At 49.0% G+C, this 57,671-nt stretch carries 49 protein-coding genes, 1 tRNA gene, 1 rRNA gene, 3 pseudogenes and 1 riboswitch (1 of these 55 running past the window's edge); of the genes and pseudogenes, 15 read left to right on the top strand and 39 right to left on the bottom strand.

The annotated features are described in order from the left end of the window. Positions 1-66: the final stretch of a hypothetical protein gene (locus LQV63_RS23015; protein WP_019421195.1), read on the top strand. It extends 201 nt beyond the left edge of the window; only the last 66 of its 267 coding nucleotides appear in the window; its start codon lies beyond the left edge, outside the window; it ends in the stop codon at positions 64-66. Positions 67-238: 172 nt separating this feature from the next. Here LQV63_RS23015 and LQV63_RS23010 read toward each other — a convergent pair whose 3' ends face one another. The 5 genes from LQV63_RS23010 to speE all read right to left on the bottom strand — a co-directional run bounded on the left by LQV63_RS23010 (position 239) and on the right by speE (position 5,985). Further along, positions 239-1,336 (bottom strand): Gfo/Idh/MocA family protein, encoded by a 1,098-nt coding sequence (locus LQV63_RS23010; protein ID WP_233698450.1) that lies wholly within the window; start codon positions 1,334-1,336, stop codon positions 239-241. Between the two features lie 46 nt (positions 1,337-1,382). Beyond that, the gene (locus LQV63_RS23005) at positions 1,383-2,357 is read right to left on the bottom strand and encodes a Gfo/Idh/MocA family protein (protein ID WP_233698449.1); all 975 of its coding nucleotides are present in this window, start codon (positions 2,355-2,357) and stop codon (positions 1,383-1,385) included. A 90-nt stretch (positions 2,358-2,447) separates the two neighbouring features. Continuing rightward, entirely contained in the window at positions 2,448-3,287 is an 840-nt protein-coding gene (locus LQV63_RS23000) for a helix-turn-helix domain-containing protein (RefSeq protein ID WP_233698448.1), read from the bottom strand. 962 nt (positions 3,288-4,249) lie between these two features. Continuing rightward, positions 4,250-5,119 (bottom strand): agmatinase, encoded by an 870-nt coding sequence (gene speB / locus LQV63_RS22995; protein ID WP_233698447.1) that lies wholly within the window; start codon positions 5,117-5,119, stop codon positions 4,250-4,252. Between the two features lie 35 nt (positions 5,120-5,154). Continuing rightward, positions 5,155-5,985: a polyamine aminopropyltransferase gene (gene speE / locus LQV63_RS22990; protein WP_019421188.1), complete on the bottom strand. Its 831-nt coding sequence runs from the start codon at positions 5,983-5,985 to the stop codon at positions 5,155-5,157. A 323-nt stretch (positions 5,986-6,308) separates the two neighbouring features. On the opposite strand from speE, the gene LQV63_RS22985 reads away from it, so the two are divergent. Beyond that, a complete protein-coding gene (locus tag LQV63_RS22985; RefSeq protein ID WP_233698446.1) occupies positions 6,309-8,369 on the top strand; it encodes a transglycosylase domain-containing protein in 2,061 nt (686 codons plus the stop codon). A gap of 200 nt (positions 8,370-8,569) precedes the next feature. Here LQV63_RS22985 and LQV63_RS22980 read toward each other — a convergent pair whose 3' ends face one another. Beyond that, entirely contained in the window at positions 8,570-9,070 is a 501-nt protein-coding gene (locus LQV63_RS22980; protein WP_233698445.1) for a YwhD family protein, read from the bottom strand. A 144-nt stretch (positions 9,071-9,214) separates the two neighbouring features. Here LQV63_RS22980 and LQV63_RS22975 point away from each other — a divergent pair, with 144 nt between their 5' ends. The 3 genes from LQV63_RS22975 to LQV63_RS22965 all read left to right on the top strand — a co-directional run bounded on the left by LQV63_RS22975 (position 9,215) and on the right by LQV63_RS22965 (position 12,864). Continuing rightward, positions 9,215-11,191 (top strand): M1 family metallopeptidase, encoded by a 1,977-nt coding sequence (locus LQV63_RS22975; protein ID WP_233698444.1) that lies wholly within the window; start codon positions 9,215-9,217, stop codon positions 11,189-11,191. Between the two features lie 5 nt (positions 11,192-11,196). Continuing rightward, the gene (locus tag LQV63_RS22970; protein WP_233698443.1) at positions 11,197-12,018 is read left to right on the top strand and encodes a carbamoyl transferase; all 822 of its coding nucleotides are present in this window, start codon (positions 11,197-11,199) and stop codon (positions 12,016-12,018) included. A gap of 231 nt (positions 12,019-12,249) precedes the next feature. Further along, positions 12,250-12,390: riboswitch (cyclic di-AMP (ydaO/yuaA leader) on the top strand. A gap of 3 nt (positions 12,391-12,393) precedes the next feature. Continuing rightward, positions 12,394-12,864 (top strand): C40 family peptidase, encoded by a 471-nt coding sequence (locus LQV63_RS22965; protein WP_233698442.1) that lies wholly within the window; start codon positions 12,394-12,396, stop codon positions 12,862-12,864. 253 nt (positions 12,865-13,117) lie between these two features. Here LQV63_RS22965 and LQV63_RS22960 read toward each other — a convergent pair whose 3' ends face one another. Further along, positions 13,118-13,630 carry a serine protease gene (locus LQV63_RS22960; RefSeq protein WP_233698441.1) on the bottom strand — a complete coding sequence of 171 codons (513 nt, stop codon included), beginning with the start codon at positions 13,628-13,630 and terminating at the stop codon, positions 13,118-13,120. A gap of 91 nt (positions 13,631-13,721) precedes the next feature. Further along, positions 13,722-14,801, bottom strand: coding sequence for a DUF4097 family beta strand repeat-containing protein (locus LQV63_RS22955; RefSeq protein WP_233698440.1), 1,080 nt, complete (start codon positions 14,799-14,801; stop codon positions 13,722-13,724). Between the two features lie 327 nt (positions 14,802-15,128). Between LQV63_RS22955 and LQV63_RS22950 the strand changes: the two are divergent. From LQV63_RS22950 to LQV63_RS22940, 3 genes and pseudogenes are all read left to right on the top strand, one after another. Beyond that, positions 15,129-15,794: pseudogene (locus tag LQV63_RS22950) on the top strand (hypothetical protein). 535 nt (positions 15,795-16,329) lie between these two features. Continuing rightward, positions 16,330-17,620 (top strand): annotated as a pseudogene (locus LQV63_RS22945) (ABC transporter permease). 10 nt (positions 17,621-17,630) lie between these two features. Then, complete coding sequence (locus LQV63_RS22940; RefSeq protein WP_233698439.1) at positions 17,631-18,308, top strand: ABC transporter ATP-binding protein; 678 nt, start codon at positions 17,631-17,633, stop codon at positions 18,306-18,308. Between the two features lie 296 nt (positions 18,309-18,604). Here the strand turns inward: LQV63_RS22940 and LQV63_RS22935 are convergent, their stop codons facing one another. Both LQV63_RS22935 and LQV63_RS22930 read right to left on the bottom strand, forming a co-directional pair. Next, positions 18,605-20,053 carry a HAMP domain-containing sensor histidine kinase gene (locus tag LQV63_RS22935; protein ID WP_233698438.1) on the bottom strand — a complete coding sequence of 483 codons (1,449 nt, stop codon included), beginning with the start codon at positions 20,051-20,053 and terminating at the stop codon, positions 18,605-18,607. Beyond that, complete coding sequence (locus tag LQV63_RS22930) at positions 20,046-20,711, bottom strand: response regulator transcription factor (protein WP_233698437.1); 666 nt, start codon at positions 20,709-20,711, stop codon at positions 20,046-20,048. The genes LQV63_RS22935 and LQV63_RS22930 overlap by 8 nt, the downstream gene beginning before the upstream one ends. Before the next feature lie 160 nt (positions 20,712-20,871). Between LQV63_RS22930 and LQV63_RS22925 the strand changes: the two genes are divergently transcribed. Beyond that, a complete protein-coding gene (locus LQV63_RS22925; protein ID WP_233698436.1) occupies positions 20,872-21,309 on the top strand; it encodes a hypothetical protein in 438 nt (145 codons plus the stop codon). 449 nt (positions 21,310-21,758) lie between these two features. Here the strand turns inward: LQV63_RS22925 and LQV63_RS22920 are convergent, their stop codons facing one another. Continuing rightward, positions 21,759-22,856 (bottom strand): alpha/beta fold hydrolase, encoded by a 1,098-nt coding sequence (locus LQV63_RS22920; protein WP_233698435.1) that lies wholly within the window; start codon positions 22,854-22,856, stop codon positions 21,759-21,761. A gap of 94 nt (positions 22,857-22,950) precedes the next feature. Then, on the bottom strand, positions 22,951-23,544 hold the full coding sequence (locus tag LQV63_RS22915; protein WP_019421168.1) for a TetR/AcrR family transcriptional regulator: 594 nt from the start codon (positions 23,542-23,544) through the stop codon (positions 22,951-22,953). Between the two features lie 171 nt (positions 23,545-23,715). On the opposite strand from LQV63_RS22915, the pseudogene LQV63_RS22910 reads away from it, so the two are divergent. Then, positions 23,716-23,957 (top strand): annotated as a pseudogene (locus LQV63_RS22910) (IS5/IS1182 family transposase); the annotation flags it as partial. Positions 23,958-24,226: 269 nt separating this feature from the next. Beyond that, positions 24,227-25,306 (top strand): NAD(P)/FAD-dependent oxidoreductase, encoded by a 1,080-nt coding sequence (locus LQV63_RS22905; RefSeq protein ID WP_233698434.1) that lies wholly within the window; start codon positions 24,227-24,229, stop codon positions 25,304-25,306. 123 nt (positions 25,307-25,429) lie between these two features. On the opposite strand, the gene LQV63_RS22900 is transcribed toward LQV63_RS22905, so the two are convergent. Further along, complete coding sequence (locus tag LQV63_RS22900) at positions 25,430-26,293, bottom strand: sulfurtransferase (RefSeq protein WP_233698433.1); 864 nt, start codon at positions 26,291-26,293, stop codon at positions 25,430-25,432. 227 nt (positions 26,294-26,520) lie between these two features. On the opposite strand from LQV63_RS22900, the gene LQV63_RS22895 reads away from it, so the two are divergent. Beyond that, positions 26,521-26,991: a GNAT family N-acetyltransferase gene (locus LQV63_RS22895; protein ID WP_233698462.1), complete on the top strand. Its 471-nt coding sequence runs from the start codon at positions 26,521-26,523 to the stop codon at positions 26,989-26,991. A gap of 8 nt (positions 26,992-26,999) precedes the next feature. Here LQV63_RS22895 and LQV63_RS22890 read toward each other — a convergent pair whose 3' ends face one another. The 12 genes from LQV63_RS22890 to solA all read right to left on the bottom strand — a co-directional run bounded on the left by LQV63_RS22890 (position 27,000) and on the right by solA (position 37,991). Then, a complete protein-coding gene (locus LQV63_RS22890) occupies positions 27,000-27,293 on the bottom strand; it encodes a hypothetical protein (RefSeq protein WP_019421164.1) in 294 nt (97 codons plus the stop codon). 175 nt (positions 27,294-27,468) lie between these two features. After that, positions 27,469-27,741 carry a hypothetical protein gene (locus LQV63_RS22885; RefSeq protein WP_233698432.1) on the bottom strand — a complete coding sequence of 91 codons (273 nt, stop codon included), beginning with the start codon at positions 27,739-27,741 and terminating at the stop codon, positions 27,469-27,471. A gap of 190 nt (positions 27,742-27,931) precedes the next feature. Beyond that, entirely contained in the window at positions 27,932-28,729 is a 798-nt protein-coding gene (locus tag LQV63_RS22880) for an energy-coupling factor ABC transporter ATP-binding protein (RefSeq protein WP_233698431.1), read from the bottom strand. After that, positions 28,722-29,612, bottom strand: a complete 891-nt coding sequence (locus LQV63_RS22875; RefSeq protein ID WP_233698430.1) for an energy-coupling factor ABC transporter ATP-binding protein — start codon at positions 29,610-29,612, stop codon at positions 28,722-28,724. The genes LQV63_RS22880 and LQV63_RS22875 overlap by 8 nt, the downstream gene beginning before the upstream one ends. After that, complete coding sequence (locus LQV63_RS22870) at positions 29,609-30,376, bottom strand: energy-coupling factor transporter transmembrane component T family protein (RefSeq protein WP_019421160.1); 768 nt, start codon at positions 30,374-30,376, stop codon at positions 29,609-29,611. The genes LQV63_RS22875 and LQV63_RS22870 overlap by 4 nt, the downstream gene beginning before the upstream one ends. A gap of 27 nt (positions 30,377-30,403) precedes the next feature. Then, complete coding sequence (locus LQV63_RS22865; RefSeq protein ID WP_019421159.1) at positions 30,404-31,000, bottom strand: ECF transporter S component; 597 nt, start codon at positions 30,998-31,000, stop codon at positions 30,404-30,406. Positions 31,001-31,074: 74 nt separating this feature from the next. Further along, positions 31,075-31,827, bottom strand: a complete 753-nt coding sequence (locus tag LQV63_RS22860) for a nucleoside phosphorylase (RefSeq protein ID WP_233698429.1) — start codon at positions 31,825-31,827, stop codon at positions 31,075-31,077. Positions 31,828-32,478: 651 nt separating this feature from the next. Next, positions 32,479-33,732 (bottom strand): acyl-CoA dehydrogenase family protein, encoded by a 1,254-nt coding sequence (locus LQV63_RS22855; protein ID WP_233698428.1) that lies wholly within the window; start codon positions 33,730-33,732, stop codon positions 32,479-32,481. A gap of 53 nt (positions 33,733-33,785) precedes the next feature. Beyond that, complete coding sequence (locus LQV63_RS22850) at positions 33,786-34,589, bottom strand: ATP-binding cassette domain-containing protein (protein ID WP_233698427.1); 804 nt, start codon at positions 34,587-34,589, stop codon at positions 33,786-33,788. Positions 34,590-34,631: 42 nt separating this feature from the next. Further along, positions 34,632-35,543 (bottom strand): aliphatic sulfonate ABC transporter permease SsuC, encoded by a 912-nt coding sequence (ssuC, locus tag LQV63_RS22845; protein ID WP_019421154.1) that lies wholly within the window; start codon positions 35,541-35,543, stop codon positions 34,632-34,634. A 22-nt stretch (positions 35,544-35,565) separates the two neighbouring features. Continuing rightward, positions 35,566-36,687, bottom strand: a complete 1,122-nt coding sequence (locus LQV63_RS22840; protein ID WP_233698426.1) for a sulfonate ABC transporter substrate-binding protein — start codon at positions 36,685-36,687, stop codon at positions 35,566-35,568. A 107-nt stretch (positions 36,688-36,794) separates the two neighbouring features. Beyond that, entirely contained in the window at positions 36,795-37,991 is a 1,197-nt protein-coding gene (solA, locus tag LQV63_RS22835; RefSeq protein WP_233698425.1) for an N-methyl-L-tryptophan oxidase, read from the bottom strand. A gap of 348 nt (positions 37,992-38,339) precedes the next feature. On the opposite strand from solA, the gene motA reads away from it, so the two are divergent. Then, the gene (gene motA, locus LQV63_RS22830) at positions 38,340-39,131 is read left to right on the top strand and encodes a flagellar motor stator protein MotA (RefSeq protein WP_233698424.1); all 792 of its coding nucleotides are present in this window, start codon (positions 38,340-38,342) and stop codon (positions 39,129-39,131) included. Then, a complete protein-coding gene (locus LQV63_RS22825) occupies positions 39,124-39,960 on the top strand; it encodes a flagellar motor protein MotB (RefSeq protein WP_233698423.1) in 837 nt (278 codons plus the stop codon). The genes motA and LQV63_RS22825 overlap by 8 nt, the downstream gene beginning before the upstream one ends. Positions 39,961-40,049: 89 nt before the next feature. Here the strand turns inward: LQV63_RS22825 and LQV63_RS22820 are convergent, their stop codons facing one another. Then, positions 40,050-42,383: an ATP-binding protein gene (locus tag LQV63_RS22820; protein WP_233698422.1), complete on the bottom strand. Its 2,334-nt coding sequence runs from the start codon at positions 42,381-42,383 to the stop codon at positions 40,050-40,052. A 403-nt stretch (positions 42,384-42,786) separates the two neighbouring features. Here LQV63_RS22820 and tadA point away from each other — a divergent pair, with 403 nt between their 5' ends. Next, complete coding sequence (gene tadA, locus LQV63_RS22815; protein WP_036704050.1) at positions 42,787-43,269, top strand: tRNA adenosine(34) deaminase TadA; 483 nt, start codon at positions 42,787-42,789, stop codon at positions 43,267-43,269. Between the two features lie 170 nt (positions 43,270-43,439). Here tadA and LQV63_RS22810 read toward each other — a convergent pair whose 3' ends face one another. The 13 genes from LQV63_RS22810 to rrf form a co-directional block, all read right to left on the bottom strand. Continuing rightward, positions 43,440-47,042, bottom strand: a complete 3,603-nt coding sequence (locus LQV63_RS22810) for an endo-beta-N-acetylglucosaminidase (protein WP_233698421.1) — start codon at positions 47,040-47,042, stop codon at positions 43,440-43,442. 266 nt (positions 47,043-47,308) lie between these two features. Then, on the bottom strand, positions 47,309-48,364 hold the full coding sequence (locus LQV63_RS22805) for a DUF6612 family protein (RefSeq protein WP_233698420.1): 1,056 nt from the start codon (positions 48,362-48,364) through the stop codon (positions 47,309-47,311). Between the two features lie 148 nt (positions 48,365-48,512). Next, the gene (locus LQV63_RS22800; RefSeq protein WP_233698461.1) at positions 48,513-49,436 is read right to left on the bottom strand and encodes a YitT family protein; all 924 of its coding nucleotides are present in this window, start codon (positions 49,434-49,436) and stop codon (positions 48,513-48,515) included. 280 nt (positions 49,437-49,716) lie between these two features. Then, positions 49,717-49,875 carry a small acid-soluble spore protein P gene (locus LQV63_RS22795; protein ID WP_019421144.1) on the bottom strand — a complete coding sequence of 53 codons (159 nt, stop codon included), beginning with the start codon at positions 49,873-49,875 and terminating at the stop codon, positions 49,717-49,719. Positions 49,876-49,903: 28 nt separating this feature from the next. Continuing rightward, positions 49,904-50,074: a hypothetical protein gene (locus LQV63_RS22790; protein ID WP_019421143.1), complete on the bottom strand. Its 171-nt coding sequence runs from the start codon at positions 50,072-50,074 to the stop codon at positions 49,904-49,906. 16 nt (positions 50,075-50,090) lie between these two features. Next, positions 50,091-50,447 carry a hypothetical protein gene (locus LQV63_RS22785; RefSeq protein ID WP_233698419.1) on the bottom strand — a complete coding sequence of 119 codons (357 nt, stop codon included), beginning with the start codon at positions 50,445-50,447 and terminating at the stop codon, positions 50,091-50,093. Between the two features lie 108 nt (positions 50,448-50,555). Beyond that, positions 50,556-50,644 (bottom strand) — tRNA-Ser (locus LQV63_RS22780). 80 nt (positions 50,645-50,724) lie between these two features. Further along, complete coding sequence (gene serS / locus LQV63_RS22775) at positions 50,725-52,008, bottom strand: serine--tRNA ligase (protein ID WP_233698418.1); 1,284 nt, start codon at positions 52,006-52,008, stop codon at positions 50,725-50,727. A 157-nt stretch (positions 52,009-52,165) separates the two neighbouring features. After that, positions 52,166-52,759, bottom strand: coding sequence for a pyridoxal 5'-phosphate synthase glutaminase subunit PdxT (gene pdxT / locus LQV63_RS22770; protein ID WP_019421140.1), 594 nt, complete (start codon positions 52,757-52,759; stop codon positions 52,166-52,168). Between the two features lie 23 nt (positions 52,760-52,782). Next, a complete protein-coding gene (pdxS, locus tag LQV63_RS22765; protein WP_233698417.1) occupies positions 52,783-53,664 on the bottom strand; it encodes a pyridoxal 5'-phosphate synthase lyase subunit PdxS in 882 nt (293 codons plus the stop codon). A 182-nt stretch (positions 53,665-53,846) separates the two neighbouring features. Beyond that, positions 53,847-55,244 carry a D-alanyl-D-alanine carboxypeptidase family protein gene (locus LQV63_RS22760; RefSeq protein WP_233698416.1) on the bottom strand — a complete coding sequence of 466 codons (1,398 nt, stop codon included), beginning with the start codon at positions 55,242-55,244 and terminating at the stop codon, positions 53,847-53,849. A gap of 120 nt (positions 55,245-55,364) precedes the next feature. Continuing rightward, complete coding sequence (gene guaB / locus LQV63_RS22755; protein WP_019421137.1) at positions 55,365-56,828, bottom strand: IMP dehydrogenase; 1,464 nt, start codon at positions 56,826-56,828, stop codon at positions 55,365-55,367. Between the two features lie 656 nt (positions 56,829-57,484). After that, positions 57,485-57,601 (bottom strand): 5S ribosomal RNA (gene rrf / locus LQV63_RS22750). Positions 57,602-57,671 lie beyond the last annotated feature (70 nt).

Raw genomic sequence — 57,671 nt, 5'->3', positions numbered from 1 at the left:
CGGCATACGAAGCTGACTTCCCACGTTCCGAAATCGTCGCGAATGCGTTCCGCGATCCCGCGTTGATGTTCAAGCCGCATTCATTAGTGTAGCCACAATTAAAAGGAACGTACACAAAGGGGCAGCCCCTAAGCAGATATTTTGCTTATGGAACTGCCCCTATATTATTGGACCGTGCTAGCATGTCTGCTTTACGTGCCTTTGCCCATTCTCCCTTTGAATCAGAAACGAGTCGCCTCTATCTTCGAAGTATAGATGGCCACTCCACATCTACCTCACGCTTCTGTGCGGCCGAACGGAGAAGCGCGTCGATTATCGTCTGTTGGACGAGTATTTCGCTCGCTGGCACCGGCGCAGGGGCGTCATCTCGGATCGCACGGACGAAATCGGATATTTTCAAGAAGAACGGCTCGTCGAGTGGTTGTCCTGACAGCGGAATGGCCGTCTCGGTCTGCCGGCCCATCATATCCCGATACATGCGGATATCCCCTAAGCAATCGAATGAGCCTCCCCAAGCGCCCGTACGGCCAGAACCAAGCTTCAGTCCGCCTTCCGAGCCAAGGAAGAACGTCGAGCCCATAGAATCGAGATGCATCGCCCACGACGTCTTGAACGTCATGACCATGTCGTTCTCAAAACGAATGAAAGCCACCCCGAAATCCTCGACATCGAAGCGATCTGCCTCTGGACAGATGGCTGGGTTCGTACCGAGACGGTTGCCGGAAAAGGCGGATACGGTCAGCGGACGCGGATGATTAAGCGCATATAGCGCCATATCTAGCGAGTAGCACCCGATGTCCGCAATGGCACCAGAGCCTGCGATGTCGCGCCGAATGAACGTTCCACCCGGGATGCCGCGAGGTCTGCCTCCCCCGAGCTCGGCATAGTATACACCGCCGAGTTGCCCGGACTGCACAATTTCCCGCACCAGCTTAATATTGTCGTCGTAGCGCGGCTGGAAGCCGACACTCAGCATTTTACCCATACGTTCCGCAGTCTCCACCATTTCAATGCCCTCGTCCAATGTAACGGATAACGGCTTCTCCACCAGTACGTGCTTGCCTGCCTCCAGTGACAATAACGCCTGCTCATGGTGCGATACGTTCGGGGTGCAGATGCTCACGCCGTGCAGCTCTTGTTCCAGCAGCTTGCGTGTATTGTCAAATGCCGCTGCTTCCGCCAGCCCCTCCTCATCAATGAGTGCCTGCGCTCTGCCGGGCACGATATCCGCTACTGCCGCCACCACGACGCCAGGAATCCTTTTATACGCCCGCGCATGCATTCTTGCGATCCCGCCACTGCCGATAATGCCGATTCGAATCACTTGTTCTGTCATAATGCCGTTCCTCCATTCCTATTAACTGTATATGTTTCCTTTACCCTTAAATACGTACCGTGCCGCCTATACGCGCGGATTCATTAGTTGCTTCCATTATACGGCTCAGATCAATCGCCAGCGCTGTATTGTCGCCTTCCGGCTTCGTGCCAAGCATGCGGTTCACCCACTCGTCGAACATAGAACCTTCAGGCTTGTCGAGTGGAATGTGCTTCACTGTTCCGTCGGCGCCGCGCAGCGTGAGAAGGTCCTTGCCTTGTTCGGACGTAAATAACAGAGAACCTTCCGTTCCGTGAACTTCAATTGTATATGGCGATCCGCCCGTGACGAATCCGGTCTCCGCAATCCCGATGACGCCGCTGTCATAATGAAGGAGCGCCGCCGCATGATCCTCGACCTTCCGCTTCGTCATATATCCATAAGCCGCCGTCACCGCTTGCGGAATGCCAGCAAGCAGACGGATGAGATACATTGGGTGGCAGCCAAGGTCTATCATTGCTCCGCCGCCGCACTCCTCCAAGCTGTAGAAATGCTCTGGCAGCCACCCGGCAGTGGCTCCATTATGCGCCATGCGCACGCGAATCAAGGTCGGTTGTCCGACTGTGCCTTCCTTTACCAACCGCTCGATCGTTATGCCTTCACTCTCATAACGGCGGCGCAGCGCGACAGTCAGGATAACGTTATTCATGGTCGCTTCCGCCATCAGCGCTTCCGCACCCGCTCCGGTAACGGACAGCACCTTTTCCGTAAATACATGCTTCTTCGCCCGTAGGGCTCGCGCAATAACGTCTTCGTGCATCGTCGTCGGCGTCGTTACAACGACCGCATCGATATCCGTGCGGCTCAACAGCTCGTCAAGTGACGGAATACATTCCACCCCATACTTGTCCGCATAAGAGGCCCCGCGCTTTACGTTCTCATCCCACAGCGCCACTACCTCTGTCTCTGGATGGTTGCGGAACGCCTCCGTATACTCCTCTGCATGCACGTGCCAATAGCTCAAAATAGCTACTCGAATCATCACGATCTCTCCTTTTCCTTCCATATATAGTTACTCATGCCTATACATATCTCATCATCTTGCAGTCCGGCCATCACCCGTATCACGTGTTTACCCTTTAGCGCCCTTGCGGGAATCCCGCGGCGAGCAACCAAACCTCTTCTTGTATACCCTTTCAAAATGCGCCAAATTGTTAAATCCGGAAGCATAGCATATTTCGGTCACCCGCCAGTCGCTCTCTGCGAGCATCGTCCGCGCGCACTGCAAGCGCAGCTGCTGCACATAGATCTGAAACGTCATTCCTGTCGCCTTCTTGAACCTTTCACTGAAATATGGAGGCGACCAGCCTGCCTGCTTAGCTGCGGACTGCAGCGTAATCGATTCGCGGAAGCGATGGTGAATATACCGTTGCGCCGCTCGGATCGGCTCGTCCAGTTCCCCAGAGGATAATGGTAATCGTGCGGTATTTACCTTCTCGGCGTTATGGCGCACCTGCCGGAATATGCAGATTAACAGCTGTTCGAGCAACGCACGCATCATGCGTTCCGCCCCTGGCTCATTCGCTTCGTACTCACGGTATATCAACTGCGCATTTTCAATCGCCTCTATCCCTACTTGGCATTGGATAGCGTTCCAAGAGTCGGCAAACAGCCATTTCCACGTTTCCTTGGTAATGCAGCTTTCCTTGAAAATAATATTGACGACTACTAGCGCTTCTTCGTTATCCGGCGCAATCGCATGGAAATCTCCTGGGGTAAGGACGAACACATCCCCCCGCTGAAGAGTCAGCTCCTCGCTGTTCAACCGGTGTTTGCCCGTACCGCTCACAATCATCGTACATTCATAAAATTCGTGACCATGCCAAGGAACCTCGTCCGCCAAATACATCTCATATGCAGCCATACTGCGATCGGGCAGAAAGTCTGCAATTTGCAGCCGATTCAGTTCCACCGTGATAGCCTCCTTTGACACCTGCTCCCTTCGTGATTGAATTCGGCAAGTATGCGCTCATTCAGATGGGCATGCCCCGTGTTTCCCTACAGTATAGAAGAGTCGGTGCAGCAATGCCCTGCGTTATTTATGGAAAATACGACTTATTTTAAGATGGCGAACGTAAGGTATCCGACCATATTGCTCTTCCAAGCGAATGAAAACGGTGTTGCCGCTTATCGCATAGACGACCATGCATAATTAAAAAGTTATCAGAAATTGAGGCAAAATTGCCAAGTAGTCATGATCATCACATTGTGCCGCCGTGTTTTTATCGGATCCATAGATAAAACATATCCTAGTGGTTGGACAACGCAAGGCGGTTCGTTTGTCATTAGTGCTGAACTGATCGTTTTAGCAGGTATTGAGCCTGATTGTATGGACATTAACAATAGTTATTATCAGCAGTATTTGAAATGCTTGGTATGGGCGGGGTACCTTGAGGAGTAGCGTACGAGGTCCGTTATTTTTTGTCCCCCAAAAATATCCAGCTCCCCACTTCCTCGTACCATGTGGCTTACCAAACCTTTTGCCCACTATCCCATTGATTCAGAGTCCAATACTCGAGTGGCACAGTCCAAACGCTCTTAATCGTATGATTGGCGCACCCTAGTTCCCCCTCTCTATCTTGTCATGCTCCCTGCGTCTGTTGAATCCGGTCCTCCACCGTGCATTTGTTGATGTACACACACTTTTTCCAAAGCCTTCGAGTCGTTAATTATGCCATCTGTATTTCTAACTACTGCTCCTGAAGCATTAAAGGGGCAGTCTGAAGCATTGGGAGAGTGAACAAAAGAGAATCGAGAGAAGGGGGGCGAACACGTTAGAGGGAATTTTCAAGAAGGCTGAAGGCAAAAAAATCCCTCCTCCGTTTATCGCGTTGCAAACACCGCGATGCGGTAACGAAGAAGGGAATTTCACATTTATTTTACGAAACCAAGCAGCATTTCTCGGATAATCTTGCTTGCCGTAATTGGCGTCTGCTCCGTCGGGTCGTAAATCGGCGCCACTTCCACCAAGTCGCAGCCGACGACGTTCGCGTCCGAACGGGCGATAAGGTGCACCGCTTCCAGCAGCTCCTTCGACGTAATGCCACCCGCTTCCGCCGTACCCGTACCAGGCGCACAGCTTGGATCGAGCACGTCAATGTCGATCGTGACATATACCGGCCGGCCTGCCAACTCAGGCAGCGCCTTCTTCAGCGGCTCCGCCACGTCGAACGGATAGAAATTAATGTTTTCCCGCGCATACGTCCATTCTTCGCGGGAACCGGAACGAATCCCGAATTGATAAATATTTTTGCCGCCCATCAAGCCTGCCGCCTTGCGAATCGGCGTCGAGTGAGAGAGTGGCTCCCCTTCATAGTGCTCGCGCAAATCAGCATGAGCGTCAATATGGATAATCGCCAAGTCTGGATACTTCTTGTACACCTCTTGAATGACTGGCCAGGTGACAAGATGCTCCCCGCCCATACCGACCGGGAATTTGCCATCAGCTAGCAGCCCGCGAATGTAATCACCGATAATGTCCAAGCTCTTCGCCGCATTGCCGAATGGCAACAGCAAGTCGCCGGCATCGAAATAGTTCAGTTCTTCAATGCTCCGATCGAGATAAGGGCTGTACTCCTCCAAACCGACAGACGCCTCGCGGATACGGCCAGGGCCGAATCGCGAACCGGGACGGAATGAGACCGTATAGTCCATCGGCATGCCGTAAATGACCGCTGTTGCGGCTTCATAATCATCCGAGCTGCAGATGAACACATTGCCGGAATATTTTTGATCCAGTTTCATAGTTGATGGCCTCCTTCGTTCTTTCTTTTGCCCCGTTATGATTTGCAGAGATCTTCTACAAATTTAGGCAGGCAGAAGGCTGCGTTATGCAGACGTGGCGAGTAGTATTTCGTTTCCATTTCCGGAATGCTCGCTTCATCTATATTCATAGGATCGTATTGCTTGCTGCCTATGGTGAACGTCCACAACCCGCTTGGGTAAGTCGGAATGTTCGCACCGTACACGCGTACGATCGGGAAAATTTCCTTAACGTCACGGTTTACCTGCTGAATCAAATCTGCCTTGAACCAAGGGTTGTCCGTCTGCGCCACGAACAAGCCGTCTTCTTTTAACGCTTCGTAAATGCCTTGGTAGAAGCCACGCTCGAACAACGGCGCCGCAGGGCCGACAGGCTCCGTGGAATCGACCATGATGACATCGTACTCGTTCTTGCTGTTCAAAATATGCATGTAGCCATCGTTTACGATAACTTCGACACGTGGGTTGTCGAGTTCACCCGCAATTTCCGGCAAATATTTTTTCGAATACTCAATGACCTTCCCGTCGATTTCTACGAGGACCGCTTTCTCAACGGAAGGATGTTTCATAATTTCACGAATAACGCCACCATCTCCACCGCCGACTACGAGCACTTTCTTCGGATTCGGATGTGTAACGAGGGCCGGGTGCGCCACCATCTCATGGTAGACAAACTCGTCTTTAATCGTCGTCATAACCATGCCGTCCAATACGAGCATTCGTCCGAATTCCTCGGTATCCAACATCGTCAGATGCTGAAACGGCGTCTGTTCATTCACGAATGTCTCGCGAATTTTTGCCGTAATGCCGAAGGTCGGCGTCTGCTTCTCTGTAAACCACAATTCCATAAAATCAACCTTCTTTCTTCCGATATGGTATCGTTGGTCCAGTCGAAATGCTCGTAATGGTTCCCATGTATACATTCGTAACACTTCATCTCCATTTTGCACCAAACAAGAGTATTATAGCGTTTCCCCCCCAAAAAGCAACTATCTCCCAAGTAATTATTTTCAAACCATTTCGTCCGGTATAGAGCGAATGAAGCAGCTGCGTACGGAAAAATAACAATTGTGCAGATGAATATCCTTTTTTATCCTACTCCATACTGATAGCAAGGACCTTAAGCTGACTTGCCGACGGGAAAGCAGCGGATTATGAGGAGGAGCCCGACATGAATGCGAAAAAAAACTACACAAAGGCAAAACGCCGGCTCCGCCTGTTCCTATGGGGCATCATTGGCACGCTTGTGCTTAGCCTCGGCGCCTCGGCTTCCGTGCTCGGCTATTTATATATGACGGATCTGCCTGTATCCAGTATTCAGCAATCGTCTCAGCTGCTAGACTTCCATGGGAACGTGCTGACAGCACTGACGCCAGGGCAGACGCAGCAGTCAGCGGTGAAGCTAGCCGATGTCGCGTCTGAAGTCGTCCAAGCGACGATAGCAACTGAGGATCGCCAATTCTACCATCATATGGGCATCGATTTCAAAGGAGTGGCGCGGGCCTTTCTCGTCAATCTGGAGCATCTGTCGAAAAAGCAAGGAGCGAGCACTTTAACACAGCAGCTCGCCCGCAATCTGTATCTTAGCCACGAACGAACATGGACCCGTAAGGCGAAGGAGGCGCTCTACGCGCTGCAGCTTGAGATGAAGTATAGCAAAGACGAAATTCTCGAGATGTATCTAAATCAAGTATATTACGGTCACGGGGCCTACGGCATCGAAGCGGCAGCTCAGCTTTATTTCAACAAGCCTGCACGGAAATTGTCGCTGGCAGAGAGCGCATTGCTTGCCGGAATTCCGCGCGGACCCAGTTATTACTCGCCTTATTTAAATATGAAGAATGCAAAGGACCGCCAAAAAATCGTGCTGCAAAACATGGTCGATATGGGCGATATTACGCAGGATACAGCCAAACGTGCGTATAACGAAATGCTCGTCTTCCGCCCTCAGGAGGAGCGCGCTGAGACACTTGTAGCCCCCTATTTCCGCGATTATATCCGGCGGGAGCTGGCGGCGCTCGGCATCCCCGATGAAATCGTGGAGGCTGGGGGCCTGCACGTCTACACGACGCTTGATAAGCGGGCGCAGGAGGCGGCAGAGGAAGCCGTCGCGAAGCAAATCCCCGCCGCGGGTGATCTGCAGGCTGCTCTCGTATCGATTGATCCGCGCAACGGATATATTAAGGCGATGGTAGGCGGCAAAAATTACCGCGTCAATCAATATAACCGCGTGTTCGCGGATACGCGTCAGCCCGGATCTGCCTTCAAGCCGATCGTCTATCTGGCGGCGCTGGAGAAACGGGCTGTCACGGCGGCCACGCATTTCGTGAGCGCCCCGACTTCATTCAGCTATGACGAAGGGCGCCAAGTGTACAAGCCGCGCAATTACGGCGGGAAATATTATGGCGATATCGATCTTCGTCAAGCGATTGCGGCGTCCGACAATATCTATGCAGTCAGTACCATTATGCAAATAGGCCCGGAACAAGTGATTTCGCTGGCCAGGCGTCTCGGTATCGATAGCAGCATGAAGCCGCTGCCTTCCTTGGCGCTCGGAACGTTCCCCGTCAGCCCTTTCGAAATGGCGTCTGCTTACGCCGTGTTCAGCAACGAGGGCAAACGTGTTATTCCGCGCGCCATCTTGAAGGTGACGGCCCCGGATAGGCGGGTGCTGTATGAAGCGTCGCCGATGGAGTCAGAGCAGGTTATCGATCCATCCGACACTTACGTGTTGACGAGCTTAATGGAAAGCGTGTTCGAATCCGGTGGCACAGGCAATCGGGTCGCAGCCAGCATCAAACGTCCCGTCGCCGGTAAGACGGGAACGACGGACTCCGACGCGTGGATTGTCGGCTATACGCCGGAATTGTCGACCGCCGTATGGGTCGGCTATGATCGCGGCAAGATGATTTCGGTGTCGGAATCGCATAAAGCAGCGCCCATCTTCGCTGACTATACGGAGAAGGCGCTGACGAGCGTACCGCCTAAAATCTTCACCGTGCCGGATAACGTGGTTAGCATTTATATCGACCCGGATACAGGAAAGCTCGCCGGTGAGAATTGCCCCGTCAAGCGTCTGGAAACGTTCGTGAAGGGAACTGAACCGACGGAATGGTGTGACCAACACGGGGCCAAGCAACCTGACTCGCCGCAAGCGAAGCCGGTTCAGGAGACGCAAGAAGCCGGGAAACGGTCGTGGTGGCAGCACTTCAAACGGTGGTGGACCAACTGATCGTGACTTCGGCACGAGGATGTAAAGCATCGATGCTAGCAAAAAAGCTGCCGGAGATTCGGACTGCTCATACAGAGCTTTGTCCGGATTTCGGCAGCTTGGCTTTACTTACGCTGAAGATCAACGTCAAAAAGACCTGTTCCCTCTATGGGACACAGGTCTTCTTCCATTATAACACTGCCTCTAATGTTGGCGGACGATTATGCCAACTGCGCTTTCAAATCATCCGATGAACGTTCCCACCACTCGGCGTTGTGCGTCATAAGCAGCTCGCGCAGTGCCGCTTTCTCCTCCGCGTCGAGTCCATCCAATATAATGCGGCGCTTCATCGCATTATCCATCTTATTCACGTGATCGGCGAGAATTTTCCAACCTCGCTTCGCTTCTGTGTCGACTAGCATCTCGCACGCCGCTAGACCACCGTAGCATGCGCCTTCAGGAGTTCTGTCTACTGCCACCCATACAATCCAGCATTTGCGGCCGTTCGGCACGTCCTCCTTGTTAGGTATGAACTTGATGCCACGCTCCACCTTGCTTTTCGCATGCATAGCACCCAAGTCAATATAAGCTTTGCCCTCATCGATAATGACAGGCGATACGTTGTTCAAATCGATGCTGCCTGAACCGAATCCTTTATGCTTACTGCTGCTCATCACATTCAGCGCAAGCGGCTTCTTAACCTTCTTATCCGAAGCATCCATCGTTATGCGCTCCTTCCTTGCCCTAATACTCCAGTACACAAGAGCCCTGGGGGGCGATCAAAATCATTTTCATTTTAGCTAATATTCCGCAAAAAGCCAACATATACATGCTGTAGATGCTTGTCAACGGGAGGTTAGAAACGTATGACCCGACGCAATGTCTATCGCCCACTTCTATTTATTATCGCACTCTTGGCCGCCAGCTTCATCCTCCTCGTCTGGTTCCGGCCGTCCGGCACCGTACCTTCTCTCGGTCCGGAAGTGCAGAAAAAAGCCGCACAGGAGCCCTTTACGCCGCAAAGCGTAGAGAAGCCGAGCGCCGAGGTGCTTAGTGAGCGTATCGCCGAGTACCATATTGATGTCAAATTGGACGAGTCAATTCATACTCTGTTCGGTGATCAAACGGTCACTTGGACCAATCCGGGAATGAAGACGGTGAACGAGATCTATTTCAACCTGTATCCGAATGCGTTCCAATCCCCGGACTCGACCTTCATGAAAGAGTCGGGCGGCATATTGCGAGAGGACAAGATGCCGAAGGACGGTTATGGAGGCATGACCTTAACGGCGCTGACAACCGTAGACGGCCAGTCCCTAATGAACCGGATCGAATACGTTCAGCCGGATGACGGCAATGCCAAGGATCAGACTGTCATGAAGATTCGCCTGCCCCAGCCCGTCAAAGGCCAGGAAGACATCACCTTGAAGCTGAAGTTCAAAGTGAAGCTGCCGCGAATATTCGCCCGGATGGGGTATGCAGATGATTTCGTCATGGCCGGACAATGGTACCCGAAGATTGCCGCCTATGAGAAAGCTGGTGTGCGCGGCAGGGCGGCCGAAGGCTGGAACGTGCATCAATATCACGGCAGCTCCGAGTTTTACTCCAACTACGGCATCTTCAATGTGCGCATCCAAGTACCGGAGTCATATATCGTCGCTTCGACCGGATTTCCGACGAAAACACCTTACATCGCGGACGGTTACAAAAACTATCAATTCTATGCAGACGACGTTCATGACTTCGCTTGGTCAGCTTCACCGAACTTCATCTACTATGAAGAACCGTTCTCTGCCCCGAATGTGCCGGGCGTCCGGATTAAGCTATATCTGGATCCGAAGCACAAATTGCTGAAGGAACGCTACATGTACGCGGCGAAGACCGCACTCGCCAAATTCAGCGAGTGGTACGGAAAATACCCGTATTCCACACTCTCTATTGTCGTCCCGCCAAAATCGGGCAACGGCGCAGGCGGAATGGAATACCCTACGCTAGTTACTGCATTCGGCGCCGAGAATGACAGTCCAGGCTATGATTTGGAACGGACGGTCATCCATGAGATCGGCCATCAATATTTTTATGGTCTCATCGCCTCTAACGAGTTCGAAGAGGCGTGGCTTGATGAAGGGTTCACCTCCTATGCAGAGGACAAATTGATGGAGTCCGAATTCGGGGTCACGCCAAATCTAGCCATCACATCTAGCTACATTACCGATCCGGCTCCGCTCAAGCTCGCCGCTTGGCGGTATAAAAACCAAGATCATTATGCGGACAACGTATATTACCGCGCCAAGCTCGTGCTGCTCGCCATCGAGAAGCAGGTCGGGGAGAAGACAATGCAGCGCATAATGAAGACGTACACTCAGAAATACCGCTTCCGTCATCCAACGACCGCCGACTTCCAACGTATCGTCGAACAGGTCACCAATCGCAAATGGACCGATTTCTTCAATCAATATGTGTACGGCGGCCAAATGGCTGACTTTGCAGTGGAAAGCATTGATACTCGCACTACTGAAGTAGGCGGCGCGACAAGTTATGAAGCGATCGTCCACATTCGTAAACTGGGCGCTGACTACCCGAATATCCCAATTATATTCCGATTTGCGGACGGAAATACGACACGCAAAATGTGGGACGGGGATGGCGATCGGATGCAGTACCGGATCACCCATACAGCTCCATTGGATTGGGTCATGGTGGATCCGCTCTATACGATCGTAGTGGAGAATAAACATATTAACAACTATATGAAAGCACAGATCGAGGAGCCTGTTCGCACGCGAGTGAACTTGACCGTCATTAAATTCTTTGAAGCATTTACGAACATATTGGGGTGGTGAGATCGATGAAAGCTTACATACGAACCGGGTGGGATTGGTTGAAAGAGCACGTATACATATGGGTCATCCTCTTTTTATACCAACTGCTATGGGGCTTCTTCGTCTACCGCTTCATTGACGGGATCGTATTGCCCGTGCTGCGGCGGTATCCGAATCCGGCCCCGACCGAGATGAGCTCCCAGCTCTTTCTGATCGAAAGTCAGTTTCACCTGTCAAAGACGAACGACTATACGCCTTATTTGTGGATAGTAGTCGGTTGTATGGCCATTCGCATGCTGCTGACTCCCTTCATCGAAGCCGGCTTGTTTTATGCGATAGCACATCCGCGGCAGTCGGGATTGACCTTCTTCCAGGGCATAAAAGTAGTCTGGAAGCCGATGCTTCTGCTATATACCATAAAGACGGTTCTGCTCCTGGCGCCCGCTTATTGGTTTGTACCGTATGCAGCGCACGTATTGACGACCAAATCCACCGTTGCGTCATTACTTGCATCCGTCGCACCGTTTGTGCTCATATGGGCCATATGCGGTTGGATATTTCATCATTTGTTTTTATTTATGCAATTTGGCGCCGCTTCGGAATTGTCATTACTTCACTCCGTAACGGCGGGTGTGCGTCGAATGCTCCCTATACTCGGGCTTTCCCTTATATTCATGGGCCTTGTGCTAGTTATTAGCTTACTATTTACAACCGCAGCGATGTTCTGGACTGGCATGACCGCGCTGATTCTGCAGCAAGCATTTCCTGCTGTTCGGGCCGTGTGCAAGATGTGGGGGTTGTCCGCTCGGTACGCCATATGGCAGGAGGCTAATCAGCAATCAAAATGAGGAAAATGTAACAATTCAAAAACCCGTCACATTTCCATTTAAAAGCGTGATAAAAAAGCTTGTCTGTCGTCGGAAATGACGATCAGACAAGCTTTTTGTATTTATTGGACAAAAAGTGTTTGTCAAAAGAAAAAAGGTCTGTTACAATAAGTCGTAGATTTATTACAACTTTGTCATGAAAGCGACAATAACATTTGCAAATTTGTAACTAACGAATACAGCAACTAAATCCGAACAGTGATGCCGAATTTCCGGACAACCGGAAAGCGGGGGAACCAGTTATTTGGGTGAATTGATCTCGTATCATAGGGATCATAGGGGACCTTCAACCGAACCCTCCAGCTAACCTCGCAGGCAAGGAAGGGGCTTTCCAATTTGAAGAAGAAGCTAGTAACGGCGGTGCTCGGCCTTAGCGTTCTATTCACATTCAGTGCAGGCAGCGCTTTCGCGGCATCCAAGATGGACAACAAAATTGAAGATCTGTTAGGTATTACGTACAAGTATGGCGGAACTACAACGAATGGTTTCGATTGCTCCGGTTTCACCAAGTACGTGTTTGACAATTTCGAAATCGATTTGCCACGCTCCTCGTCGTCTCAATTCGACGTAGGTGAAAAAGTAAGCAAAGATGAGTTGCGTCCTGGCGATTTAGTCTTCTTCGACACTAGCGGTGGAAACGGTGTGTCACATGTTGGAATCTTTGTCGGTGACGGCAAATTTGCTCATGCATCGACAGACAAAGGCACCCGCATAGACAAGCTTAGCATGGACTATTACGAGAAGCGTTATGTAGGCGCGCGCCGTGTGATGAGCGAGAACCAATATTCTTCATACGCAACAGAATAGCAATTACGCAGTCATAATGGAATTATACTTATATAGGCGTACATAGCCCGATGGGAAGCGATAACCGCTGTCTGTCGGGTTTTTCATATGTTCTGGAAGGAATCTTACACAAGATTACCCCGTCTTGCAGAAACGGGACCCTTTTCCTGTGTATTTTATTTAAAGGAGGCATGCTTATCCGGCATGCCTCCTTGTGTTATCCCAAATACATCGACAGCCCGATATATTTATATGCCTTCACTGTAATCTTATGTTACTTCGATTCGCGCAGCTTCGCTTTCAGTTCATCAGGGCTTAACCCCTCTGTCGAAATACCCCGCTTCTCCGCTTCCTGCTTCAACCGTTCCATTCGTCTTTCGACGCGTTCTCCATCATCCCGATGTTTCTCGTGGAACATTTGTCCTTTTTCACCTAATTTCGCCTTCAGTTCCTGTCGAATTTGCTCACGGCTCTTCCCTTCAGTCTGAATGCCATGCTTCTTTGCCATGAGCTGAAGCTTTTTCTCTCGCAGCTCCTTCATTTCAGAACGAAGCTCTTTCATTTGTGTATGGATCTTCTCCAGCTCTTTATCTGTTTCCGACTCGGCCTGCTTAGTGCTCTCTGCCGGCTTTGTCGATTCGGCTTGCTTCACGGCGGTTAGGGACGTATCCCCGATAAGCTTCCAATCGGCTCCGTTCAGTCCTTTCTCCCCTTGCGCCGCCGCTGGCGATGCCAAGAGAAGCATCATTAGACTGGTCCAAGCAATTACAGTTGAGGTACGTTTCAAATATATCCTCCTCCTTTTTCAAGAGATGGTACTAGTATGTTCATCCAACCTGAAAGGAAACTGAAAATCAACTAAAACTTTTCTTAATTGCTCAATTGCTGCCAAGTGTAAAGTCACCCGAGCTGGTACGAACTTTCAGCTTCGCCTCGCCACTGCCGAACGCTCCTTTTAGGCTGCTTCCATTCTCGCTGTTCTCTTCATATGTCATGCCATTCCACTCAATGCGCCCGTTGCCGGACCTTCCACGAAAATCGACCGCCAGCGATTTCGGTTCATTGGCCAGATCGACCGTTACAGATCCGCTGTTTGCCTTTAAGTCAGCATCATGCAACAAATCGTCGAATTTTACCTCTATATTCCCTGAACTCGTGACGCCCTGCAATGCTGCTTCTCCATTCGCCAAATCCACATTGCCGCTGTCAGTATTGAATGTAAGCGCCTCAGCTTTGAATTCGTCCGCTGTAACATTGCCGGAGTTCGCCTGCAATGTGATCGTGTCTGCTTCAACAGCCTGCACCTGGATGTTGCCGCTGCTTGATTTCACGTTTACTGTCTTTCCCGTAATTTGCGCTGCATCGGTGTTGCCGCTGCCTGTGTCGAATGAGAGTGCATCGGCCTTGAAATGCTGCGCCTTGACATTGCCTGAGCTCGCCTGCAATGCTATCGTATCCGCCTCGATAACCGTTGCAAGAATGTCGCCGCTGCCCGTTTTCACGCGCACTTTGTTCCCGTACAGTTGGGACACATCCACATTGCCGCTGCCAACGTTGACATCTACGCCATCCCATTGCTTCTCAGGAAGCTCAACAATGAAATCGACATTTAAAATATTGATGCCGAGACTGATATCATTCGGTACTTCCACTCCCAACTCGAGTGTATCCCCTTGTGGAGCCACTTTTATATCTATTTTATCCGCATATTTAGGACTTACCTGTCCTTTTAGACGTACTTTGATTTGATCCGAATTGCCGCGCAAAATTTGTACATCCGGGCTTCCGCTCTCAATGAAAACGTTCCGGAAGTCGCCCGCATCAACCGTTTTTTCCTTGCTGATTTCCTTCGTGCCGAAGGATAGTAAATCACGCGGAAATAGATTTCCCGGATTCAGAGCGAACAGCACGCCCGCAATCCCGGCCATTATCAACAACACACCTATCACTTTTCTCATCTTTAATTTCCCCTATATTTATATATTTAACTGCACATCTGTTATAAGTCTACCTCAGTATAGCATGAGTGTTTCTGCTCACGCTCTGGTCTGACGGAGTATTTCACACCCGTCTTAAGTCTAGTCTACTGTATGCTTCTGCTATGTAGAACTGCCTCTGCAAGCTGAGGAACGATTATACTTCCTATTCTCACAACTTATGGACTTCAACGCATTCTACCGTAGTAATGAAGGGGAAAAATGATACAATAGGAGTAGACGAAGAACGTCCTTTACCTTTTATAAGGTGCGAGGGCGTTCTTTTTTTGTTAAGGAGGCGGATAGAGTATGGATTTTGAAACGGCACATGCACAATTTTTGGATTATCATCGTGCGCGTCGAAGCGGAGAAAGAAAGTGACGCTTACTCAGAGGACATCAATATGCCGAAAGGCTGCTGTTGAAAAATGTATGGTGGCCTCTATTCGGTAACCTTGACCATCTGCATCCAGAATATGAGGTGCTCGATTGGAATCGCAAATCGCAATTTCTAGATGTTGCTTTTCTCCCGCCATTCGGTAAATTCGGGTTGGAATGCGACGGTTTCCAAAGTCATGTAAAGGATATGGACCGGGAGAGATTCAGCTACGCCTTGAACCGGGATACCTTTCTAACTGGAATGGGGTGGAAAATGATCCATTTCTCCTTCGAAGATGTTCAGAATCGTCCTGAAATATGCCGCACCCTGCTGCAATTGGTCCTCAGTCCTTATCTCATCCGAAGTCTGCCTACCCGTCCGGCTGTCTTCATCGAGAAGGAGATTCTTCGGTACGCTTGGACGCTAGGAAGAAGGGTTCGGCCCAAGGATGTGGCTGACTACTTTGATGTCGATTTCCGTACTGCCCGCAAATGGCTTCGATCATTGGTGGAGAAGGGCTGGCTGCAGCCTATAGCAAGAGGCAGGGATATCCGTTACTACGAATTGAAGGAAGTCGCTATGGAACACTTATTGTAAGCCGACAAGTCGTTCGTGTGTTAACTCCGTTCATGTTGTGTGGAGGAGGGCTAAAGGGGCCTCGATAGTATCTGCAAAGATATGTTTTGGTTCATGCACTGTCTGTGCGCTATCTGTGCGTTGGTATGAGTTGGTCTTGTTCGCTGGAAGTTGGCTATGAGTCCGCTGTGGAGTTTCCTTTTGTGATTCCATTGGAAAACGTACAGTGTTTCCTCACCTTCTAGCTGGCAAGAGGGCATTCTACTGGAATTCATGCAGCAGAATGAGACCGCAAGGCCCTAGTAAGAGGAAATGAGGCCATTTGATTGGATGTTTTCCAGTAGAAGTCCAAGCAAGCCATGGAAATAAAGAAATCCATTGGACATAATCCAATGGATTGAACGGCGAACGGACTCCTTGGCCAATTTCCTCCTCGACACGTATTTTTTCCAGACAAACTCCTCGATATCTCCATACAGACTCCAGATTAGTCCTATACATTAGAGATACCAAGAAGGAGGTTAGAAATTATGAATTTTATCGTGCATTTTTAAGCATACAAGCAAGAAAGGGAAAATCTCTCATCTTATTTGCTGTTTTTTTAGTTCTTACTAATTTAGTATTAGCGGGATTCGCCATACAAAATGTCACAAAAACAGCGAATGATCTCGCCAGAAAAAAGTTAGGAGTTGACGTGACGCTAGGATTAGATGGGGAAAAATTTCAAAAGTACGTACAAAAACAGAGACTTGAAAATCCAAATGAAAGAATACACCGCCCGGAAATTTCTACAGAGGAAGCAGATAAGTTAGCTGAATCACCATATGTAAAAGATTTTAACTATCTAAAAGATAGTCAAGGTGTAGCGGATGGCTATACTCCCATTAATGGTGATAACGAGGGAGACGCGGTAGGGGGAGCCATAGGTGGAAACCAAGGGAATATGAAAATGCCAAATACATTCATTCACGGTGTGAGAAGTTCTGATTTATTGAAAGAATTTACAGAAGAAACGAATAAAATGATTGAGGGACGTCCAATAACATCAGAAGACAATAGAGATTATAGGAATTTACGAAACGTCCACGATAGGCAGCAACATAGAATCGGCACCGCCGTTGTTTCATCCATCGAACAAAGTATATGTCTCGTACGGATCGTTAAAAGAACTTTCGGAAAATAAGGAAACAGAGGGAACACCCATTGATCAAGCCATTTATTATTTAAATGATCCAGACCATATCGATGATTTTAAAGCAGAGGGAGAGAAAACAGGCATTGATTTTGACCTATTTAAACTAGATGCTCATGATGCATTATATAGAAAAATGGTCGGCCCTATTGAGAACGTAGCATCCACTTCAAAATGGATCATATACCTGGTCTCTGTTGCGGGATCCATTATTTTAGGTCTTATCATTATGTTGACCATAAAAGAACGACGGAAGGAATTGGGAATCCTACTGGCGATTGGCGAGAAAAAAGGAAAATTAATCGGACAACTCTTAGTAGAAGTATTGTGTATAGCTGCTTTGGCATTTAGCCTCTCTGTCTTTACGGGTGGGACCGTGTCTCAAGCAATGGGAGACAGTTTATTACAGAAAGAAGTTACTTCTTCTGAAGAGCAACAACAGCAGGGAGCAGATAATCAAGTGTTCATGTTTGGGATGAATGATGACCAAGGTCAAGATGTGGATCCTATTGATAATATTGATATAAGTGTAACCTCCCAAGATGTGCTGAAATTAGGTGGATTAGGTCTAGTAATCGCAATCCTATCAACCATTCTTCCCGCATTATCGATTCTTCGATTGAATCCAAAAGATATTTTATTAAAAGATGAATAGGGGGATCTACATGGAAACTATTTTACAGTTCAAAAATCTGAATTACCATTATAAAAGCAATAATAAAAAAATCACTATATTGGATAATGTAAACTTTTCGTTTCAAGCCGGACACTTTTATACCATTTTAGGACCATCGGGTTCAGGAAAAACAACTACCCTTAGTTTAGCAAGCGGATTAGATATCCCAAGAAGCGGGTCTGTATTATACAAAGGAACAGATATACGGAAGATAGGGCTGGATTCCTATCGAAACCAACATGTCTCGATTATCTTTCAATCCTATAATCTCATTACGTATATGACCGCGCTTCAAAATGTAGTTACGGCAATGGAGATTACAGGAGTCGATGTAAGAGACAAAAAAGGAAGAGCGCTTGAGTTGTTAGAAAAGATAGGGTTGACAGAAGTAGAAGCAAAAAGAAAGGTATTGCAGCTTAGCGGTGGTCAGCAACAGCGTGTGGCGATTGCTCGTGCATTATCTTGTAATGTGGATTTATTAATTGCCGATGAACCAACCGGGAGTCTAGATCAAGTAACGTCCTTGGATATTATCGAGTTATTTAAAGAACTTGCTCATAAAGAAAATAAATGTATCATTGTCGTCACTCATTCACAAGAGGTGGCTAGACAATCAGATACAGCGGTGTATCTCGAAAAAAGAAATTTAGTAATCAAAAAGTTATAAGGCAAGTAACTTTAAAAAACGCAAAGGAATGAGAAAGATGCGGAAAAGAATAGTGGCTTCCATTGGTTTCGTGACAATTGGTATTCTAATTGGCGTTTGTATATATATGTTGAATTTAGATTTAGGGGATAACACAGAACCGAATCAATCCCCTCCTTATCAAGAGCAAGATGGATCGACAAGCGGTGTGGCAAGGCCTAGTTTAGATTCAGAAGATATACAAAATCATTTCGACTAGTGAACGGTCTCAATCTCATTTCCTCCTAATTGAAATGAGATTGAGACTCTTTTGTTGTTTACTTTATGGATAATGGAATGGTAGCTATAAATTGTACTCCTTGTTCTGTATTCTTCATAGAATACGTAATAGAAAGGGCTTCAAAAATTTGCTTTACAATATATAATCCTAAGCCACTCCCCCCCGTATTTCGATTTCTTGATTTTTCAATTCGATAAAATGGTTTGAAAATATGTTGAATATCCTCTTCTTTAATTTTCACACCTGTGTTAATGACTTTCATTTGGAAGTGGTGTTGTTTTGAATCTTGAGTTAGCTCTATATATACTTTCTCGCCATGCGGTGAATACATAATCGCATTATGAATAATATTTTTACAGGCTTTTTCTAAAAGAACACGATCGGTATAAACGGAAAGGTGAGAATCAACCTGTGTTATGATTTGAATGTTTTTTTGAGAAGCAAAAAATCCGAGGTTTTTTGTGATTGTATCCATTAATTCCGAGAGATTTACTTCTTCCAATTGTAGTTTAAAGGTATGTTGTTCTAATTTTGACATGCTTAAAATCTCGCGAACCAGTTGTTCTATACTTTCAATAATTTGGTGATTTTTCTTCAAATATTGGTCACGATTTTGATACGGGCCAATATTATATATCATCCCTTCTAAGTGTCCTTTCATAACCGTAAGAGGCGTCTTTAATTCATGTGCGACAATCGCAAAAAATTCCCTGCGTTTTGTTTCTATTTCTCTTTCTTTTTCAATATCGCTTTTTAATTGCTGATTCGCTTTTTGTAAATCAAGCATCGTTTGTTGTAAATTAATTGACATCTCATTCAAACTATTGGATAACTCCCCCAATTCATCATTGGAACGAACCTCAATCTTTTCGGAAAAATCCAAGTTCGCCATCTTTTGTGCTCCTTGATTAATATAAAGGAGTGGTTTTGTAATGAACCTCGAATACAAATAAGCACTTCCTATTCCAATAGCAACGACAATGATACTGACATAAGGAAGAAAAAGCGCCAATACCTGTGAAGCTTCACTAATAGGTTGAAATGTTGCAGATACGACGAGCGTTAAGGTCACATCTTGGAATTGAATGGGCACGGCAACATCATAAGAATTTGAATTTCCTGGCGGCTTTGTTTTATCGATTTTCACATCTGGCGATAGTTGTGGACCTTTATGAATAAAAGAAAAAAAAGGAGAGTAAATAATAGCTCCTTCTTTATTTTGAAGGTAGATCATTGCGTTATTTTTTTGTGTGTATTCATCGAGAAGCGGAATTGCATGTTGAAAAGTGAGATCCCTGGACTTATCAATTATTTCTTCTATCCCTGTACGAAGCTGATTTGTTTTATACTGCTCATAAAAGGTAGGGAGAAAGAAGTATAACGTTACATAAATCAGGACTGCAAAGGCTAACAAAATAAGAGAGGTACTCAGAAAAAGCTTATAGGTAATTCGCTTCATCTTCATCATTTTTAATATTTTACTCATCAATTTTATAACCAATTCCCTTTACTGTTTTAATGTAGGGTATATCTAATTTTTTTCGTATGTTTTTAATATGTGTATCGATAACTCGTGTCTCTCCGTAATAATCAAATCCCCATACTTTTTCGACAATGCTTTCCCTTGTGAGTACTTTTTTCTCATTTTGAAGAAGTAGTTGCACAATTTCGAATTCCTTTGTCGTTAATGGGATTTCAACCTCATTTACATATACTTTATATGCATCACAATCGAGTTGTACTTCTTTAAACACTAAACAATTATCTGTACTTTGATCATTGCTTCTTCTCAGTACTGCTTCGACTCGTCTAATCAATACATGAAAAGAAAAAGGCTTCGTAATATAATCATCGATTCCAAGATCAAAGCCTTTCAATTGATCTTGTTCTTCTTCTAAAGCGGTTAGCAGAATGATTGGAACATTGGATTGATTCCTGATCATCTTGGCTATTTCAAAGCCGTTAAGATTGGGCAGCATTACATCCAATAGAATGAGATCAAAAGATTGCTTATTAAATTGTTTCATTCCCTCTATTCCATCTGATGCAACTTCAACGCTATATTGTTGTGTCATTAAAAACTGTTTAATCAATTCCTGGATCTCTTGATCATCTTCTATCACAAGAATCTGATAGCTCATCAATATATCACCTCTTGAATCAGTATAGCCGCGTTATCTGGAGTTTATGTGGAGACGCAAAAAATCCCCACCAAAACTCTACATGAGCTTCATTGTAACTCCAGATACAGGCCATACAATGAGGGTGTCAACAAAAATACATTTGCGAAGGAGATTGACAAGTATGAAAAAGACATTGGCTACAACTGCTTTAGGTGCTGTATTTGCCCTCACCTCTTTGGGGTCTGCATTCGCTGCCGAAGTACCGACACAATCTATTGGAAATGGACAACAGGTAACACATGGCCAAGTGACGAAACCAATTAACCTCGATGACGCTGCCAAAGAAAAGGTAAAAGCCATTCTTGACCAAGCTCAAGCGGGTACGCTCACTAAAGAGCAAGTGAAATCTCAGCTTCATGATCTCGGCATCGATTTGGATGTGGAATTCAGCGCGGCTCATGGCATCAAGGTAAAAGTAGACAAAGTGAATCCCGTTAACCTCGATGATGCTACCAAAGAAAAGGTAAAAGCCATTCTTGACCAAGCTCAAGCGGGTACGCTCACCAAAGAGCAAGTGAAATCTCAACTTCATGAAGTTCTTGGTACCCAAACTCCATAGAGACACCCTGGAGATAAGCAAAACCAAGCTAAGAAAGAAGAATAAGATTTAAGAAAGAATCTACTAAATAAAACCCGTGAGATTGCTATATTCAGCAACTTCACGGGTTTTGTATTTTAGTCGGATAACTTAGTTTATAGTGCGACAAAAAAGTCTCTTTCTTATAGGCGATCTCCACCCATTTGTTTACTCCACCTCAGCTTAATCTATTTGCCATCATCAAGAAACAATTAGCAATGCGATTACATTCGTTTCAAAACGGGGACCTTGTTCAGGGATACACCACCCAAGTGCCCAAAACGCCCGGCTCCGCGCAGAACCTATGGGCAGCCTTCAACATCTCGCCTGCAAGCACTTCAACGCACTTTCCGCTATTTCGTAAAATTGCATGGATATTGACCGCGACAATAAGCGCATCCGCCTGTATTAACGGAGCCCTGTGCAGAGACTCACTTGGCCGTCGCCATAACATTCGTTCGCTCCAAAATATCAAATAACGCCTCGTTGAATTTCTCCTTCCGGTCAAGCATGGCAATATGACCCGCATCCGGAATGGAGTAAAACAGCTTGAGCGGCGCTTTTATTGTTGAAAAGAATTCCTGTGCCAGCGGATAGGGTGTTTGCCAGTCCCGCTCGCCATGTATATAAAAGACAGGTATTTCAAATGTAGCGCCCATAGACGACAGATCGAACGATTCCATTAAATATTTCCAAATATGACGCTGTCCGACACTAAATGCCCCGGAGATAAAGAAATAACGCATATCCTTGAACGTATAAAATGGTGAACATAAAACATTGCCGATCAATTCCATTGTTGGACCGGCCGCTGACTTATATTTTCTTTGGAATTTTCGAACCTTCTTAAGTTTCCTGATCATGTCATCATCGAATGCGCGGGGAGGGTATGGTTCCAAACGAAGGAGAGCTTGATAATCGTTGTCGTTTCCCGCTTCTTTTGCTGATTCCAGTACTTTTTCGTACCCGACGCGTTCATTGTCAATCATATTGACAACCTGCCCAACGCCGATATAAGCCTGCACTAGCTCCGGATATTTTTTACTGAACAGGCTGCCTAGCACCGAGCCCCATGAATGTCCCAAAATGATAATCTTCTCTTTGTGATACTTTTTTTTCAAATATTTCACAATTTCATAAGTATCCTGAACGATACGGTCAACCGTGGTTGTTGGCGCAACTTGTTTCGGATCATTATTGAAATAGGTTTTGCCGCTGTTTCTTTGATCCCAATGTACGACCGTGACACGCTTCTCCCACGGGATCTGAAACTCTTGGGCAAACGGCAGTATAGGCTCTCCCGGGCCGCCGTGCAAAAACAGCATCACAGGATTGTCAATGTCCTCGCCCCGATGATGCAAATATTGCGAAATGCCGCCGATGGTTACGAATTCTCTGCAATCAATGCCATTACTCATGGGAGTAATCCGAATTTGATTTGCCTTCTTCTTTTTCTTGTACTGGACAAACAGAACCAAGCAAACCATTAATATAAGCAATCCGCTTAAAACTATCAATAAAACGCTCATAGGTACCTCCGATAACCGATATGACCGCGGTTCTGCTCAACGGAACAATTGTGGTCAATCCCATACGACAGTTTGTATTTCTTTAAGAATTCTCTCATTGCTTGGCTCCCCCCGCCATGTAGTCGGCAATGGAATGGACGAGTATATCCAAGGCCTTCTCTCTTCCCCGCTCACCAAAAGGCATATCTGTCGAACCAATAAAATGGAGCGCATTCATTAAATATGCAAGCACATCAATCTCGCATCCCGATTCGTCAATGCCGCAAAGCGACAGGGTCCTGCTAAAATAGTCGTTTGATTTTAATGCTTCCCAGTCTGCCGCCTCATCTGGAAGCTTACGAAGCAGATACTCTATATCCGATGGAGAAACGTAGAGAACAATACTGTCCGCTGCCAGATAGATTTCCTTCAATGCCTTTATAAGCTTTTCTTTCAATTTTATTTTTTTGGACAAAACGGACTCCACTCTCTCAAACATTCTATTCTCGTTCTTTTTGATAATCGTATAGAGGAGTTCTTCTTTGGAATTGTAGTACGAGTAAAAGGAACCTTTACCGATATTTGTCGCAATGGTGATATCCTCCACAGTAACCCGCTTTACGCCTTTTTTGCGAATCAGTTCAATCCCTTTTGTATACATCGCTTCTCTCACCATTTCTTTTTCATGTTCGGTGACAATCTTAGGCATAATACCCCTCCTTTTAATGACTATAAATTAACTATACAGTCAATAAAAATATATTAACCTCTTTTTCTGCTTCTTACAAGATGTTTTTTCAACTTATTTCAAGGTTCTTTTAAAGTTGATTTAAGTTAGCTAATATAGAGTTAAGCTATTGCGGAAGCCCTGAGACCAGATCAAGTAGACACGTATTACTTTGATATCGAAAAGTGTAAGCAATCTCCTTGTAAAGAGGGTTGTTATAAAGAAGGGGCGAAATCAAAAACCTATTCGGTAAGCATCAAATCAGCAAAACATAGTTGAAACATAGACACAGGTATGATGTAGCATCTTCCTCGGGTCTGGTTGGCATGCACATGCAAGGAGCAATGGCCATATTCGCTGTCAATCTCAAAAGAATATTGACAATTATGAAGTAAAAGAGATAGAGAAGAACATAAATAAAGGCGACTTTCCATTCAGGATTGAATGAAAAGTCGCCTTTATCAAGTTAATTTCATTTTACAAAATTAATAGTATAAGTTTTTCAGTGGCCTCGTCAGACGCGGGCTCTTCAGCTTTACTCTTTCCCAGTGGCTACCGGATTGTCCGGATAGCTAATCCAATCGCTCCAGCTGTCCTCATATGTTATGACGTCGGATTATTATGACGCCTATGCTACAATAAGGTGACAAAGGGGGAGTCATTATTGAGTAAACAAAAAATCGTGATTATTGGCGCAGGAATTGTCGGGGCGTCCGTGGCCTATCATCTGGCCAAACGAAATCAAGATGTAACCGTTATTGAACGATACCCCGCCGCGGCGCGTGAAGTCACGGAAAAATCGTTTGCCTGGATACATACGACGCATAGGGTGGCTCCCGAATACTGGCATTTGTACGATGCAGCTTGTGAAGAATATCATGCGCTTCAGCAAGATTTGTCCGAACTGCAAATTCATTGGCACGGGGCGCTGACTTGGGACAATCCGCCCCTAAGGGAGCAACTCCGTTTTCAAAAATTAAACCGGGAGCAGCTTGAGGCATTGGAACCGAATCTGAAGGAATATCCGGATGAAGCGATGTTTGTCAGCGAAGAAGGTGCGGTGGACCCGATAGGGTTAACGGATCTGTTGTTGAGCAAAGCGCGGGAGTACGGAGCAAAGGTTCAGTTCGGTACCAACGTTACACAGCTGCAGCAAGAAGATTCCTGCCTGGTCGGCGTCCACACGTCCAAGGGTTTTCTGGAGTCGGATGTCGTGGTATTGGCCGCAGGTACAGGCATACCCGAACTTTGCAACCCGTTAGGTTGTCCCGTGCCGGTAACGCCGTCGCCTTCCATTCTGATTCGGATGAAAACTGCGAATAAGCTGATACGCACATTAATCTCAAATGCGCAATTTGAAGCGCGTCAACTGACGGATCAAACGCTGCTGGCTGCGGAAGATTATATCGACGAGTCGGAAGAAAACGGGCCAGAGGCGGTCGGCAAGCGAGCGTTCGAGACGTTGCGTCGCAGTCTGAAGGGCGGGAATCAATTGGAACTGGAAAGCATCCAGGTCGGGATGAGACCAATGCCTGAAGACGGCTATCCGATCGTGGGCTTCCATGATCACATAAAGGGACTTTATCTGACAGTGATGCATTCTGCAATTACGCTGGCGCCGCTGATTGCGCGTCTGGCTGCAAGTGAAATAATCAATCGGGAATCAAGAAGCGAATTAGTCCCTTGTCGACTCTCCCGTTTTAAGGACCACACGAGGGATGACCCCGCTGTTTCTCGCGCGTGAGGTTGTGAATCAAGTGGAATCGCATGCACGTGCAAATTGACCTCGATACTCCTGGACACAAAGCAAAGGAGTACATCGTCACATGAGCGACGACGTACTCCGTGTTACAACCTGTATAACTGCTTACGCCTTCTCCTCTTCCCCCACCGCAATTGGATTCTCCTCATAGCTAATCCAATCGCTCCAGCTTCCCGCATACAGCTTGACGCGCGGATAACCCGATTGCCACAAGGACAGCACATTCGGGCAAGCGGTAACTCCTGAACCGCAGTACACGATAATCTCGTTCGCCTCTTTTACGAGCCGATCCCACGCTTCACGCTGCGATCCGACGGCTTTCCATCGTCCCGACGTCTCGTCTACACCATAGCGCCAGAAATGATTCACCGCGCCGGGAATATGGCCTGCCTTCGGATCGATCGACTCCGATTCTCCTGCATATCGCGCAGGCTCGCGTGAATCGATCAGCACGACACCCGGACGGCCCAGCCGTTCTCTTACGTCTTTCATATGCATGACCAGATCTGGGCGGACATGCGGCTCATATATGCGGGCAGCCGGGGATGGCTGTTCCGTGCTTATCGGGTAGCCGAGCTTCGCCCAATCGCTGTATCCGCCGTCCATCACTTTAACGATGCCTTGATGTCCCACATATTGCAGCAGCCACCATAACCTGCTCGCCATCGCCCCGCCCTGGTCATCATAGACAATGACAGTCGTATCACGGTCAATCCCACGTTCCCCCAGCCTCTTGGAGAGCATCTCTGGCGAAGGCAGCGGATGCCGTCCGCCATGAGCGCCTACAGGCGATGACAAATCATGGTCCAAGTTAAAGTAGATCGCGCCAGGAAGATGTCCTTCCTCATAGGCGGCATGCCCGCGTTCCGGCTCTGCCAGCCAGAAGCGGCAGTCTGCAATGATAACTCTGGCTTGTCCCAACAAAGCCTGCACTTCCTCGAATGAGATCATCCATGTCTGCTGCTTCATTTCGATTCCCCCTCTTAACGGGCGCCGCAGCACCCTATTCTTCCATTTGAACCGCCCGCATGTATATTGTCAATTGAATCCAAACCTGTCACAATATTATCATATACCTGAAGGGGGTCTAATCCATGTCATCATCCCATAGTCCAGACCAATATTCTGACAGCCCAACTCCTCAGCCAGATGCGGCTGCACCCAATTCCTTATCCTCCCCATTCGGCGTACGCCCGATGACAGAGGAAGATGCGGAACAGATCTGCGCGTGGACATATGAGCCGCCCTATCACCTGTACGGCTTCCTGCCGTGGAATCAGACGAAAGCGCTCGGCATAGAAATGGGCGACCCTGACATCCGACGCGACCAATACGTCTCCGTTACCAATACGGCAGGCGAACTTGCAGGGTTCGCGCAGCTGTTCCCGCTCGTCGGCGTCACTCGCTTAGGCTTGGGCATGCGCCCCGATATGCTCGGTCAAGGTCAAGGCGCATCGTTCGTCCAAGTCATTGCAGATGAAGCCCTCCGCCGTCATCCAGAGGATGAGATTGATCTGGAAGTGCTGACTTGGAACGAACGCGCCATTCGCGCATATAAGAAAGCCGGATTTCGGATTACCGATACGTATGAACGGCCAACTCCGACCGGACATGGACAATTCTACTGCATGGTGTTCGATCCGCTAGCTGAAGAGGCTGAGCGGTAACACCCTATTTAAGTCAGCTGTATCGTAGCCACCGTTTCACTGTCCACCACGACTTCTATAATGTGGAACTTCGGATCATGCTGGACACTGCCGCTGCCGATAAAGAGCAGCTTCTCCTGTCCCAATCCGTAAAACACATCATCTGCGAGCGCTTCCAACACTTCCTGTCGTTCTGTGTCACCAAGTGCGGTCCACTCTTCTTCCGTCATGTCAAAGAAGGTGTATCCGTCAGGGATAAGCCCGACCGCCACCGTCAATTCTTCCAAGATGTCTTTGTATAGTCTTCCGAATGCAACGCCCATTTGCTTGCTAACTCCCCTCAAATCAACTCAAATTAACTTAACCGTATTGTAGCACATGTCCCCCGTCTCGCTCGAATGTTGGACAAAAAAAGGGCGCTCCGGAGCCTTTTTTTGTTACTTCAACGTCAACTCGTTATTCACGCTAAGCGCTTCGCCCGCTTCATTCTTCACGGGACTATAAACGTCCTTGGCCCACCTGTGTCGAAGAGTCGTCTTGATTCGATGACTGGTTTGGTGTGGATGAATCGTCTACATTGTCCGAATTAGGCGAGCCCGTTGACGGTTGTTCTGCACCCGCCGTCCCTGAATCGGCTTGCTTCGCTTTATCCTGCGTCTCCCCCTGCGTGGGTGATGTTTCGTTCGGCGATGGTGTGGTGGCAGAACTGCACGCGGCCATGCTTACGGACGCAATAAGCAACAGTGCGATCAGTCCCCTTTTTATATTCATTTCTCCCTGCCTCCTATATCTATGGAAATGTCCCTTTCTACTCCTGACGCAGCCGCCTTGGAAGAAGTTGTTCCTTACGATGAAAACAATGATGTTCCATATTTGACCGAAAAAAGAAGCACCCCTGTCTTGCAATCAGACAAAGTGCTTCCTTATCGTTGGTTCGGTGACACAGAATATAATGTCTGCGCTATCGCGGCCTCTTCATGGCGGAAATCAGCTCTTCAGTAGTTAAGACCGTCTCTGGCAAGCCCCACTGCTTGCCCAGCTGTGTGACGTAAGGGGTATCCAAGCAAGCCTCTCTCAGTAAATCCTGATGAGAGAACACCTCTCTCGTCTTGTCATCCAGCACTACTTTTCCTCTGTTCATGACGATCGTCCGTTCAAAGTGCGCGGCAACAAAGTCCATATCGTGCAATATGGTCATGACCAGCTTGCCCTCTTGGCTCAGCTGCTCAATGATTTGTGCGATGCGGCGTTTCCCCGCAGCGTCCTGCGCAATCGTCGGCTCGTCCAAAATGATAATGTCGGTATTCATGGCAACGATCGAAGCGATGCTAATCAGCTTCTTCTCCGATAGCCCCAGATCGTGCGGATTGACATCAGTCTGATCGGCCAGTCCGACCATTTCGAGCGCTTGCAAAGCTTGCTGCTTCGCAGCGGCGGTCTCCACCTTCATATTCAAGGGCCCGAACATGACTTCTTCCAACACCGTGCGCTTGAAAATTTGATCATTCGGGTTTTGGAAAACCAATCCGATCTTGCCTGCCAATTGAGCCACGGTGACATCCTTCGAATTGACTCCAGCAACCCAAATATCCCCGCCAGTCGGCTTGAGCAGCCCCTTCAGCAGCTTGACCAACGTCGTCTTGCCAGCGCCATTCTGACCGATGATGGCTGTCGTACGCTGATCGAACTCAAGCGTCAAGCCTTGCAATACGTCCTGTCCCTCGTTATATCCAAAGCATACATCCTGTATTTTAATCATAACGCCCACCCTGCTCTTCTTGTGATGAAGCCGAGATTGCGCTGTGCTGCGCTTCATATGCCGCCTGCGCTTCTTCCAGCGTTACGGGATACGTATCCATATCCAGCATACGGAAGCCAATCGCTTGACACACTCGTGTGTATATCGGCGCCTCTACACCGTACTCAGCCAAATCGCTGCGCGAAAATACACGGGAGGGCGTATCATAATCGATCAGCATCCCTTCATGAAGCAGCGCGATCCGATCGGCATAAGCAGCAAGCTTCTCCATCTTATGCTCAGCCAAAATGACCGTTATGCCCTCGCGGCTCAAGCTTTGAATGGCACGGAACACCTCCTCTGACCCTTGCGGGTCAAGCTGAGACGTCGGTTCATCGAGCACGATGACCTGCGGCCGCATCGCGATGACGCTTGCAATGGCCATGCGCTGCATCTGACCGCCCGACAAATCGAAGGGAGCGCGGTCTTTGTACGCTTCAATATCGAGCAAATGCAGCGCATGATCAATACGCTCCATCATGTCTTGTCTCGCGATGCCTAAATGTTCAAGACCGAAGGCAATCTCTTCGTACACGGTAAGCTTCGATCCGGTCACTTGGGTGAACGGATTTTGAAAGACGATGCCAACTTTGCGAATCGTCTCGTCCACGCCGCTCTCCTTGACATCCATGCCGCCGATGCGGACGCTGCCTCCGTATGCGCCTTTGTAGAAGTGCGGCACCAGACCGACCAACGCTTGGCAGAAGGTGGTCTTTCCAGCCGTATTTTTCCCGACAATACCGATCAATTCACCCGCTTCCGCCGTCAGTGAAATATCATTCAGCGCCAACTTCTCTGTCGCGGGGTAGCGGTATTTGAGATGTTCCACTTCAATGAGGCTCATGCGATCACCCTCCAAATCACGGCACCGATCACAATCGCCAGCATACTCCAACGCATGGCAGAACCGTACCGGTACATCTTCTCTTCGTTCAGGAACGTCTTGCTTCCCTTCACGTTGAAGCCGCGCACTTGCAGCGCCAGCGTCCGTTCTTTCGTATCTATGAGCGAGCTGAGCACGACAGGACCGATAAGCGGGAGAAACGCCTTAATGCGCGTCATCAGCTTCCCTTCCGTCTCCATCCCTCTAGAACGCTGCGCATCCGTAATCGTATCCACGGTGGCCATCATTTGCGGAATAATCTGGAACACCGAACTCAACACATACCCAATTCGGGGAGACAAGCCTTTGCGCACTAAGGATTCCACCAGGTCAGAAGGCTTAGTCGTTAATACGAGAATAAGGAAGGCCCCTACAATATTCAATGCGCGGAACGTAATGCCCATGGCAAATAGGAGCCCTTCCTCATAGAAGGGCCAGGAGCCTAATCGGAATAGCACCGTCTCGTTGCCAACATGAAAGAAGCCTTGAATGATGACGACCGTCAGCAAAATGAAGCCGACGAAGCCGATAATGGGGAGCGATCGTGTCAGCACCCTCCCCATACCAAGGATGACGAAACTAATGAGCATGCAAATCCAGGCCGTATGTAAGGATGGCAAGATAATGGGCAGCGCGATGGCAGCAGCAATATAGACAAGCTTCGTAATGGGATCGATGTGATGCACCGTAGACTCCCGCTCAACATACAGGCTCATTGATTTCATGCTTTTCCCACCTTTTTGAATAAGCCCTTATAGAGATTCAATGTTGTCATTATTTTTGTACATGTGAATCAGACTCTTCGGCAGCATGCGGTATATGCCATAAGCGGCCAGCACCGTTAGCAATTTGTCTGGCAGGTCGACGACTAGCTCATCAACGAAAGAAGCCAGCCATACCGACTTCGTCGCATTAAGCACATAGCCGAATACGATGTCGCCCCATAAGTTCCCCGTCTGTCCGCCCCAGAACCAAATGTTGAGCGGCGTGGAGATGACGACCGCCGTCAAGCCGACCACCAAACCGACGACAGCGGCTTTACCCCAGCTTGATATCCACCCTTTATGCGCCATAATCCCAGCTGCCAATCCAATGAACACGCTCGTAAGCGCATAGACGAATGAAATGGGATCCATAGTTAAGCCGTAAATGATGTTGTTGATTAGCCCTGACAACCCGCCGATAACTGGCCCCGCCAGCATACTGGACAGTACCGTCCCGATGGCGTCCAGCCATAGCGGCAGCTTCAGCACGCCTGCAAATAATTTCCCTATGTAATTAATGCCGACAGCTACGGGAATCAACACTAGCGCTGCCGTGGAGATCGACCACATACTTCGTTTGGACATAATCATACCTCCTAGAACATTTAGTTAGATACTAATTATATAGGTTGCTTCCGTAATGCCGTATCCTGATCTGATTAGCGCGCCAAGCGCTGTGCATCCGCTCGAATCGCCTCTAAGGCAAGCCGGATTTCACGCTCTTCGCCAAGTGCGCATGCGTCTTCCTGAGCCACCAAATTGTTAATGCCCTGCTCCAGGTCGCCTTCGTGCTCGACCACAACATTAAGTATGGATGCCGTACGCATTCCCCGCAAGCCTCCAATTACAAATAATGCGGATGTTTCCATATCGGCGGCTAAAATGCCCTTCCCTGACCAGTAGCGGTCGATTTCTTCCTCTCGGTCCGTATAGAAGCTGTCGTGACTGCGAATGCGGCCGCAATGCCATGGCAGCTTCAGCTCGTCAGCAGTATGCATCAGCGCGCACAGCAGCTCCGGATCCGGAATGGCCGGATACCCTTTATCAATGTAAGCCGCAGACGCCCCGTCGTCGCGCACCGCGCCGGCTGCGATGACGATATCGCCAAGCTGTATGCCAGACTGCAGCGCGCCACAGCTTCCAATGCGAATAAGCGTCGTTATCCCTAGGCGATTCAGCTCTTCGACGGCGATGCCAGTAGATGCTCCCCCCATTCCCGTGGACATGACGATCACCTCCACATCATCAATCCATCCCCGAATGGAGCGATATTCCCGGTTGAACGTCAGCTCTTCGACGCGATCCAGCCAATGGGCTACCGCACCGACACGCTTCGGGTCACCCGGAAGAACGGCATAGCGTGCTTGGGTCATATGAGTTCCGATACGAATGTGAGGTTGTACCGATTGCATATTATCGTTCCTCCAATTGTTATAATTATTTCCATTTTCTTTCTTCCACTTCCTCCTTCTAGCTTACCCATGTCAGGGGCGCCCTCGAAGCATTCAACTTACTTCGGTCCAATCGGAAGGCTTCATGGTCCCACCTCAAATATATCGTTTTCCCTTACCAAATGACAGAACAAGTATCCCCGTCCGCGTATTTTTTGATAGCGCTTTCTTTGGTTTCTGTATCATAACGAACTGCTCCGTTCATGCAACAGCAGCACCTTCAGACTGACGGTGTTTCACTTCATCCATCTCTTTGCTTCATTCTCCCCTTCCATCAGTAGGCCGCACACCTAATGACGGCTCTGTGAACTGCCGTCATGATTGGCCGTTTCATGGCATGATACCCTCGTACGACACGGCATGTACCTGTTCCCCTTCGTTATCCCTCCTGACTGTGTGGGAGTATGGAGCTAAGGGCTAACGTACGGCAGACCGGCAGTATGTTTTCGTTTTAAAAGGAAGGGCTGCCTTCTGAATGAAGGGGAGAGTGCGGCAATGTATGGAACCAGCAGCATAACTTAAACATTTCTAAATAAGAAAAAAGGGAGAATCTGCGGCGATTCCCCCTTATCAACACTATTTTTTTACCGTTGCCTTCCCATCATTCGCCCTTCACTCTCCGTTACTTTGCCGCTTCGCCTGCTCCCACACATGTACCGCACGCCGTGCCAACTGCTGCAGCGCGATATCCTCCATCGGCGGATTGTGCAGCCCGAAACGAACGTCCCGGTACATGCGCTGCAGCGGATGATCCATGCTCAGACTGTGCGCGCCGACGATGCGCATCGCTTTGTCCACGACCGTCAACGCCGTCTGCACCACGAACGTTTTCACTGCAACAAGATCCGTAAGCCGCTGGGGTGGCTGCTCCGAGCCTTTCGTTTCCCATTCCTTTGCCACACCATAGAGCAGATGCCTTGCCGCGATCAAATCCACCTCCATCTCGCCCAACAGGCGCTCCACATGGGCCGTCTTGGCAATTGGATGCTGCAATGAAGGCGGCGTGTATGTCGTTGAGAACGACAGCGCCTCGTCACGCGCCGCCACTGCTATGCCTAAATAGCACGCTGGAATATGCAGCAGATATGGATTTGGCCTGCGAACATCCTCCAAGCTGTGCAGCATGACTCGCGCCTCCTCTGGAACTGACACATTATCCAACAGAAGATCATGGCTAGCCGTTCCGCGCATGCCTGTCATGTTCCACGTCCACTCGATGGACACTCCTTCAGCTTCACGAGGAATAATCAGATCGACGACATCGTTCGTACCTTCGACAGTCGCCGTCACAATAAACCACTGCAAGAGCGGAGCAAGCGTAGTAAATGTTTTACGTCCGTTCACCACATACCCGCCCTGAGCCAGCGGCTGCGCCGTTGTGCGCGGCTTCCCCCCTCTTGAAGGACTGCCTCCGCCCACCTCCATCGCCGCGCGGTTGATGAGCCCGCCTTCTTCCACAATGCGGCGGCTTATATCGGCGAAGATCGGCTCAGGCCACGGCCGCTTCTCCGCCAAGTCATGAACGATGCCCATGTGCCAGCCAATACCGAGCGCCACGGACGGATTGCCCTGCGCGAGACGCTCTTGCGCCGCCAGCCACGCAGTGAGCGGCATGCCTTGACCGCCATACTCCTCCGGCACATTCCACGCCGGATACCCGATACGGCGCAGCGAGTCCACATGCAGCACCGGGATCCCGTGCTGCTCGTCGAGCTCCTGCGCATCTGCACGCATCTCCTCTGCGATGCGGTCAATCTGCTGCAGTCCCCGCTTCAACTTGCATTCCTCACCAGACACCTTCCCTGCCGCCGCATCTTTTCGTCCCTCAATGATTCGTACTCCCGCATCCTCTGTCACCTTTGCCACCACGGCTCACCTCCGCTTATCTGCTGTGTATGCTCTGCTCCCCGTCTGCTCGCCTAATCGGATTGCTCCTCAAATATTCGCTCCAGCACCCGCTTCTCCAGTTTGCCGAAGGCGGTGTCCATCACCTGACGCGGCCGAGCGATGTCATTGACGACATCCAAGGCAACGCGGCCACGGTCAATGAGCAGAATGCGATCGGCGAGACGGACCGCCTCATTGACATCATGGGTTACGAGCAGCGTCGTAAAACGCTGAGTCCCCCACAGCGATGCAAGGAGCTGTTGCATCTCCAGCTTCGTTAAAGCATCAAGCGCGCTAAGCGGCTCATCCAAGAGCAGCAGCTTGGGCTTGCGCACGAGCGCACGAGCCAATGCGACACGCTGCTTCTGCCCTCCGGACAGTGTATTCGGCCAAGTGTGCTTACGATTGTCCAGCCCCACCTGCCGTAGCGCTGCTTCGGCCCGCGGCCGCCAGTCTCCCTTCAATCCGAGCCCCACGTTATCGATGACTGTCTTCCAGGGGATGAGCCGGCTGTCTTGGAACATGACCGTCGTGCTCTCACGCAGCCCGTTCACCACTTCTCCGTCGATCGTGATGCCGCCTGCGGTCGGCAGTTCCAATCCAGCCAACAAGCGCAGAAGCGTGCTCTTGCCGCAGCCGCTGCGACCGACCACGGCTACGAACTGCCCCTCTTGTATCGTCAAATTCAGCTCATGCAGAACAGGCTGCTCCCCAAATGATTTGCTGACACCGTTTATTCGTAGTTCCGCTCCCGCCACAGAACCTGATTTTGCTACCGTAGTCTCCCCAGTCTTCGGCGACAAGGCAGACCACGGACGCGCTGCATTTATACCCATAAGTCCGTCCCTCCTTCATCTGTATGCTTACCGTCGTGAACGTTATGATGTATGTGCCGCATTCCAACGAAGCGCCCGCCGTTCCAGCAGCTTCGCGATCACATCCGCCGCTTTGCCGAAAGCTGCATACAGCACGATGCTTAAAATAATGACGTCGGTCTGCATGAACTCACGCGCATTCATCGCGAGGTAACCGACGCCCGCATCCGTTGCGATCGTCTCGGCGACGATAAGGGTTAGCCACATCACGCCTAGCGCATAGCGGAGTCCGACGAAGATCGATGGCAGCGCCCCTGGCAAAATGACGTGCCGGAACAAGGAGGCGGAACGCAGACCATACACCTTTGCCATTTCCACGACGCCTTGATCTACCGAGCGAATGCCATGATACGTATTGACGTAAATCGGGAACATGACCCCGAGTGCAACCAGAAATATTTTCGCGCCTTCATCGATGCCTAGCCAAATAATAACGAGCGGAACCAACGCCAAATGCGGTATGTTGCGAATCATTTGAATCGACGTATCGAACAGCCGATAGAACCAGTCGAAGCTGCCGCTCAAGACGCCGAACAGAAATCCAATACCGCCTCCGATGACGAATCCGACCAGTGCCCTCGTCAGGCTGACGCTCATGTGGTGAGCCAGTTCTCCGCTTAGCGTCAGTGTCCAGAGCGTATGCAGCACTGTGGAAGGAGCCGGCAACAGCTGCGACGAGAGCATATTTGCCGCGGAAGCCGCCTGCCAGGCGGCAAGCAGCAATATGGGCAGCAGCCATGGAATGAAGGCATTTCCGCCTTTACGCCACCAGCTTGCGCTGCGGCGTGTGTGCGGCGGATGAATATGATTCGCAAGCGTACTTTCTGGATGAGGCGATTTATCGAAATTTATATTTGTTTGAATAGATTGAACGGATTGAATATTGGGATTGGCAGGTGCTTTTGATGTGTTCATGAAGCATTCCCCCTTATACGGCCTATTTGTTCTGAATCGGGCCGTCTTTCGCCCACGGCGCGTCAACTGGCATTCGTTCAGCGACTTGTATCTGACTTGGAATCAATCCGATGCGATGATACGTATCGGCCAACTGCTGCTGAGGCGCGATAATTTCCGAACTTAGCAGCTCCACCCCGTATTGGCGGCGCCCTACGGCCCGCTCGATAGCATCTGCATCAATGCCTAATGTATCTGACAATAACTTTACAACTTCGGGTTTATGCTCATTCGCCCATTCATCCGCCTCCTGAATTTCTTCAAGAATGAGACGAATCAAGTCGGGATGATCTTTGGCAAATTGCTCATTGGCATAATAGAAGGTCCGATTTGGCGAGTATCCCTGCCCATCAGTCAACGTGAGCGGCTTCAAATCATTTTCCACCGCAGCGAAAAAAGGATCCCATGAGCCAAGCGCATCGACCTGTTTCGTTTCAAAGAGCGCACGCCCCTCCGATGCATCCTTCACGTACACAAACTGCACGTCATCCAGCTTCAACCCCGCCTTTTCGAGGGCAAGGACGGCCAAATAGTGGTGATTGCCCCCCTTGGCGACGGCAATCTTCTTGCCCTTCAGCTCGGCAATCGATTCGATGGCGGAATCGGAATGCACCACAATCCCTATCCCTTCCGGGTTAGGGAGGTCATTCGCTACGTAGACGAACGGCTTGTTGCCCGCTTGCCCGAACACGCCGGATCCGTCCGCCGCATGACCGAAGTCTACGCTGCCGCTGCTCATCGCCTCCAGCAAGAAGTTGCCACCGGCGAATACCTTCCACTCCACTTTATAACCCTCTGACTTTAAGCGTTCATCCAGATTGCCCTTTACTTTCAAAATGTTCAGTGTATTGCCTTTCTGATAGCCAATGCGAATCACCTTTCCCGTTCCAGCTGCGCCATCCGCTTTTGCCGGAGTTGCAGGGGATGCATCTGCTCCGCTCGTCGAGCCGGCTGCACCCGAAGCACAGCCGGCCGCAAAGGCCATCAAGAGCAGCCAAGTGCCGATCGCCCCTGCTTTCCACAATCGTTTCCGCTTTGAACGCGCCCGCACATTGCTATTTACATATTTATAGTTATCCGATAGATTAAATTGGTTTTTAATCATAAAAAAACACTCCTCCCGCCGGCTCCTTCTTAATCGGTTATTATCTTCCCGGTGATCCATACTATCGTCAACAGGTTGCTCTTGTTCACTTATGTTTTTGTGTTGTTCTACCTTGTGCATACTAGCGAAAACGTCTCAAGTTCCGGTTCCCGCTTCCCATGCAGCATCCAACGACTGACCGTTTCACCGATAGCGCTGGCAAATTTAAATCCGTGTCCGGAGCCGCCGCCCGCGAACCAAACCGCTGGCTCGTCGGGATGTCTGTCGATAATGAAGTGCTCGCTTGGCGTCATCTCGTACATGCAGGCAGCCCCGCGCATACATCGCCCCGCCTCCGGGAAGGACTGGGCCGTGAATTCGGAGAGCAACCGTTCTTCACCGCTGCAGCTGCCGAACGGAGCGACTTCTTCATCCGGGTTCCAAGGCTGTCCCTGCTGATGGTGCCCTATCTTGATACCGGAACCGCGCACCGAAGGAAGGCCGTAATACTCCGAATCTGTGCTCTGATGAACAATGAATGCGGGAAACCGTTCTGCAGAATAACTTCCGCTCGTGTCCTCGAACCACGCGACGGCGCGGCGTTCCGCTTGTACGGGCAAACCTAGAGACGGCAGCAGCCGCGGAAGCCATGCTCCCGTCGTCACTAGTACCTTGGAAGCGACAAAGCGCTCATTCCCGCTCCACACTTCCACCGCATTCCCCACTGTCGCAATACGCTGCACAGGATGATTCGGCTTCCATTCGGCACCATATGCTTCGGCCAGCTTCAAATAACTCTCAATAATCCGTTCACTGAATAATACGCCGCCCTCCGGTTCATACAGAACCTCAGAATGGGCAGGAACGTACAGCGCCGGCAGCCTTCGTTTCGTTTCCCGATCATCCCACCGTTCATAAGCAACCCCGTTCGCGACACAGCTCGCTTCCTTGTTGGCTAGCGCCTCGCTATGCGCATCCCCGACACTGATCACTCCAGTCGGCAGAAAGAGCTTGAACAGCTCCGGCTGTTCGTCCGCGCTGCCCGCTCTGTTCGCAGCATCCGGCATTAACCCAAGGTGACGGCGCGCTTCCTCTTCCAAATGAAGCCACCCCACCCGTGCGCGCTCCGCCAAGCACACATAGGCCGAGCCCATCGTATATGCGGTGCGAAAAATACGGGTGTCTCCATGGTGGCTTCCGCGCCCATGCGGTGGGTGAAACATATCCAACAGAAGCACGCGTGCTCCTTCCCGTGCCAAATGCATACCTGCGCTTGCCCCGAACGATCCCGCTCCGATGACGATGCAATCATACAGCCTGCTCATGTATAAACACCTCTTTCGCTTCGTCTCTCCAATATACATATATTCCGATCGATTTACTAAGTATTTAACTGCTATTGTATGGCTCTCGCTCAATAAATGTCAATCAAAAATTTCCTGAACGAGATATGGTTAAAGTGGCCTATCCCATGTCATTCCTCATGTCGCAGCGGGTTTTTCATTAATGGATTGACCTCCGTGAAACTTATAAGTGGTTTTGTATTAAAATATTGAGCCTCTTTTGCCGATAAAAAGTGTATTGCATCATTTTTTTCGCGCATTCCGTTGAACGCTGTCGAATGCGGGACGCAGGAAGCACATTATACTCATGGATGAGGTGTGTAGGGAAACATGGAACTATCTACTATTGTTGGTCTTATTCTCGGTATCGTCTCCATTACGGTCGGTATGTATTTCAAAGGGGCTCCTTTATCAAACCTGATGAATCCCGCCGCTATTATGATTATTTTTGTCGGTACAGCGGCTTCGCTCTTCATTGCTTTCCCGATGAAAGAGTTGAAGAAATTTCCGAAGCTCATTGGCCTGACATTTAAAAAACAGCAGCTCGTCGACCGAGTTCAACTGATTCAAATGTTTATGGAATGGGCCAGCATTACCCGCCGCGAAGGCTTGCTGGCACTGGAGTCGCATATTGACGATATTCCCGATGAATTTCTTCGCAACGGAATGCGAATGATTATTGACGGTAACGATCAGGAGTTCGTTCGGGATGTGTTGATGGAAGATATCCACGAGACGGAAGAACGTCACCGTGCGGGAGCATTAATCTTCTCCCAAGCCGGAACGTATGCGCCGACGCTGGGGGTATTGGGCGCCGTTATCGGGCTGATCGCCGCTCTGGCGGATATGTCCGAGATGGAGCATCTGGCCAAGGCTATCGCAGCGGCTTTCGTAGCAACGCTGATGGGGATATTCACCGGTTATGTGCTGTGGCACCCGATTGCTAATAAGCTGAAGCGCCTGTCACATGGTGAAATCGAGATTCGTCTCATGATGGTAGAAGGATTGTTGTCGATTCAATCGGGAGTATCGACCATTGCCATTAACCAGAAGCTGTCTGTCTTCTTGACTCCGAAGGAACGTGCTGAAATGGGGTTAAAGGAGGCGGCTCGCAATGAGTAAGAAGCGCAGCCATCCTCACGAAGAGCATGTCGACGAATCTTGGCTTATACCCTATGCCGACATTTTAACACTGCTGCTTGCCCTATTTATCGTGTTATACGGTATGAGCGCGGTAGATGCGAAGAAATTCGAACAGATGAGCCAGGCATTCAATGTCGCCTTCAACACTGGCGGCGTAGGTATATTGGATGAAGCGGCGGTCATACGGTCGAACAGCTCCAGATCGGGCGAATTCGAACCTAACTCGTCCAAATCCCGCAATCGTGAGCAGGAGCAATATATGCTTCAGGCGAAGCATGAGCAGGAACAGCTTGAACAGCTGCAAAGCCAATTGAACAATTATATTGCCAGCAAAGGGCTGTCCGACCAACTCAACACGAAGCTGAATCATTCGGAGCTGAAGATTACGATTAAAGACAGCGCGCTCTATGATTCAGGCAAGGCGAGCCTGAAGAAGGACTCGAAGCAGCTGGCTCTCACCATTGGGGATATGCTGAAAAAGTATCAAGGGTATGAGGTAGTGATTAGCGGTCATACCGACAATCGGCCCATACGCAACAGCCGCTTTGAATCCAACTGGGATTTGAGCTCGGCGCGGGCACTCAGCTTTATGAAGGTCGTTCTGGAGCGTTCGGGTATGGACCCTAAGCTGTTCAAGGCCGTGGGGATGGGCGAATATCATCCGGTTGCAGACAATGCCACGGAAGAAGGCAAGGCGAAGAACCGCCGCGTCGAGGTATCTGTACTGCGTAAATTTACGGACAAGCAGGCTCCCGGAGTAAGCGGCGAAAGCGGCACTGGTTCCGAAAACGAATCGGCCGGAAACTAACTCAATGTATGCATGCATTTCCATATAAGGGTGCCCTGCACGTATGCGATAAAATCATTATCGTGTACGGCAGGGCACCCTGTATTTGTTTACATTGGAGCTCCACTTCGTAGAAGCGGGCACGACGTCTTCTGATCTTCCACAACTTCCACTGCCGGGAGTGCAATCGTTACTTCTGTCCCCTGATTCAGCTCGCTCGTAATGTCCATTGTTCCCCGATGATTATGAATGATGCGTTGACTGACCATTAAGCCAAGACCAGTTCCCTGTTCTTTGTTGGTAAAGAACGGATCACCCAGACGAGCCAGGTGAGCTGCTGGTATGCCAATGCCATAATCTTTAATGATAATGACCACCTCATTGGTTCCCCGAGCCTCCACGCGCAGCTCGATCTCCCCTTCGCTCGGCGTTGCCTCCATTCCGTTCTTAATAATGTTGATGAACACCTGCTTAAGCTGATTCTCTTCACAATTAACCAACGGAATTTCCTGATCGAAATGCTTCACGAATTCAATGTTATACAAGTGCGCTTGACTGTCTAATAGAGAAAGAACCTCCTGCAATATGATACGAACATCCTTCGCCTGGAAGCTTACTGCTTGCGGCTTCGCTAAAATGAGAAATTCACTGACGATGAGATTAATCCGGTCCAATTCCGACAGCATCATATCCACGTGCCCGTCGTTCATCCGCTTCGTCTGCTGCTGCAGCTGTAAAAATCCGCGCAGCGTCGTCAACGGGTTGCGGATTTCGTGCGCGACGCCCGCTGCCAATTGCCCGACTGTCGTCAGCTTCTCGGAGCGTCTGAGCAGCTCTTCCATCCGCTTACGGTTCGTCATATCCCGTGTAATGCTCGCCCAAGCGATGCATTCACCCGCTTCGTCATAAATTGGCGACGTGCTGACACTCACATCGAGCAGGTGCCCATCCTTCGTAAGCCGCGTCGTCTCTCTGATACTTACGGGATCGCCCGCCTGCAGCGACTCTTCGATCTTGCGTTCTTCGTCTCGCAAGTGCTCAGGTATATTAGGCAGCGAACTGCCGATTACCTCGTCTGTCGTCCAACCGTACATATCGACAAACGCTTGATTGACACGTTCGATTTGTCCATGCAAGTTCGTCACATGAATCGCATCTTTCGATTGGTTGATGAACGACTCCAGATGCTCCTTCATCGCCCGGTTCTCCTCATACAATGTCCGCAGCCGTTCGGTGGACATATCCAGATTACGTGCCATCGAGTTAATCCGCTGTGCAAGAAGTCCGAGCTCGTCCTTGCGCTCAATGTTCAATTTCGTATGAAAATGACCGACCGATATCATGTTTACTTTATTTAATATTGATTGAATCGGGCGAATCAGCATCCCAGACAATATATAACTGCTAATGAGAACGATCTCCAACAGTACGACGCCTATCGCGATATTCCGCATCAATTGATCATGCAGCGTCGCCATGAGCGAATCGGAATCCATCGCAATATTCAAAACATATGGCTTCTCAGCGTGGATCGGGATGAACCCTTTAATGATAGTCCTGTTACCGAACTGTCCTTCATAGAACAACGGCTTCGCTTGCTCCAGCGCTTCATCCACATACTGCTTGTCATGGCCATGCTTTAGATTATAGCTCCCATATAGCACTGCACTGTCCTGCTGACGAACAAATTGAATGCCGTCGTGACGCACGGTCAATTTCGGCGGTCTGTCGAATGTCTCCGGGTTGAGCGCAGCTATTTCAATGACGCTCGCTTGGGTCTTGACTGTCCGCTCGATTAGATTATCCGGCTTCGTCAGTTCAAGAAACGTATCCACTCGATCATCGCGGATATAAGGATTAATGATATAATCCCGCTTGCCATCGTAATAGTAGCCCCATTTATCAATATGATTCGGGTTGGACGTGGATACATCAAATGGACCGGACCAGAAATTCTTCAGCTTCTCCCCTTTTGCAATCGACACTTGTTGCGCCTCAAGCAGCTGTTGAAATGCTGTATGCCAGTATCCCCATTTTTTTGTGGACATCCCGATTTCGCTCGGATCCGAAGAACGCTCTATAATAATATCGCTGCTGTCAGGCACCGCACGAAGCAAAGACATATGGGAGATGCCTAGGTCTTTACAGATCGACTGTAGTTGCTCATTTGATACTTGGTCGATACGGGGAGGGAGTTTACCCGCTGCATACATGGAAGCCATTTGCAGCTTTTCTGCTAGCTGTACTTCAAATGACTTGGCGGTCAATCGAGATTGCTGAACGGATACATTGATTTGCTGTGCAATTACGTTCATACGCTGCTGTATTTCTTCGATAAGCTTGTCCTTGGTGACATTGTAGGTGAGGACCATATGAAGCAGAAGAACAACGAGTACAATGATGGATATGGAGATGGATAACTTGGCTTTGATTGAAAGTCGCATGCTTCACCTCTATCAGGTCTATCTTATCGCCTGTTCATAATGACGAATATTCCTGACAAATGTTGTATTTATTTGTAGCTTCTCTACGAATCATATCTTAATTTGCAGCGATTTGTCTATCGTTTTTGGATAATACTGCTGGAAGAGAGTATAATTGTAGCGTTCAGAGTATGATTGTGCGCCAAAAAATAGTTATCAACAACTTATTCACATAATGTGAACAGTTATGGATAATATGTGTATAATAGTGTGAGTAAATTTATACTTATCCACATACTTGTGCACAGAGTGTTAACAACGAATATTTGTTCGGGGAATAACGATTAGACTTTTGCACACCTTGGCGTCTACCCTCTAGCCGAGTCTGAAACGTTGTCCAAGAAAGGAAGTTTTTGGCTTGAACATGCAACCACTTGAACCGCAAGATATGAAGCAGCACGAGCATTGGATGCGTATCGCAATGGAAGAAGCGAAGAAAGCCGAAGCCATCGGTGAGGTGCCGATTGGCGCTATCGTCGTCCACGGAGATGACGTCATAGGGCGTGGCTACAATCTGCGCGAGACGACACTTGATTCCACTGCCCACGCAGAGATGATTGCCATAAGACAAGCGAGCGAAGCCTTGCAGGCATGGCGCCTGCTCGATTGCACATTATACGTAACTTTGGAGCCGTGTCCGATGTGCGCGGGAGCCATCGTGCAGTCACGCGTACCACGTGTCGTCTACGGGACGACTGATCCGAAGGCAGGCTGCGCAGGAACGCTTATGAATCTGCTGCAGGAGTCCCGTTTCAATCATCGTGCGGACGTGATCGATGGCATACTGCGTGACGAATGCGCGGCGATGCTGACCCAGTTTTTTCGCCGTCTGCGCAAAAAGGAGTAAACGCTCCCTCTTCCTGAATCCACTATCTTATCTACGACACAGCCGAGTCAAATGTCATTGCCTCACTGCCGCTCCTGTATGCCGAAGGTTAAGATTCAGATTAGAATAATAAAAAAAGTCGCCCCCGAGTCAGTAGATGACCCAGGAGGCGGCTTATATGGCGAGATACACTATTGAAGCTTGTCCATAACACGGTTCATCACAAGGGCCGCTTCAGCCCGGCTGACGGATTGCTTCGGTTGGAAGGTTCCGTCCGGATAACCCTTCACGAGATTATGGCCTGCTGCGATCTTCACTGCTTCGTGTGCCCACGGTGCTACGGCATCACGGTCTGTGAACGTTAATGCTTGCGCGCCGTCGGTCAGCTTCAGTGCGCGAACGATCATCACGGACAGTTCTTCGCGTGTAATCGAATCGTTCGGTTTGAACTGCTTCGCATCATTGCCCACGATGATGCCTTGCTGCGCTGCGGCTTCGATGAACCCTTTTGCCCAATAATTGTCATCCACATCGGCGAATTGGATAGAGCTTGCTTGGCCCGGGTTCAATTGCATCGCGCGCGCGAACATGGCTGCCGCTTCCGCACGCGTCATGCTTCGCTGCGGCTTGAACGTGCCATCTGGATAAGCAGTGATAACCTGCTCTTTAGCCAGACGTTGAATCGCGTCCTGTGCCCAGTGTCCGTTCAAATCAGTAAATGTAACAGGCTGCTTTGTATCATTTGTACCTTTATCGCCTGTTGTATTGTCTCCGGGTTTGTCACCGGATTTGTCAGTTGTCGTATCCGGTGTCGGTGTAACGGTCGTAGACGATGTGCTGTCATAGCTGCTGTTGCTGCTGTCTCCGTTGTCGCTTGAACCGTTGTTGCTGCTATTTCCATTATCGCTTGAACCGTTGTCGCCCAAGTTGCCATCGCCGTCTGTTGTCTTCGCATAGACGCCATGAGCTTCGAATTCATAAATGCGCGCAGCAACGTCTGCCCTGGTTTGAGACGGTTGCGTCGTAATCAGCTTTACGTAACGCGCATTTGTCAGCGGAATCTGATGTGTGGATACAGCCGAGCTGTTATCCGTCACCGTGACCGCATCCGTCCAATTCTCCCCATCATTGCTGAGTTGAATCTTGAATCCTCGTGTATTCAAGGATGGACCCTCACCGCCGCTTTCTGCGTGATGAATGACAAATTTGCTCAGCTTCGCATCTTTGCCCAAATCCACGGTCATCCAGTGAGGGAACTTGTCCTTCGTCGTATATACGGCACACCATTTACTGTTGTCTGTCACTTTGCCGTCCACAGCGAATTTCGGCGCTTCACCGTCACTGACGAAGCTGCTTGCGGTAACCTCCTTGCCGAGCGCCAAGTTGCGAGCCAGCGCAACTTCATCTCGAGTGACGCGGATGAATTGCTCTTGTCGCTTCACGTCTTCGCCCTCGCTATTTTTGACGGTCAAGATAACTGGATATGTTCCTTCCTTGTCATACACAACCACAGGGTTCGCATCCGTGCTGGACGAAGGTGTACCGCCTGGAAATTCCCAACTGCGAACTTCCGTTACTTCGGAAGACTTATCGATGAACTTCACAGCTTCGCCTGGCTCTACAATGACATGCTCTGCCGTGAAGTCAGCACTAGGCTTCGGATAAGCCGGCCATTCCATGTTGATTCGAGTTGACTCGCCACGTGTGAATTGCGGGCTAACTGCAACGACTTGGAGCGTTGAATGCGATTCTTTGCCTTCGCGGCGAATGTTCGATACGTAGTATGCTGAATTCGGCGTCGCGCCTAAGAACGCCTTCGAACCGTCCTGATTCACCCGGTACACTTCGTAGTGGTGCACATCACCGGACAATTTGTCCCAAGATAAGCGAATATCGCTATAAATGCCTTCCTTCACTTCGTTGTCGATAACGGATAAGTTCGTCACACCCGGAAGAACAGCTTGCTTCGATTCGTTATACACGGACAATTCACCAATGTTGACGGAGAAATCAGCAATGTCCTGCTTGCTGCCTACATATAGGGACACCTCGGAAATTTCACGCCCTGCAAAAGGTTTCAATGAGAACTTCATCGTATTCCATTGTCCTGGCTTGTACACGCTGTCCGTTACGGAAGCAGTGTGTTCCGGATCAGTTGCTGGTGTTGTCGCTGTTAACGTGTCCGCAGCGTGTCTGGCAGCTAGATCAGAAACTTGGCGATAAGTCGCAGCCGTAACAGTCCGCTGAACGGCTAGTGCACTATCTGCAATGCCTTCCGGATCGACAAGGACGACATCATTCAGTTGATCTTTGAAGGTGAGTCCAAGCTTCACGTCGAAATTGCTCGCATTTGAAAAATAGGTTGCGGATACGACAGTAGGCTCACTTACCGTCAAGTCTGCAGCGTACAGCTTCGCAGTCGTGCTGTTCTGTGGCGACAGATGTCCTTCAAGCTTCAATGAGCTTCCTCCGTAATATGCGCGGTCAAAGTCGAAGCCCGCTTTCAGCGGGTCGCCGTCGCTCTTCGTAATCCAGCGCCATGTCGGCATAATGTCCTGCAGACTCAAGTTGTTCCATGTCTTGTTGGACACGACGTCGCCTTGAACAATGAACTGCTTGCCATGACCCGTGTTGAAGTGCGTCACGAATGGCATGTCGTTGACGACGGATTTTTCCGCTATGTAATTAGAGACGCCTTTCCAATCCTTGCCGTCCTTGACCGGACGTTCTGGCGTGCCGTTCAAGCCAACCCAATACATTCTCTCTTTGTTATAGAAATCTTCCGAATCCTCCGAGTTATGGAACGTCGTCCAGTCTTGACGGTACAAGCCCACAGATGCGTCCTTGCTCTGTTCGAACAGCTTGTTCCAGTTCGGGTTGAAGCCGCTTGCTTGCTCGTCGATGCCGAACAGCAGGTCTTGAGGCTGGCGACCCAATTGCTGGGCTTTGTCAATGGAGCTGGCGACAGTGCCTTTCTTGAACCAGTTGAAGTTGACGAACATGTTGTCGGACACGCGTTGGCTGCCGTCCTGCAAGAACGATTCGTTCTTCTCGTTCAGAGCATCCTGCCAACTGACATTACCGTCTTTGACCATCGAATCGTACCAGAGCAGCTTCATGTTCGCAGGTTTATGTTCTTGGAAATATTTCATGAATTTCTGGACTTTAGCGGCATCTTCCTCGGTGCCATCATGTGTCTCTTGATTGATGAACCATCCGTCAAATCCGTAATATTCAGCGGCTTGAATTAATTTGTCAGCAATCGGAAAGCGGCCATTCTCTTCTTGAACGACTTCACGCAGCCACTCGATATCGCCGCCGTAAGCGTTCGGCGGGAAGAATATGGTGCCGAGCACCGGAACGCCGTTCTTATGCGCGGCATCGATGATGTCGGCGCTTGGTGCTACAATAATACCTTGCTTGGCAGAACCGCCCCATGCAACGTACTGATCAATGTACTGCCAATACCCGAATGCGTACGCGTGAAAGTCATCTGAGCCTTGGGAAGGGAACCCGATTGTATGCGCTTGCATACTAGCCAAATGAGTGACGCTGCGGTCCGGCGACGCCGTTCCATTGACGGGCTTGCCTTTAAAGCGATCTGCGAGCGGAATGCTTGATTTGTTGAATATATCATCTTTGTTTTCGCCAGGCTCCCATTGCTTCAGTTCTTGGGGGAACCAATACGGCGAATACGGTTGTTCGGCAAAAACATTTGGAGCAAATGCAGTCAAAGAGCTGCAGAGGAGTGTTGTTGCGAGCAAGACTTTCCATGGCGTATGCTTCTTCTTCATGTGAATTCTAACTCCTTTTCCGTAATGTAAACGCTTTAATTAATTGTGCTCCTTTATTCAAGGAATAGATAGTGTACAAACTAAAGGAACGTTGTATTTAATCCATGTAAGCGCTATTTTCAAGGATTTCAAAGGCAAAAGATGTAGTTTTTTGTATGCTGGGGTACAATGTCATGGGAGCACCCTAGAGAAAGCGCACATGCCCTGCCACATCAACAACAACAAAAAAACCGACCCACTTGGAGGGTCGGTTTTTGACGACGATATTAATATCCGCCGAACATTTGTTGCAGTTGATCCATTGTTACCACATCTGTTGGAATGCCGATTTTGAAATCCGCTTTTCCATTAATGTTCGTGTATTCGTTTGTAATGCGAGCAGCTACTTTCGCCTGTTGGCCATCCTCTGTAAACTCAAGGTTCGCCACGATTTGCTGATACGCAGGGAATTGATCTTTATCAATCGCCGTCGTCATGCTGAACTCGTTAATCTTCATCGTTTTCTTGATTTCCTCGATGCCCTTCTTCAGCTCGTTATCATCAGACTGAAGATCTTTCTTCATCGCATCAATATCAGATTGTTCCAATTTAAGCAGCTTGCGATATTCTTCTTTGCTCACCACTTCTGTCAAAGCTGGAACTGCGTCCTTTACAAAGGTTGTCATGAATTGATCAAAGCTCTCATTCGTTACGTTGAACTTCACAATTTCCTTTGCTTTTACTGTATCCGGCAAACCAGCATCTTTCTTGTCTACCTTCGAGAAGAATGTCTTCTCATCGAATTTGCTTACAATCGCTTTGAACAAGTCGTTGGAGAAATTCTGCATCGTCTTCATGTCAGCTGCGGTCGGAAGCGGCTCGCCTGTCTCTTCAGCCAACTGTTTCAAATCCATTTCGATGAATTTGCCGACCAGATCTTGCGGAAGTGGAAGGGTCGGAATATTAGGAACCTTCACCCAGATCTTATCTTGGTTCATGACGATTGGAAGTGTAAAGGTTAATGCCATATCGCCCTTCAAGTTAACTTCCAGATTCGCTTCCATCTGCAGCGGTTCCTGCTGCATGACACCGTTCACGCTCAGCTCGGCGTTCTTCAGCATGCTTATTACCATCTGCGCATTCGGATCCGTTGTGGTGCTTGCTGCATTTACTAAGAAATCATCAATTTTAATCGAACTATTAAAAGAATATGATTTCATTTCGAGCGACTTGCCAAAAGCGCCTTCTACCGCTTCCTTCGGATTGCTCTTCGCACCGCAACCCGTGATGATTAAAGCGAAGGCAAATACCAAGGCCAACGCGCCCTTCATCCATCTGTTCATTGAATTCAGCTCCCCTATCCATTTAAATGGTGTCTAAATTAACCCAATACATATTAACCTATACGTATGATTTTGAATATAGTTCCTTAGAAATATATTTAGTGAACATTCTCATTGACATGCGCAATGCGTCCTATTTATACCCACTCTAATGAATATCTTTCTTCTTAAAGCGCCCGCCCTTCACATCATGGATGTTGCCAATCGCCAGAAATGCTTGCGGATCATGCTCTTCCACAATAGATTTCAGCTTGGCTTCCTCCAGCCGGGTAATAACAGTAAAAATGACTTTCTTCTCATCACCCGAGTATCCGCCTTCTCCCTGCATGTACGTTACCCCGCGGCCAAGGCGGCTCAACAGCGCATCACCAATCGCTTTATGGTTGTCGCTAATAATCCAGACCGATTTGGAATCGTTTAAACCTTCCAATGTAATGTCAATCATCTTAAATGCGACGTAGTAGGCAATAAGCGAGTACATTGCCCGGTCCCATCCAAATACGAATCCAGCGCTGGATAGAATGAACAGGTTGAAAAACATGACGATTTCGCCGACAGAAAAAGGCGTCCTTTTATTCAGCAAAATGGCCACAATTTCCGTACCGTCCAACGATCCGCCAAAGCGAATGACCAGTCCTACGCCGATTCCAAGAATAATCCCTCCGAATACAGCTGCAAGAAACGTGTTCTCTGTAAATGCCGCTACAGGATGCAACAATGCCGTGCTTAACGACATAATTGCAACTCCAAGCAGCGTGGTGAGGGCAAACGTTTTGCCAATTTGCTTATACCCCATAATGAGAAATGGCAGATTCAAAATGAACAGAAATACTCCAAGCGGAACACCTATAATATGTGACAAAATAATGGAAATCCCCGTCACTCCGCCGTCCGTAATCTGATTCGGCACAAGAAACAGCTCCAGGCCCACCCCCATCAGCACGGCACCAATACTAACAAAGATTATACGTTTCAGTAGCTTCAATAGCCCTATACTCGTATGCTGCTGACGTTGTACGGACGCAATCGCTGCGGATTCTATCGCAGTCAGCTGCTCAATGGCCTGCTCCATCTCTTTCTGCTCCTGAGCCGCAGCTATCTCGGCTGAGTGCTGTGATAAAACGCTTCGATCTGATTGATCATATTCATTTTTGGGATTGGTCACCGCGTTCACCTCTCTTTAGTTACTTTTTTGTTACTAATATTATTATACCGAACTCAGAGGCAAGAATGGACCTAACGGATCAATTTTCCTGTAAAAAAATTAAAGAGCGCGGAACTTTCCCCATATCGCGGGAAAAAACCATGCTCTTCATCAAAGAAATTTCAGGATGTGCCGTGCAGTTCGTTCCTCACCCTTCCGGGTTGTTGTGATGCACGTGGTTGCCATTTTTCACTTTCTTCGAACCTGATAGCGGTTCTTGCATTGCACCGCGCTCATTGCCTGCGTGATGGCGGTTAGATTGATTCTTAGCCGCACTTGGTACCGGAACCGATTTCGACTTGCTCATAACTTCGTCGCTTCCTCTCTACAGTGTATTATAAATGCTCCAAATCAGTTGGCTTGTCATGATTCAACGCATCCTGATGACGGCGATCATTCCGATCCTGCTGTATTTGCTGGGATTGATGACTGTTGACGGGCGCCGCATCCAAATCTTTGACCACACCGCTCAAGTTTTTGTCCAAGCGGCCTTTGGCTTTCGTCATGTTCATTCCTCCTGAGTCATGATTCTCCATGGTGTGTTACATCGTGCAATTCTTGCGCGCATTCATGAATATGCCGCATGTAGTTCTGTGCCAGCTCCTGAATAACCTGCGTACGTTCATCCACATGCAAGCCGTCCCGTTCCACATCAAGTAATTGCAAGTCCACTTCCCGGGAGTCCACATAGGCACACTGGAAGTCGAACGAGTACATTTGACGGCCTGCGGTATCGATATGGATAAGAAGTCCTTGCGGGTTCGCACCGTCTGGCAAGACGGTTGCTCTGTCTCCCTGTTCCAGCTTTCTCGGCAGCGTCTGCTGCCATTCATGAACGAGTCTCGATTGATCGACTTGCACTGCCTCTTCCTTATTCATAAGACCCACACCTCCACTATTCAATAACAGTTTGCGGATGGGGTCATTATTTTATGCAGCAAAAAACCCACATCCAAAAAAGATGTGGGTTCCAATTACGAAGTATAATGGCGGAGAGGGTGGGATTCGAACCCACGTGGGCTTGCACCCTAACGGTTTTCAAGACCGCCCCGTTATGACCGCTTCGGTACCTCTCCGAACTATGACTGTCCGAAAGCAAATTCGAACAGTCATTATTCTATCATGATTCTGTCTATTATGCAACTATTACTGTTTCCTATTTCTTCTGATGAATGGCATCCAAGCCACCCATGTAAGGACGGAGCACTTCCGGAATCTCAATCGAGCCGTCTGCTTGCTGATAGTTCTCCATAATAGCCGCAACCGTACGTCCGATAGCAAGGCCCGAGCCATTCAACGTATGCACGAATTCCGGCTTCGACTTCGTATCGCGACGGAAACGAATGTTAGCGCGGCGCGCTTGGAAATCTTCGAAGTTGGAGCACGACGAAATCTCACGGTAGGTGCCGCTGCTCGGCAGCCACACTTCAAGATCGTACGTTTTGGCTGAACTGAAGCCAAGGTCTCCTGCACAGAGAGCCATTACACGGTATGGGAGCTTCAGCAGCTGCAAAATTTTCTCGGCATGTTCTGTTAACGATTCCAGCTCTGCATACGAATCCTCTGGCTTCACCAGCTTTACCATCTCAACCTTGTTGAACTGGTGCTGACGAATCAAGCCGCGTGTATCTCTTCCTGAAGCACCCGCTTCAGAACGGAAGCATGCACTGTACGCCGTATAATAACGCGGAACGTCTTCCAGATTGAGAATTTCATCCCGATGCAAGTTGGTCACCGGCACTTCTGCCGTTGGGATGAGATAATAATCCGTGCCCTGCAGCTTGAACAAATCCTCTTCGAACTTCGGCAGCTGACCAGTGCCGACCAAGCTGTCACGATTCACAATAAGCGGTGGAAGCACTTCTTCATAGCCGTGCTGCATCGTATGCACATCCAGCATGAAGCTAATTAGCGCACGCTCTAGACGCGCACCCGTTCCTTTGTAGAATACGAAGCGCGAGCCTGTCACCTTGCCTGCTCGCTCGAAGTCCAACACGCCCAAGTCCTGTGCCAAATCCCAGTGCGCCTTCGCTTCGAACTCGAATGATCTCGGTTCGTTCCAGCGACGGATTTCCACATTGTCATCTTCCGACAGACCGATAGGCACGCTCTCATGGGGAACATTCGGAATCGCTAGCGTCATTTCTTCCATCTGCGCTTCAATCAAGCGGATGTCTTCATCCAACGCTTTAATACGATCGCCGACTTCACGCATTTCGATAATGAGGTCGTCAGCCGATTCCCCAGCTTTCTTTTTCTTCGCCACGTCCTGCGATACGACGTTACGCCGATTTTTCAACTGCTCGGTCTCTTGAAGCATCTCCCGGCGGCGTGCGTCAAGCTCAGGAAATCCAGCAATCATGTCATGCGACTTGCCCCGATTCTGCAGCGCTTGCTCCACACGTCCGAACTCGTTTCTTAATAACTTAATGTCTAGCACTGACTGTCCCTCCTGCCAGAAACGGCTGAACCGCCCTTTCTCTGGAGACAAGGACATACCGTTTCTATCTATGCCATTTCAAATTTCAATCGTGATCCGATAAAAACACCTTAACCCTACCCTTAAGGGGAACGGAGTCAAGGTGTTTTGCTATTCCTTATCCTGCTACGTTCAGGTGCTGTTTAACCATTTCGGCAAAGTAACGATGCAGATTAGCATCATCCGTCAGTTCCGGATGGAACGAGCAAGCCAGCAGGTGCCCCTGTCTTGCCGTTACAATCTCGCCGTTCACTTCGCACAATACGTCTACATCAGCCCCCACCGCTTTAATGAGCGGCGCACGGATGAACACGGCTCGCACCGGCTCATCTATGCCGTGGACATTCAGGTCCGTCTCAAAGCTCTCCCGTTGGCGTCCGAAGGCATTGCGCAGCACCGTCATGTCCATCAGCCCCAAATGGGGCTCTTCCGGACCTTGCTGACTCTCAATATGGTTAGCCAGGACGATAAGACCCGCACACGTGCCGAAGATGGGCTTGCCTTGCGCCGAGAAGGCACGAATCGCATCAATAAAGCCGTACTTGCGCATCAGCTTGCCGATCGTCGTGCTTTCACCACCGGGAATCACAAGACCCTGAAGCTCGTCCAGCTGCTCCGGACGCTTGACGGCGACCGCCTTGACACCTGCCTCTTCCAAGCTCCGCATATGTTCTGCAACAGCGCCCTGCAGGGCTAACACTCCGATGTTCATCCGTGATTGACCTTCTTTCTGTCTTACCAGCCGCGGTCTTGCATGCGCTCCGACGGCGCCAGCTTTGAAATTTCAATCCCTTTCATCGGCGTACCCAAGTTCTTCGATACTTGCGCGATAAGGGCATAATCTTGATAATGCGTCGTTGCTTCCACGATTGCGCGTGCAAACTTCTCTGGGCTATCCGATTTGAAAATACCGGAGCCAACAAATACGCCGTCCGCACCCAAATGCATCATGAGCGCTGCGTCCGATGGTGTTGCTATACCGCCGGCTGCAAAGTTAACGACCGGCAGCTTGCCGCTCTCATGAATTTGAAGCAGCAGATCATAGGAAACGCCCAAATTTTTCGCTTCCGCATACAGCTCGTCCTTCGACGAATTCTGGATTTTGCGGATCTGACTGTTGATCAGGCGCATATGACGAACCGCTTCTACGATGTTGCCTGTGCCAGGCTCGCCTTTCGTACGGAGCATAGCCGCACCTTCACCGATACGACGAAGCGCTTCTCCCAAGTCTTTCGCGCCGCATACGAACGGAATCGTAAATTCATTTTTGTCGATATGGAACACTTCATCCGCCGGTGTTAATACTTCCGACTCATCAATATAATCAACGCCAAGCGACTCCAGTACTTTCGCTTCTACATAATGGCCAATTCGCGCTTTCGCCATAACCGGAATGGAGACGACTTTCATCACTTCTTCGACGATGGTCGGGTCTGCCATACGAGCTACGCCGCCCGCCGCACGGATATCCGAAGGAACGCGTTCCAAGGCCATAACCGCTGTTGCGCCGGCCGCTTCCGCAATCTTTGCTTGCTCTGCATTCATGACGTCCATGATGACGCCGCCTTTTTGCATTTCCGCCATACCACGTTTGACTCGAGCTGTACCTGTTTCCATCTTTGTATGCCCCCTGCCATTACTCATATTAACTTGCCGTTACTTAACCGATACGAATCATCGTCCTATAGACGACACGACCTGCCAAATCAAGGTTCATTCACTTATTTTACATGATACGCCATAGGATAGACAACCAATATTGTCGGAATTGACAAATAGATTGCCTTTATTCGTGCAGATTAGAACAAATTTTTAATCGATTTGAACAAATCTACAAAAAAGTCCCCAATGGCGCGGAAAAACAGACGCCACCAGCTTCCCTTCTCCACATCCTCTGACGCGATCAGGTTGACCGTTTGTTTCTGTTCCACATCTTTATCTTTATACGTAAAGGTAATCGTTCCGACTTTTTGCCCGTTTTTAATCGGAGCAACCAACTCATTTTCCGGGATTAGCTTCTCGGCATGCGTAATCTTGTCGTCTACCTTGGCACCTTTCGGCACAACAAACGCTACGCCCGATTCGGTTACAATCGGAACTTGCGTCTTGACGCCCTTCTTAATCGGCGCTTCCTCCACGCCGGCGACGACTTTCTTCGGAGCCACGACGCTCTTCACCTCATAGCTGGTGAAGCCGTGGTCGAGCAGCTTCTGCGTCTGCACGAAACGCTCGCTCTTCGAGCTTGTCCCCATAACGACCGAGATTAGGCGCATGTTATCACGCACTGCCGTACCCGCAAAGGTATATTTGGCTTGATCAGTGAACCCCGTCTTCATTCCATCTAATCCTTGATAGGCGTAGCGCTTGAAGTTCGTAATATTTTTGTTCGCTTCCAGCATCCAATTCAAGTTCGTTATCGGCGTCTGATCGCGCTCGCGGAACTTAAACGATTGAATTGTCGTGAACTCGCTGAATTCTGGATGTTCGACGACAATAGCACGCACAAGCGTGGCGACGTCCATTGCAGACATTACCGTCTCATCAGTGCCTTCAGGACGATAGTCCTTGGGCATATCATTCCTTCCAAGTCCAGTGGAGTTGATGAAATGCGCCGTAGACATGCCTAATCTCTTCGCCGTTTCGTTCATCAGCTTGACGAATTCAGGTTCCGATCCCGCAATGTGTTCTGCCAGCGCAACGGTGGCATCATTGGCAGAGCCAATCGCCATGGCGATGTATAAATCACGTACCTTATGCTTATCTCCCTGGGCCAAGAAAATACGGGAACCTTCAGTCAGGGAAGCATGCTCAAGCGTTGTCACCTCGTCGTCCCAACTGAGCTCCTTGTTCCCTACCTTTTCCATAACGATATACTCAGTCATCATCTTCGTCATGCTTGCCGGAGGCTTAGGCGAGTTCGAATCAATATCTACAAGCACTTGTCCCGTGCTGGCTTCCATTAAGATTGCAGAGGTCACTTCTAAACCGAGCGACGTCGCCGTCGCTTTTGGAGCTGGAGCTGAGGCATCTTTCTTCGCTGCAGCTTGTTCCCCTTTCGCTGCAGTTGCTGCCGCTTCGGCAACCACCATTCCTGCTGAAGGCAGTAAGGCAAAGCTTAATATTTGACATGCGGTAACAATCGCGACCGCTCGTTTCCATGTTGTACGTCTAGATGTTTGTTTGTGCTTCAACACCACGACAACTCCTCTCCTGTATTATCCCACATGAAGTTATTCTAACATAGCGGGACACGCAAAAAAAAGACAGGGTTGTAATACCCTGCCTTTCTTTGTCGAATCTGCACGAAATGATTCAAGTTACAAGGAATAGTTTGGAGCTTCCTTCGTAATTTGCACATCGTGCGGATGGCTTTCCCGAAGACCTGCACCCGAAATTTTGACGAAATACGTATCGTTTTGCAATTCGTGCAAATTATTCGTTCCGCAGTAACCCATACCCGCTCTAAGACCACCGAGAAGCTGATGAATCGTATCGGCAAGCGGCCCTTTATAAGCAACACGTCCCTCGATTCCTTCTGGAACGAGCTTCTTCTCATTGTCATTGTCCTGGAAATAGCGATCCTTGCTTCCTTGCTTCATAGCGCCGAGGGAACCCATCCCACGGTATACCTTGAAGCGGCGTCCTTGATAAATCTCGGATTCGCCTGGACTCTCTTCTGTACCTGCGAACAAGCTGCCAAGCATAACTGCGCCTGCGCCTGCCGCAATAGCTTTCGTTATATCACCGGAATATTTGATGCCGCCGTCTGCGATAACCGGAATGCCGTATTCACGCGCTACCGCTGCACAATCGTACACTGCCGTAACTTGTGGCACACCAATACCCGCAATGACACGTGTTGTACAGATAGAGCCTGGCCCGATACCGACTTTAACGACGGACGCTCCAGCTTCGATCAAGTCGCGAGTCGCGTCACCTGTTGCGACGTTGCCCGCGATAATCGTCAACTCTGGATATAAGCCGCGCAATTTGCGGACGGCTTCAATAATGTTGATATGATGGCCGTGAGCCGAGTCGACGACAATGACGTCCACGCCCGCTTGAACAAGCGCTTCTGCACGCTCATACGTATCTTTCGAAATCCCTATCGCCGCGCCGCACAGGAGACGCCCTTGCTCGTCTTTCGCTGCATTCGGGTATTGAATCGCTTTTTCGATATCTTTAATGGTAATGAGACCTTTCAACGTGTTCGTCTCATCTACCAGCGGCAGCTTCTCAATCTTGTGCTGCTGCAAAATAACTTCCGCTTCCTCGAGCGTCGTTCCGACAGCTGCCGTCACTAAGTTATCATGCGTCATAACTTCCTTAATGAGAATACTGAAGTCATGCACGAAGCGAAGGTCACGGTTCGTTAAAATGCCGACCAGCTTATAATTGTCATCGACAATCGGCACACCGGAAATACGATATTTGGCCATCAAGCGATCAGCCTCTTCTACCGTATGTTCAGGCGACAAAGAGAACGGATTGGTAATGACACCACTCTCCGAACGCTTAACGCGGTCAACTTCCTCGGCTTGCTGTTCAATTGGCATATTTTTGTGAACAATACCAATTCCGCCTTCACGTGCAATTGCGATGGCAAGCGGAGCCTCGGTAACCGTGTCCATACCTGCGCTAATCAAAGGAATATTTAACTTCACTTTGCTGCTTAAGCGTGTCGATACATCTGTTTCTCGTGGCAATACACTCGATTTACGCGGCACCAACAGCACATCGTCAAATGTTAAACCTTCCTTTACAAACTTAGATTCCCACACCAGAAAGTTCCTCCCTTGATTTAAATTGGCGATCCATCGGCTGAACCCTTGTGAGACGGGGCTTGTCCTCCGATTTACGTCATCTCTCTGAATATATTATTGCAATCTTAGCAAAGCGGTATAAGGCTGTCAAGAATAAGTGGCTTTTAATGAAATGGATGTTTCAATGCTTTTCAATAATTTTCAAAATCTAGAGTGTCCTCCCCACGTATACAAATCAAATTACTGCTAATTAGTATGAGAAAGGTCGCACTGTATCATTCTTTCACTCAACCAAAATGGCTGCAAAAATGAAAAATAGCACGTTCCACCTACTGCCAGACTTCATATTTGTGAAGGTGCTTCCAGATTTTGATGGGCTGTAGATGCATAATTACTATAATATACCTAAGAATAGACTAGCATTTGACTGAAATCTTTGCGAAAGAAAAGGATAAGTTGGTCTTACCTAAAGACAAGATTCACTCATACGACGATTGGGGGACGCGATCTTACCTGCAAAAGTACATATAACGTGCCCATTGCGTCTATTTTTCCTTATGAGCTGCAATAGTGTTGATTTCCTTTGTTTCACACCTATAAGGGAAAGTAACAGCAGGAGCAGATACGTGCTTGTATACAAAAAATCCACTGACATGAGTCAGTGGATTTCGTCTGCTTGGCAACGTCCTACTCTCCCGGGACCCTGCGGTCCAAGTACCATCGGCGCTGGAGGGCTTAACGGTCGTGTTCGGGATGGGTACGCGTGGAACCCCTCCGCTATCGCCACCAAACAGGTATTCAAGGGTTTGCACCTTGAAAACTGAACGCGAAAGTTTCAACTGCTTCGAATCATTATTGCTT

This window comes from Paenibacillus profundus, assembly GCF_021369635.1.
Lineage (GTDB): Bacteria > Bacillota > Bacilli > Paenibacillales > Paenibacillaceae > Paenibacillus_B > Paenibacillus_B profundus.
This window is presented reverse-complemented; position numbering and strand designations above follow the sequence as displayed.

Bases quoted from the DNA above. Each gene is read 5' to 3' on its own strand.
- LQV63_RS23010 (WP_233698450.1), bottom strand. From the start codon at position 1,336: ATGACAGAACAAGTGATTCGAATCGGCATTATCGGCAGTGGCGGGATC.
- LQV63_RS23005 (WP_233698449.1), bottom strand. From the start codon at position 2,357: ATGATTCGAGTAGCTATTTTGAGCTATTGGCACGTGCATGCAGAGGAG.
- speB (WP_233698447.1), bottom strand. From the start codon at position 5,119: ATGAAACTGGATCAAAAATATTCCGGCAATGTGTTCATCTGCAGCTCG.
- speE (WP_019421188.1), bottom strand. From the start codon at position 5,985: ATGGAATTGTGGTTTACAGAGAAGCAGACGCCGACCTTCGGCATTACG.
- LQV63_RS22985 (WP_233698446.1), top strand. From the start codon at position 6,309: ATGAATGCGAAAAAAAACTACACAAAGGCAAAACGCCGGCTCCGCCTG.
- LQV63_RS22980 (WP_233698445.1), bottom strand. From the start codon at position 9,070: ATGGATGCTTCGGATAAGAAGGTTAAGAAGCCGCTTGCGCTGAATGTG.
- LQV63_RS22975 (WP_233698444.1), top strand. From the start codon at position 9,215: ATGACCCGACGCAATGTCTATCGCCCACTTCTATTTATTATCGCACTC.
- LQV63_RS22970 (WP_233698443.1), top strand. From the start codon at position 11,197: ATGAAAGCTTACATACGAACCGGGTGGGATTGGTTGAAAGAGCACGTA.
- LQV63_RS22955 (WP_233698440.1), bottom strand. From the start codon at position 14,801: ATGAGAAAAGTGATAGGTGTGTTGTTGATAATGGCCGGGATTGCGGGC.
- LQV63_RS22940 (WP_233698439.1), top strand. From the start codon at position 17,631: ATGGAAACTATTTTACAGTTCAAAAATCTGAATTACCATTATAAAAGC.
- LQV63_RS22935 (WP_233698438.1), bottom strand. From the start codon at position 20,053: ATGAGTAAAATATTAAAAATGATGAAGATGAAGCGAATTACCTATAAG.
- LQV63_RS22925 (WP_233698436.1), top strand. From the start codon at position 20,872: ATGAAAAAGACATTGGCTACAACTGCTTTAGGTGCTGTATTTGCCCTC.
- LQV63_RS22920 (WP_233698435.1), bottom strand. From the start codon at position 22,856: ATGAGCGTTTTATTGATAGTTTTAAGCGGATTGCTTATATTAATGGTT.
- LQV63_RS22915 (WP_019421168.1), bottom strand. From the start codon at position 23,544: ATGCCTAAGATTGTCACCGAACATGAAAAAGAAATGGTGAGAGAAGCG.
- LQV63_RS22900 (WP_233698433.1), bottom strand. From the start codon at position 26,293: ATGAAGCAGCAGACATGGATGATCTCATTCGAGGAAGTGCAGGCTTTG.
- LQV63_RS22895 (WP_233698462.1), top strand. From the start codon at position 26,521: ATGACAGAGGAAGATGCGGAACAGATCTGCGCGTGGACATATGAGCCG.
- LQV63_RS22890 (WP_019421164.1), bottom strand. From the start codon at position 27,293: ATGGGCGTTGCATTCGGAAGACTATACAAAGACATCTTGGAAGAATTG.
- LQV63_RS22885 (WP_233698432.1), bottom strand. From the start codon at position 27,741: ATGAATATAAAAAGGGGACTGATCGCACTGTTGCTTATTGCGTCCGTA.
- LQV63_RS22880 (WP_233698431.1), bottom strand. From the start codon at position 28,729: ATGATTAAAATACAGGATGTATGCTTTGGATATAACGAGGGACAGGAC.
- LQV63_RS22875 (WP_233698430.1), bottom strand. From the start codon at position 29,612: ATGAGCCTCATTGAAGTGGAACATCTCAAATACCGCTACCCCGCGACA.
- LQV63_RS22870 (WP_019421160.1), bottom strand. From the start codon at position 30,376: ATGAAATCAATGAGCCTGTATGTTGAGCGGGAGTCTACGGTGCATCAC.
- LQV63_RS22865 (WP_019421159.1), bottom strand. From the start codon at position 31,000: ATGTCCAAACGAAGTATGTGGTCGATCTCCACGGCAGCGCTAGTGTTG.
- LQV63_RS22860 (WP_233698429.1), bottom strand. From the start codon at position 31,827: ATGCAATCGGTACAACCTCACATTCGTATCGGAACTCATATGACCCAA.
- LQV63_RS22850 (WP_233698427.1), bottom strand. From the start codon at position 34,589: ATGGGTATAAATGCAGCGCGTCCGTGGTCTGCCTTGTCGCCGAAGACT.
- ssuC (WP_019421154.1), bottom strand. From the start codon at position 35,543: ATGAACACATCAAAAGCACCTGCCAATCCCAATATTCAATCCGTTCAA.
- LQV63_RS22840 (WP_233698426.1), bottom strand. From the start codon at position 36,687: ATGATTAAAAACCAATTTAATCTATCGGATAACTATAAATATGTAAAT.
- solA (WP_233698425.1), bottom strand. From the start codon at position 37,991: ATGAGCAGGCTGTATGATTGCATCGTCATCGGAGCGGGATCGTTCGGG.
- motA (WP_233698424.1), top strand. From the start codon at position 38,340: ATGGAACTATCTACTATTGTTGGTCTTATTCTCGGTATCGTCTCCATT.
- LQV63_RS22825 (WP_233698423.1), top strand. From the start codon at position 39,124: ATGAGTAAGAAGCGCAGCCATCCTCACGAAGAGCATGTCGACGAATCT.
- LQV63_RS22820 (WP_233698422.1), bottom strand. From the start codon at position 42,383: ATGCGACTTTCAATCAAAGCCAAGTTATCCATCTCCATATCCATCATT.
- tadA (WP_036704050.1), top strand. From the start codon at position 42,787: ATGCAACCACTTGAACCGCAAGATATGAAGCAGCACGAGCATTGGATG.
- LQV63_RS22810 (WP_233698421.1), bottom strand. From the start codon at position 47,042: ATGAAGAAGAAGCATACGCCATGGAAAGTCTTGCTCGCAACAACACTC.
- LQV63_RS22805 (WP_233698420.1), bottom strand. From the start codon at position 48,364: ATGAACAGATGGATGAAGGGCGCGTTGGCCTTGGTATTTGCCTTCGCT.
- LQV63_RS22800 (WP_233698461.1), bottom strand. From the start codon at position 49,436: ATGGAGCAGGCCATTGAGCAGCTGACTGCGATAGAATCCGCAGCGATT.
- LQV63_RS22795 (WP_019421144.1), bottom strand. From the start codon at position 49,875: ATGAGCAAGTCGAAATCGGTTCCGGTACCAAGTGCGGCTAAGAATCAA.
- LQV63_RS22790 (WP_019421143.1), bottom strand. From the start codon at position 50,074: ATGACGAAAGCCAAAGGCCGCTTGGACAAAAACTTGAGCGGTGTGGTC.
- LQV63_RS22785 (WP_233698419.1), bottom strand. From the start codon at position 50,447: ATGAATAAGGAAGAGGCAGTGCAAGTCGATCAATCGAGACTCGTTCAT.
- pdxT (WP_019421140.1), bottom strand. From the start codon at position 52,759: ATGAACATCGGAGTGTTAGCCCTGCAGGGCGCTGTTGCAGAACATATG.
- pdxS (WP_233698417.1), bottom strand. From the start codon at position 53,664: ATGGAAACAGGTACAGCTCGAGTCAAACGTGGTATGGCGGAAATGCAA.